General features: G+C 65.3%; 45 protein-coding genes, 2 tRNA genes, 3 rRNA genes and 2 riboswitches (2 of these 52 only partly in view). Of the genes, 34 read left to right on the top strand and 16 right to left on the bottom strand.

Features of this window, described 5'->3' with window-relative positions:
• Both MBR110_RS28940 and MBR110_RS28945 read left to right on the top strand, forming a co-directional pair.
• Positions 1-402, top strand: partial view of a ParA family protein gene (locus tag MBR110_RS28940; RefSeq protein WP_014725504.1) — the 3' portion only. 294 nt of this gene lie to the left of the window's left edge; only the last 402 of its 696 coding nucleotides appear in the window; the start codon falls outside the window, past its left edge; the stop codon is at positions 400-402.
• On the top strand, positions 395-1426 hold the full coding sequence (locus tag MBR110_RS28945) for a ParB/RepB/Spo0J family partition protein (RefSeq protein ID WP_014725505.1): 1032 nt from the start codon (positions 395-397) through the stop codon (positions 1424-1426). Before MBR110_RS28940 ends, MBR110_RS28945 begins: the two co-directional genes overlap by 8 nt.
• 89 nt (positions 1427-1515) lie before the next feature.
• Here MBR110_RS28945 and MBR110_RS28950 read toward each other — a convergent pair whose 3' ends face one another.
• A complete protein-coding gene (locus tag MBR110_RS28950; RefSeq protein ID WP_011879642.1) occupies positions 1516-2832 on the bottom strand; it encodes a replication initiation protein in 1317 nt (438 codons plus the stop codon).
• A gap of 2349 nt (positions 2833-5181) precedes the next feature.
• On the opposite strand from MBR110_RS28950, the gene MBR110_RS28955 reads away from it, so the two are divergent.
• The gene (locus MBR110_RS28955; protein WP_011879644.1) at positions 5182-5508 is read left to right on the top strand and encodes a hypothetical protein; all 327 of its coding nucleotides are present in this window, start codon (positions 5182-5184) and stop codon (positions 5506-5508) included.
• A 216-nt stretch (positions 5509-5724) separates the two neighbouring features.
• Here MBR110_RS28955 and gcvA read toward each other — a convergent pair whose 3' ends face one another.
• Complete coding sequence (gene gcvA / locus MBR110_RS28960) at positions 5725-6630, bottom strand: transcriptional regulator GcvA (protein WP_041494333.1); 906 nt, start codon at positions 6628-6630, stop codon at positions 5725-5727.
• A 139-nt stretch (positions 6631-6769) separates the two neighbouring features.
• Here gcvA and MBR110_RS28965 point away from each other — a divergent pair, with 139 nt between their 5' ends.
• Both MBR110_RS28965 and MBR110_RS28970 read left to right on the top strand, forming a co-directional pair.
• Positions 6770-8065: an adenylosuccinate synthase gene (locus MBR110_RS28965; RefSeq protein ID WP_181709808.1), complete on the top strand. Its 1296-nt coding sequence runs from the start codon at positions 6770-6772 to the stop codon at positions 8063-8065.
• Positions 8066-8305: 240 nt separating this feature from the next.
• Positions 8306-9247, top strand: coding sequence for a LysR family transcriptional regulator (locus MBR110_RS28970; protein WP_014725508.1), 942 nt, complete (start codon positions 8306-8308; stop codon positions 9245-9247).
• Positions 9248-9558: 311 nt separating this feature from the next.
• On the opposite strand, the gene MBR110_RS28975 is transcribed toward MBR110_RS28970, so the two are convergent.
• Positions 9559-10266, bottom strand: coding sequence for a dienelactone hydrolase family protein (locus MBR110_RS28975; RefSeq protein WP_041494334.1), 708 nt, complete (start codon positions 10264-10266; stop codon positions 9559-9561).
• A gap of 262 nt (positions 10267-10528) precedes the next feature.
• The gene (locus MBR110_RS28980; RefSeq protein ID WP_181709591.1) at positions 10529-10840 is read right to left on the bottom strand and encodes a DUF4148 domain-containing protein; all 312 of its coding nucleotides are present in this window, start codon (positions 10838-10840) and stop codon (positions 10529-10531) included.
• Positions 10841-11716: 876 nt separating this feature from the next.
• Here MBR110_RS28980 and parS point away from each other — a divergent pair.
• Complete coding sequence (gene parS / locus MBR110_RS28985; protein ID WP_059461874.1) at positions 11717-12172, top strand: type II RES/Xre toxin-antitoxin system antitoxin; 456 nt, start codon at positions 11717-11719, stop codon at positions 12170-12172.
• Entirely contained in the window at positions 12169-12648 is a 480-nt protein-coding gene (locus MBR110_RS28990) for an RES family NAD+ phosphorylase (RefSeq protein WP_011879651.1), read from the top strand. The genes parS and MBR110_RS28990 overlap by 4 nt, the downstream gene beginning before the upstream one ends.
• Positions 12649-12682: 34 nt before the next feature.
• On the opposite strand, the gene MBR110_RS28995 is transcribed toward MBR110_RS28990, so the two are convergent.
• Complete coding sequence (locus MBR110_RS28995) at positions 12683-13621, bottom strand: tyrosine-type recombinase/integrase (protein WP_059463356.1); 939 nt, start codon at positions 13619-13621, stop codon at positions 12683-12685.
• 91 nt (positions 13622-13712) lie between these two features.
• Positions 13713-13883 (bottom strand): hypothetical protein, encoded by a 171-nt coding sequence (locus tag MBR110_RS29000; RefSeq protein WP_155625399.1) that lies wholly within the window; start codon positions 13881-13883, stop codon positions 13713-13715.
• Positions 13884-14049: 166 nt separating this feature from the next.
• Between MBR110_RS29000 and MBR110_RS29005 the strand changes: the two genes are divergently transcribed.
• The 5 genes from MBR110_RS29005 (at position 14050) to MBR110_RS29025 (ending at position 21321) form a co-directional block, all read left to right on the top strand.
• The gene (locus MBR110_RS29005; RefSeq protein ID WP_181709592.1) at positions 14050-14589 is read left to right on the top strand and encodes a hypothetical protein; all 540 of its coding nucleotides are present in this window, start codon (positions 14050-14052) and stop codon (positions 14587-14589) included.
• A 671-nt stretch (positions 14590-15260) separates the two neighbouring features.
• Positions 15261-16511: a metallophosphoesterase family protein gene (locus MBR110_RS29010; RefSeq protein WP_126221050.1), complete on the top strand. Its 1251-nt coding sequence runs from the start codon at positions 15261-15263 to the stop codon at positions 16509-16511.
• Between the two features lie 3 nt (positions 16512-16514).
• Positions 16515-19985 carry an ATP-binding protein gene (locus tag MBR110_RS29015; RefSeq protein ID WP_181709593.1) on the top strand — a complete coding sequence of 1157 codons (3471 nt, stop codon included), beginning with the start codon at positions 16515-16517 and terminating at the stop codon, positions 19983-19985.
• 118 nt (positions 19986-20103) lie between these two features.
• Positions 20104-20628, top strand: a complete 525-nt coding sequence (locus tag MBR110_RS29020) for an HD domain-containing protein (protein ID WP_060081025.1) — start codon at positions 20104-20106, stop codon at positions 20626-20628.
• A 9-nt stretch (positions 20629-20637) separates the two neighbouring features.
• On the top strand, positions 20638-21321 hold the full coding sequence (locus MBR110_RS29025; protein WP_014725517.1) for a DUF429 domain-containing protein: 684 nt from the start codon (positions 20638-20640) through the stop codon (positions 21319-21321).
• Between the two features lie 157 nt (positions 21322-21478).
• Here the strand turns inward: MBR110_RS29025 and MBR110_RS29030 are convergent, their stop codons facing one another.
• A complete protein-coding gene (locus tag MBR110_RS29030; protein WP_034194390.1) occupies positions 21479-21949 on the bottom strand; it encodes an ATPase in 471 nt (156 codons plus the stop codon).
• Between the two features lie 676 nt (positions 21950-22625).
• On the opposite strand from MBR110_RS29030, the gene MBR110_RS29035 reads away from it, so the two are divergent.
• The 5 genes from MBR110_RS29035 (at position 22626) to rrf (ending at position 27845) form a co-directional block, all read left to right on the top strand.
• Positions 22626-24157: ribosomal RNA gene (locus MBR110_RS29035) — 16S ribosomal RNA — on the top strand.
• A gap of 64 nt (positions 24158-24221) precedes the next feature.
• A tRNA-Ile gene (locus tag MBR110_RS29040) sits at positions 24222-24295 on the top strand.
• Between the two features lie 41 nt (positions 24296-24336).
• Positions 24337-24412 (top strand) — tRNA-Ser (locus MBR110_RS29045).
• A gap of 285 nt (positions 24413-24697) precedes the next feature.
• Positions 24698-27577, top strand: a 23S ribosomal RNA gene (locus tag MBR110_RS29050).
• Positions 27578-27732: 155 nt separating this feature from the next.
• Positions 27733-27845, top strand: a 5S ribosomal RNA gene (rrf, locus tag MBR110_RS29055).
• The 16S, 23S and 5S rRNA genes sit together here with 2 tRNA genes alongside, the layout of an rRNA operon.
• A 252-nt stretch (positions 27846-28097) precedes the next feature.
• Here rrf and MBR110_RS29060 read toward each other — a convergent pair.
• Positions 28098-28475, bottom strand: a complete 378-nt coding sequence (locus tag MBR110_RS29060) for a nuclear transport factor 2 family protein (RefSeq protein WP_034194378.1) — start codon at positions 28473-28475, stop codon at positions 28098-28100.
• Positions 28476-28846: 371 nt separating this feature from the next.
• On the bottom strand, positions 28847-29860 hold the full coding sequence (locus MBR110_RS29065) for an AraC family transcriptional regulator (RefSeq protein ID WP_181709594.1): 1014 nt from the start codon (positions 29858-29860) through the stop codon (positions 28847-28849).
• 138 nt (positions 29861-29998) lie between these two features.
• Here MBR110_RS29065 and MBR110_RS29070 point away from each other — a divergent pair, with 138 nt between their 5' ends.
• Genes MBR110_RS29070 through MBR110_RS29080 form a run of 3 tightly spaced genes read left to right on the top strand, consistent with a single transcriptional unit; the run spans position 29999 to position 33681 of the window.
• Positions 29999-31666 (top strand): acyl-CoA synthetase, encoded by a 1668-nt coding sequence (locus tag MBR110_RS29070; protein WP_176300601.1) that lies wholly within the window; start codon positions 29999-30001, stop codon positions 31664-31666.
• Between the two features lie 33 nt (positions 31667-31699).
• Positions 31700-32467: a 3-hydroxyacyl-CoA dehydrogenase gene (locus tag MBR110_RS29075; RefSeq protein WP_014725522.1), complete on the top strand. Its 768-nt coding sequence runs from the start codon at positions 31700-31702 to the stop codon at positions 32465-32467.
• Between the two features lie 23 nt (positions 32468-32490).
• Entirely contained in the window at positions 32491-33681 is a 1191-nt protein-coding gene (locus MBR110_RS29080) for an acetyl-CoA C-acetyltransferase (protein ID WP_059474214.1), read from the top strand.
• A 90-nt stretch (positions 33682-33771) separates the two neighbouring features.
• Here the strand turns inward: MBR110_RS29080 and MBR110_RS29085 are convergent, their stop codons facing one another.
• The gene (locus tag MBR110_RS29085) at positions 33772-34458 is read right to left on the bottom strand and encodes a TetR/AcrR family transcriptional regulator (protein ID WP_059463304.1); all 687 of its coding nucleotides are present in this window, start codon (positions 34456-34458) and stop codon (positions 33772-33774) included.
• A gap of 374 nt (positions 34459-34832) precedes the next feature.
• On the opposite strand from MBR110_RS29085, the gene MBR110_RS29090 reads away from it, so the two are divergent.
• From MBR110_RS29090 to hydA, 5 genes are all read left to right on the top strand, one after another.
• On the top strand, positions 34833-36113 hold the full coding sequence (locus tag MBR110_RS29090; protein ID WP_034194333.1) for a Zn-dependent hydrolase: 1281 nt from the start codon (positions 34833-34835) through the stop codon (positions 36111-36113).
• Between the two features lie 127 nt (positions 36114-36240).
• Positions 36241-37578 carry an NAD(P)-dependent oxidoreductase gene (locus tag MBR110_RS29095; RefSeq protein WP_181709595.1) on the top strand — a complete coding sequence of 446 codons (1338 nt, stop codon included), beginning with the start codon at positions 36241-36243 and terminating at the stop codon, positions 37576-37578.
• A 154-nt stretch (positions 37579-37732) separates the two neighbouring features.
• The gene (gene preA, locus MBR110_RS29100) at positions 37733-39040 is read left to right on the top strand and encodes an NAD-dependent dihydropyrimidine dehydrogenase subunit PreA (protein WP_014725528.1); all 1308 of its coding nucleotides are present in this window, start codon (positions 37733-37735) and stop codon (positions 39038-39040) included.
• 97 nt (positions 39041-39137) lie between these two features.
• Complete coding sequence (locus MBR110_RS29105) at positions 39138-40646, top strand: NCS1 family nucleobase:cation symporter-1 (protein WP_059462014.1); 1509 nt, start codon at positions 39138-39140, stop codon at positions 40644-40646.
• A 55-nt stretch (positions 40647-40701) separates the two neighbouring features.
• A complete protein-coding gene (gene hydA, locus MBR110_RS29110; protein WP_060081055.1) occupies positions 40702-42159 on the top strand; it encodes a dihydropyrimidinase in 1458 nt (485 codons plus the stop codon).
• Positions 42160-42197: 38 nt separating this feature from the next.
• Here the strand turns inward: hydA and MBR110_RS29115 are convergent, their stop codons facing one another.
• The 4 genes from MBR110_RS29115 to msrB all read right to left on the bottom strand — a co-directional run bounded on the left by MBR110_RS29115 (position 42198) and on the right by msrB (position 46774).
• On the bottom strand, positions 42198-43319 hold the full coding sequence (locus tag MBR110_RS29115) for an aromatic ring-hydroxylating oxygenase subunit alpha (RefSeq protein ID WP_181709596.1): 1122 nt from the start codon (positions 43317-43319) through the stop codon (positions 42198-42200).
• 190 nt (positions 43320-43509) lie between these two features.
• Positions 43510-44253 carry a peptide-methionine (S)-S-oxide reductase MsrA gene (msrA, locus tag MBR110_RS29120; protein WP_175900639.1) on the bottom strand — a complete coding sequence of 248 codons (744 nt, stop codon included), beginning with the start codon at positions 44251-44253 and terminating at the stop codon, positions 43510-43512.
• An 84-nt stretch (positions 44254-44337) separates the two neighbouring features.
• Positions 44338-46206, bottom strand: a complete 1869-nt coding sequence (locus MBR110_RS29125; RefSeq protein WP_181709597.1) for a cytochrome c biogenesis protein DipZ — start codon at positions 46204-46206, stop codon at positions 44338-44340.
• 37 nt (positions 46207-46243) lie between these two features.
• Entirely contained in the window at positions 46244-46774 is a 531-nt protein-coding gene (gene msrB, locus MBR110_RS29130) for a peptide-methionine (R)-S-oxide reductase MsrB (protein WP_011879675.1), read from the bottom strand.
• A 385-nt stretch (positions 46775-47159) separates the two neighbouring features.
• Here msrB and MBR110_RS29135 point away from each other — a divergent pair, with 385 nt between their 5' ends.
• The 6 genes from MBR110_RS29135 to hutC all read left to right on the top strand — a co-directional run bounded on the left by MBR110_RS29135 (position 47160) and on the right by hutC (position 52714).
• A complete protein-coding gene (locus tag MBR110_RS29135) occupies positions 47160-48020 on the top strand; it encodes a transporter substrate-binding domain-containing protein (RefSeq protein WP_181709598.1) in 861 nt (286 codons plus the stop codon).
• Positions 48021-48112: 92 nt separating this feature from the next.
• Complete coding sequence (locus MBR110_RS29140; RefSeq protein ID WP_181709599.1) at positions 48113-48835, top strand: ABC transporter permease; 723 nt, start codon at positions 48113-48115, stop codon at positions 48833-48835.
• A 12-nt stretch (positions 48836-48847) separates the two neighbouring features.
• On the top strand, positions 48848-49594 hold the full coding sequence (locus MBR110_RS29145) for an ABC transporter permease (protein WP_046423229.1): 747 nt from the start codon (positions 48848-48850) through the stop codon (positions 49592-49594).
• A 27-nt stretch (positions 49595-49621) separates the two neighbouring features.
• Entirely contained in the window at positions 49622-50413 is a 792-nt protein-coding gene (locus MBR110_RS29150) for an ABC transporter ATP-binding protein (RefSeq protein ID WP_011879720.1), read from the top strand.
• Between the two features lie 7 nt (positions 50414-50420).
• Complete coding sequence (locus tag MBR110_RS29155) at positions 50421-51914, top strand: aromatic amino acid ammonia-lyase (protein ID WP_059474222.1); 1494 nt, start codon at positions 50421-50423, stop codon at positions 51912-51914.
• 44 nt (positions 51915-51958) lie between these two features.
• Positions 51959-52714: a histidine utilization repressor gene (gene hutC / locus MBR110_RS29160; RefSeq protein WP_046423227.1), complete on the top strand. Its 756-nt coding sequence runs from the start codon at positions 51959-51961 to the stop codon at positions 52712-52714.
• 66 nt (positions 52715-52780) lie between these two features.
• Here hutC and MBR110_RS29165 read toward each other — a convergent pair whose 3' ends face one another.
• Positions 52781-53803, bottom strand: coding sequence for an ABC transporter substrate-binding protein (locus tag MBR110_RS29165; RefSeq protein WP_059602440.1), 1023 nt, complete (start codon positions 53801-53803; stop codon positions 52781-52783).
• Positions 53804-53942: 139 nt separating this feature from the next.
• Positions 53943-54064, bottom strand: a riboswitch (guanidine-I (ykkC/yxkD leader).
• Between the two features lie 99 nt (positions 54065-54163).
• Complete coding sequence (locus MBR110_RS29170; protein WP_014725536.1) at positions 54164-54307, bottom strand: hypothetical protein; 144 nt, start codon at positions 54305-54307, stop codon at positions 54164-54166.
• Positions 54308-54550: 243 nt separating this feature from the next.
• Positions 54551-54686: riboswitch (guanidine-I (ykkC/yxkD leader) on the top strand.
• A 57-nt stretch (positions 54687-54743) separates the two neighbouring features.
• Here MBR110_RS29170 and MBR110_RS29175 point away from each other — a divergent pair.
• The 3 genes from MBR110_RS29175 to uca form a co-directional block, all read left to right on the top strand.
• Positions 54744-55499, top strand: coding sequence for an urea amidolyase associated protein UAAP1 (locus tag MBR110_RS29175; protein WP_014725537.1), 756 nt, complete (start codon positions 54744-54746; stop codon positions 55497-55499).
• An 11-nt stretch (positions 55500-55510) separates the two neighbouring features.
• Positions 55511-56167, top strand: coding sequence for an urea amidolyase associated protein UAAP2 (locus MBR110_RS29180; protein ID WP_014725538.1), 657 nt, complete (start codon positions 55511-55513; stop codon positions 56165-56167).
• Positions 56168-56294: 127 nt separating this feature from the next.
• Positions 56295-57671 carry the 5' end (the start) of an urea carboxylase gene (gene uca / locus MBR110_RS29185; RefSeq protein WP_181709600.1) on the top strand. 2304 nt of this gene lie beyond the right edge of the window, so only the first 1377 of its 3681 coding nucleotides appear in the window; the start codon lies at positions 56295-56297; its stop codon lies off the right edge, out of view.

Below are 57671 nucleotides of genomic sequence, written 5' to 3' on the forward strand. Positions count from 1 at the left end.
TCAGTGCTTGAAGTCGCCGACTTCTGCCTGGTGCCGCTGTCGCCGTCGCCCGCCGACCTTTACAGTACCGTCGCCATGATTCGCATGATCGAGTCGATGCGAGCCGTTAGAAACCCAAATCTTTCTTCTGCGTTGATGTTAAATAGCGTCAATGGAAAAACTAAAATGAGAGAAGAGATTTTAAAAATTCTAAAGGCAGAAGAAATAGGGGAGCATCTGCTCGATAGTCAGATCGCGCAGCGCGAGGTCTACCGGCAGACGTTTGCTCTCGGCACGACGATTCACCATCACAACCGATATCTGAAAGGGCTGAAGGAGGCCCGCGCGGAGATCGAAAAACTCGTTACAGAAATGGCCCAATACATCGCGTCGACGCGCGCCACCGGAGCGGCTCATGGCTAAGGACACTTCGAAGGAAAAGAAGCCGACGGGCAATCTGCATCTCGCGGCCGGTCTGCTGCGCGGCCTCGCGCAAGAAAACGCCGCACTGGAAACGCGCTTGCCCGAGCCCTCGGCGGCGTCGAATACCGCCGTCGAAGCCGCGATCGCAATCGCGCCGACCGTGACGACGCCAACCGATACACCCGACCTCGGCGCACCGCAAAAAGTCGCGGTCAAGGACTGCATCCCGAATCCGTTCAACCCACGCGTGTTCTACTCTGAATCGAGCCTGCACGAACTGGCGTTGACGCTGAAGCGGGAAGGGCAGATCGAGCCGATCAAGGTGACGCGCCTTCCGGAATTCCCGGGCAAGCTCGTCGTGATCGATGGTCAACGCCGCCTGCGTGCGACGAGCATCAACGGCGACGAGACGATCAACGCGACGTTCCGTACCGATCACACGCCCGAGCAGCTCTACACGATCGCGTACCGCGCGAACCACGACCACGAACGCCAGACGATCTTTGACGATGCGGTCGCGTGGAAGCGCCTGCTCGACGAAAAGGTCTTTCCCGACCAGAACACACTCGCGGAAAAGATCGGCAAGGACAAAGCGTCGATCAGCAAGACACTATCGCTGAACGCACTGCCCAACACCCTCCTCGAGCGGATGGCCAGCGCCAACGACGTGGTCGGCCTGCAAGCGGCATATTTCCTGAAACTGATTTTCGAACGGGTTGGCGAAGCGGCTGCCGACCGTCTGCTCACCGCCGTCATGGAGCGCAAAAAGTCGGTGCGCGATCTGGAGAACTTCCTGCGTACGCAAGGCGACGGCAACAAGAAGACGGGACGCACGCGCTACAGCGTTCGTCACGATTTCGCGCTCGAGTCGCGCGCGGTCGGCCAGTTGAAGACCTACCCGGACGGACGACTCGATCTGCAGCTGAAAGGAGTCGATACGTCGCACCAGGAAGCCCTGGCCGATCAGCTCAAAGCCGTGATCGACGCATACGTGGCCGAATTGGCCGTCGCGGCTCAGAAGTAAGCACTAAGAACCACGACCACGCATCTGCATCGCGACGCGTCGCCGGCCGAAGCCCGGCACGCGTCGCCTGACAAGCTGCGAGGCCGCTCTCAATTCGTCGCGAGGCTGCTCTTCAGCAGAAATTCGAGCAGATCGTCCGACGTCGGTTCGCCCCAGGTGTCGAGCGCCAGCCATCGGAAGAAGCTCGTTTGTGCGAGCTTGCTTGCCTTCTTCTTCGGCGACAGCGTGAGATCCTTCGAGCCTGCCACCGTCTCGTTGTAACGCTCGATCAGCTTGGTCTGATCGTCGATCTCCAGTTCGCGGAAATACGCGCCCGCTTCGTCGACCTTCGCGGCCAGGTATTTGTCGCGGATCTGCTCCTGCTTGCTCTGCGCGGACTCCTTGGCCGGCGCGGCGGCTTCCGTGCCTTGTCCATCGGACAACGTATAGCCGTGCGTAAGCGCCTTGCGGAAATACGCGCCGACGTTGTCGACCGGTGCCGCGTTCTTTTTCGTTGTCCGATTGAGCGTGTACGCAATCGCCGCCTTGATGCGCTGCACTCCATATTGCGTGATCAGACGACGCGCCTCGGAACGCGGGATGCCGAACTTGGCCACTTCGTCGACGAGCGCTTCGTTCTTGACGTCACCTTCTTCGACCGTATCCGCGCTCTGCTTGCGCGTCACCTTGAACTGAACGGCCTCCACGCTGCGGCCCGACTTGTGTTCGATCAGCTCGAGCGTATGGTCGGAAACTTCGTTCACCTCCTGAATGCAGGGCACGAGGACCTTGCTCTTGAAGAGCTTGTATTCCTTGTACGACTGCGATGCCTTGTCCTGGCCGAGGATCAGATCGCGGAACTTGGGCAACGGAATCTTCGCCGTGATGCCGATGCCCTCGTAGCGCACGGTGTTCTCCCACAGCGCGAGCGAGTGCGAGCGCCGAAACTCACGCGCAATCCGCATATCGATGAGCGCGTAAATTTCAGGATTGAGCAGTTCGCTACGGATCTGGTCCGAGAAGCTGTACTTGAGCACCGACTGCTCGAGCTCGGCGCCGGCGAGCAGGCCCGACGCCTTCCACACGGTCGACCGATCTGCGGCAAGGTAGTCCCAGTTGACGACGGTACTGATCAACGAGTTGACCGTGTCCTTCACGTACTTGGTGTTGTTGCTGTTCAGCCCGCTCTCGTGCGAAAGCGCCGCAATCGAGATCGAAAAGCTCGTGCGCCCCGGTTCGAACGCTTCCTGACGCAGCGCATTCTTGATCAGCGAACTGAACATCTTGCGCTGCTGCAGACCGATCTTTCCGGACTTCGGCGCGATGTGAATAGCCTGAACCGCCTTGCGCAGCAGATCGGGCGGCTCGGGCGTCTGGAACAGAGAGACCTGCTTGTCGGAGCCTTTGATTGCGGGCTTGCGCGGCATCGTGATGTCCGGAGAAGGTGACCTTATTGATGGCGGACTTTATACCTTTTCGCGTAATCCAGCAACTGGCGATCCTCTAGCAATACTTTCAGTAACTCTTACAACGCATTGTTTTATAAAGATAATCAATCTGTTTTGCCACGCTAAATCTGCCCCATATCCATATACCTTTTCGCCACAATGCGTCCCAAAACCAGCTACCTATGCGCCAGATCAATCGAATCCGGCACGGGTCTTGCCCAGCTCAAAGGTAACCGTTCATGGGAAACAGGCATGCAGAAAGCTACCCGCGGACCCAAATCGTGGTGCCTTGCAGCACTGGTCCGTTACCTCCCATAAAACGCTACCTTTGCCGAACCCCATGGAAGGCTACCTATCAAGACCGGCCACCGTCGTGCTTTTCGAAGGCAGCGTAAATTCTGTGCGAAGATCGACCCATAAACGGCTACCTTCGAATGCCCCCATAGGAGGTTACCCATGGTGGCTATCGAGCCGGTGGGCGGGCACAGCCTTGTTTAAGATTCCAGGGAAATCGTCGGTGACACCAGTAGTACGCCCCATAACCGGCTACCTTAACGTCGCCCTATAAATGGCTACCTTAGAGAAAACGACCTTGCTCTCCCGTCGCAGCGGTCCGAGCAACTAGCTCCCATAGCCGGCAACCAAAGAGTGTCCCCATAGACTGCTACCTGAGGTACTTCTGCGTAGAAATCCCATAACAGGCTACGCGTGCCCCATATCCACAACCCTAACTTCCCACAGCACGGTACCCGATTCCCCAAATCCACAGACCTGACACCCCATACACTTCCGCCTGTGCTCCCATAAATGGGTACCGAACCCCCCTCAAACCCTTGTGCAATAAGGCTGTGAGCCGGCTAAAAGTAGTTAAAGAAGTAAACGTCGTTTACCAAAGATGTAAACACACGCGTGCCTGTGAGAAAAACCAACCCCCATAAACCGCTACCAATAGGCGCTCTCGGGCAAGGAACCGCACGAAATGTTCTCGCGTTGCCCTCGGCAATGACCGTTTGCCGCCTCGTTCTACTGCGAGGCCACGCCTGACACGGGTTTCCAAAGGGGTGAGTACACACTCACAGCGATGGAAACGTAGCAACTTATGGGATGGAATAGCGGCTTCACGGCCAAAGGTTCCCCCCTATGGGATCGTATAAGGGCTGACGATGCCGAGCGCTTTGCCGAGTATTGGGCGTGCCGAGCAGCTGAGCCTTCCTGCGGCGCGCATCACTTTTGACGCGGCGGTGGAGGAAAATCGCCCGAATCGAGACTTGCGTAGTGTGTTGTGCGTCAGACGTGCCCCTTTCCTGAAAAAGTCGCCCGGAGTCATAGCCGCGCTGTCCCGCGTTTTCGGCGCCCCTACCTGCCCACTATGGAAGCGCCTCCTGTGATGCTTGCCTCACGCAGCCTCACAACTTTCTACCTTTCGACTAGCCGGCACAGTGAGGTTCGGCGCACCACATGGCGGCGATCAACGGCACCAGCGAGAGCGCCCGCGCGTTGCTGCAGAGCTCGACCTGGGCTCGTCGACCGTGCACCTTTTTCGATACCACTGCTGAACGGCGGTGGAATCGTGGAAGGCGGCATCTGTGGGATCCCCCAGGCCATAGTGGCGTGAACAACGCGCCAGGTTGCGCTGACCCAGCACTGAGTCGCGGCTATTAAAAGCGCGACCACAGCCAGGACATGCGGGCGAGATGCCGATCGAACCTTCAAACTGTGCCGTCGACCTCGACGCCATAGCGGCCCCAACACCTGATGCATCCCGACGAAGCGCGCAGACAGGTCACCGGATACCCTGGCGTTGGGTGACCAATCGTCCACCGCGTATGGGAGTGTCAGACGCAGCGCCGCGTACCTATCCCGGACACACCGTGGTCGTTTATGGGGCAAATGAATGGATATAAAACGGAACGACACCGAATAACGGCGCGGCGGAGAGTCCGCCCGCACAGCCATCGACGTCGATGACAAACCCACACTTGACCGGCCCCCACATCGCGCTACGCGCGTGACGCTATTCCCGAGGTGGCGGTGAGCGAAGCACCAAAACGGAGCATCGGAACTTGAAGCGCATCGTATGGCGGAAACGCATCGGGCCGGCCACACGCTCGTCGCGACGTCGAAGCCTAAGATCGCCGACACACGCTGACGGCAACCACGATTGTGGCGTCTCCTCGACATCCCGACGAATGTCGCGACGATAGCGCCACCTTTTCCGCAACCCGGTTATGATGTTCGGGCCCTGTTCGAAATATGAAGACGACCAGGGGCAGGGGCGGTATCTCGATGTACTTCACTCCGTGACCAATCACAAAAGAGAGTTCAGTGATGCGAATCCAGATCAAAAAGCTCGCACTGGCTGCTTCGGCGGCTGCTTTCCTCCTCGGCTCGACCGCGCCGGTATTCGCGCAGACCGATGCCAGCGCACCGGCCGCATCCACCGCGTCGGATGCCAAGGCCGCGAAGCACGAGGCGCGCAAGGCTGCCCGCGCAAAACGCAAGGCCGAACGCAAGGCGGCACGCGCGAAAAACACAGCTGAGCTGAAGAAGCTCGAAGCCGCTGGTTACAAGCCGGCAGCCAACGATCCGAACTATCCGCAGAACCTGCAGAACGCGCAGAAGAAAGCAGCCGAGGCGGCTGGCGCAAGCCAATAAGCGTTATCTGGCGACAAGCCCTGCTCGAACCGGGGTTTGTCGCTCGCGCATGCACAAATGAATGCGCGTCATCCAGTCATCATATGAGTTCGTCTACAGCTGAATTGATTCGTTGTCCTTGGTGATTGAGGTGCAATGATCGTCAGGGTACGTTTCGGCCAACACCGCCATTCGCCTATTCCCAGACGGTTCACTTAGTCAGTGCATCTGACATGATCAGCTGCGCGTTTCCGCGCGCACCACGTTTCCCACCGATTTCAACCAACCCGTGAATGCGCGCACGGATTCATCCTTCGCACGCGCGGTCGGCACGTAAGTGAAGTAGCGCCACGCCGGCAGCGCCGGCTCGCTGAATGGCTGCACCAAACGCCCTTCGGCGATGTCGTCGGCGACGAGCGCGATCGGCCCCATCGCGACGCCGAGGCCGTCGAGCGCACCTTGCAGCGTCAGATAGAAGTGCTCGAGCGTGAGCGAGTGCCGCGGAACCAGATCTGCATGGCCCGCCGCCGCGAGCCACTCGGGCCACATGCCGGGATAGGTTGCCGCATGCAGCAGCGTGAAGCCAGCAAGGTCCGCCGGTGTGCGCAGTTGCCGGCTGTCGAGCAGTTTCGGCGCGCACACCGGCAGCCGGACTTCGGACAGGAATTCCTCGGCGACGTAACCGTCGATCGTCTGCGGGCCGCCTCGGACGATCAGATCGACCTTGTCCCGCAACTTCTCGATCGGCTCGTTCGATGTAGACAGGCGCACCTCGATGGTTGGATGAGCAACCTGGAACGACGACAGCTTCGGCACGAGCCAACGCAGCGAGAACGTCGCCGGCGCGTTGACGCGTAGTACGCGCTGCTGCCCCGCGCCGAATTGCTGCGCAGTCGCGAGCGCGATCCGGTCCAACGCGGCGCCCACTTCAGCGAGATACGCGCGCCCCGCATCCGTGAGCTCGACGCGCCGATTGTGCCGGACGAATAGAGGCCGGCCGAGCCATGCCTCCAGTTGCTGCACATGGCGGCTGATTGCACCGTGCGTCACGCACAGTTCGTCGGCGGCCGACGTGAAACTGCCGAGTCGCGCCGCGGCTTCGAATGCGCGCAATGAATTCAACGGTGGGAGTCGCCGGGCCATTTATCCAGATCTGTGAGATTTCCTCACGCGAATTATCAGTTTTAATCGTTTGATCGCGCAAGCGGGACTGCGCCACTATTGCGTTCAAGCGGCCGGTGGCCGGCGTATATGTCTGGATTTATCACATGGAGGATCGGCCATGCCGAACGTGGTGGTGGTGGGCGCGCAATGGGGCGACGAAGGCAAGGGCCGCGTCGTGGACTGGCTCGCGGCGCAGGCGGATCTCGTCGCACGCTATAACGGCGGCCACAACGCGGGGCACACGCTGGTCGTCGGCGGGAAAACGTACAAGCTTGCACTGCTGCCGAGCGGCATCGTACGCGGCAAGCGCGGCGTGATCGGTAACGGCGTGGCGCTCGATCCGGAGGCGCTGCTGGCCGAGATCGCGCGGATGGCCGAACTCGGCGTGTCGGTGACGCCCGACAATCTGTCGATCGCGGAGAACGCGACACTCGTCCTGCCGATTCACCGCGCAATCGACGAGGCGCAGGAGCGCCTGCGACGCGAGCCGATCGGCACGACGCTGCGGGGAATCGGGCCGGCCTACGAGGACAAGGTCGGCCGCCGCGCGCTGCGCGTCGCCGATCTCGCGGAACCGGACCGGCTTGCCGACAAACTCGACGTACTGGTCGACCACCACAACGCGTGGTTTCGCGGCCTCGGGCTCGCGCCACGCTCGCGCGACGCGATGCTGGCGACGCTGGTCGAGCTCGCGCCGAAGATCCTGCCGTTCGTGCGACCCGTATGGGCCGAACTGAACGACGCTCACGCGCGCGGCGAACGCATCCTGTTCGAAGGTTCGCAGGCCGTGATGCTCGACATCGACTGGGGAACCTATCCGTTCGTGACCTCGTCCGGCACGATTGCGTCGGCGGCTGCGGCCGGCACCGGCCTCGGTGCGTCGAAGCTCGGCCACGTGCTAGGCGTGACGAAGGCCTATGCGACACGGGTCGGCGGCGGCCCGTTCCTCACCGAACTCGGCGACGCGACCGGCGAGCGATTGCGTGCCCGCGGTCGGGAATTTGGTGTCAACACGGGCCGGCCACGTCGTTGCGGATGGCTCGACGCAGCGCAGTTGCGTCAGGCCGTTTGCGTATCCGGCATCGATTCGCTCGCGCTCACGAAGCTCGATGTGCTCGACGGCTTCGAGTCGATCGCGCTGTGCGTCGGCTACGAAGTCGACGGCGCCCGCATCGCTCACCTGCCCACGAGCCTCGATGCGCAGTTGCGAGTCCGGCCGATCTACGAGGAATTCGCCGGCTGGGACGGCACGGTGAAAGGCGTACGTGAGCGTACGGCATTACCGCATGCCGCGCAGGCTTTCATCGAGCGGGTCGAGGAGGTCGCGGGCGCGCCGGTGTCGATGATCACGACCGGCGCCGAGCGCGACGACACGATCGTGCTGAGCAATCCGTTCGACTTCGAACGCGCCTGAGTGCGACGCTGCATGGCGTGCGTGAAGTGATGGCCGCGCCGCGCGCCCACCTGCTGCGGAGCCGGCTCACGGTTGGTCGTCGACGTCGGTGGCCGCGCGCGAACCGCGTTCCCCGCGCGTGCCTGCTGCAAGCTGGACACGTCTGCACTGCTGCGGTACTGTTCCGCACGATTCGCGCCAGCCCGTGCCGTGCCGGAGAGGGCGCTGCTGCGACGCGATTTCAATCCCGGAGACAGGCCGATGGACACGTTACAGATGATGCGCATTTTCGTCCGGGTGGCGGAGGAGGGCAGCTTTACGAGCGCGGCCCAGCGGCTCGACATCACGACTGCATACGCGTCGCGCTCGGTCGCACAACTCGAAACTCATCTGCGCACGCGCCTGCTCAACCGCAGCACGCGCCGCATCGCGTTGACCGATGCGGGGCAGCGTTACCTCGATCGCTGCCAGCGCATTCTCGGCTATATCGACGAAGCGGAGGCCGAGGCGGCAGACGCCCAGGTGAAACCCTCCGGCCGCCTGCATGTGCACGCGACGACGAGTTTCGGTCAGGCGTACCTGGTGCCGGCGGTGGTGCGCTACCGGCAGCGCTATCCGTCGGTGGCGGTGGAACTCACGCTGTCGCAGCATGTGCCCGATATCATCGACGAAGGCTACGACGTATCGCTGCAATTGAGCACGACGGAACTGCCCGATTCGGGCCTGATCTCGCAGCGGCTCGGCGATGTGCACAGCGTGCTGTGCGCGGCGCCGGCGTATCTGAAGGAGCACGGTACGCCGCGCACGGTACGCGATCTCGAATCGCATGCTTGCCTGCAGATCGTCACGCCGATATTTCCGCGCGATCGCTGGCATCTCGACGGCCCCGACGGACGCGAAACATTCGAGCTGCCGACGTCCGATTTCCAGGTCAATATCGCCGAGGCGCTCGGCGCCGCACTGCGTGCAGGCCTCGGGATCGGCTCGTTGCCGATGTCGACCGCAGTGCCCGCACTGGCGAGCGGTGCGCTGGTGCGCGTGCTGCCCGAGTATCGGCTGCAGAAGCTGACCGTCTACACGCTCTATGCATCGCGCCAGTATCTCGATGCGAAGATCCGGACGTTCGTCGAGTTCCTGCGGGAATGCGTTCCCGAAATGCTGGCAGCCGATGAAGCGGCGCTGCGCGGGACCTGCGTGTCCTGAGCGATATTCGGCGCTGACGTGGCGTGCTTGGTGCGCGACAGTTGCAACGGTCAGGAAATGGCGTCGTTCGCGATGTGTTCTGCGAAGTTGATGCCCGCCATTAGAGCAGCCATCGTATAAGACGCTCTGCCGGCATTGACGCGTAGCGTCGAGCGTCAACGATTTCGGCCAGCGTGCCGATGAGGCGGTGGTGGGTAATGCGGGACGGCGCGCCCGCGGTCCCGCATGCACTCCTGTAAACGGACAACGCCACGGAGTTGATCCGTGGCGTTTCGTTTTCAAGCGCAGCAGCAGCAACGCCGGTCAGCGGATCACTTGCTCCAGAGCGTGCGTCCGAAGAACGTCAGCGTCCGATCCCATGCGATCTGCGACCACACCGGATCGAATTGCGTACCGCCGATGCGGCCCGGACCGACCGCCGTCTCGTTTGCAAACGCATGGTGCGCGAGATAGCGGTGGAATTCGATGCCGACGTTCGCGTCCGTCAGCTTCTTCTCCAGCGCGTCGACCTGGTCGATCTTGAAGAAGTCGTCCTGCGTCCCCCAATGGCCCATCAACGGCACCTTGATCTTCGACGCATCGAGGTAGTCGAGCGGCGGGAAGCCGTACCACGTGACGCCGGCATCAGCATCGGCAAACTGCAGCGACAGCAACGTCAGCGCACCGCCCATGCAGAAACCGGTGACCGCCACACGCGACGCGCGCGTCTTCAGGTATTGCACCGCACCCGGAATGTCCTGCGAAGCTGCATCGCCGAAGTCGAGCCCCGTCATCAAGTGGTGCGCTTCTTCCTCCTCGACGGTCGACTTGCCGCGGTACAGATCGGGCACCAGCGCGACGTAGCCGCAGCGGGCGAGGCGATCGGCTACACCGCGGATCTGGTCATTCAAGCCCCACCACTCCTGAATGACGACGACCGCGGGCGCGCCTTCGGTCTTTTCCGGGGTGGCCAAGTAGCCTTGCAGTTCCTGGCCGTCCGGACGGCGAAACGTGATCATGGAACCGGATGTTTGAGACATGAAACCGCTCCTTTGCGAGAAATGCGATGAATGCGGCATCGGGCGGCCAGCGAGTGCAGAGTGTCCGGAGACTCGCGGTTCGGTTGCATTCGCTTCGGCCGGCGCCGACCACGCGGCCATTCTATGCGCAAAAGGAGGCACGCTGCGTGACGCGACGACTGCCGGTCCGTGCGTCGCGTTGCATGCAAATAGGAGCCGCGGGAATGCAATACCCGCCTCGATGAACGGCGGCGGGGTGGCGCGCAGGCTCGGCGCGTCGCGCTTATTGACCGAAGTAGATCGACTCGCGAGCGTCCTGCTTGATCGCAACGACCCGGCCGGCACGTACACCGGCACCGGCCTGAGCACCGTAACCCGTTGTGTCGTTGTTCGTCATACGGGCTTGGGCAGCTTGCAGCGCGTTCGGGTAGTGGGCGTCTGAAAGTTCGGGCTTGTATCCGGCCTGTTCGAGTTGGATCAGTTCAGCGCGGACTTGCTCGCGCGTCAACTGGCCGGACGAATTCGACTGTGCGAGCGCGGCAGCGGATGCGGACAGCGCGGTAGCAGCGGCAATTGCGTAGATAAAGGACTTCATGGTGACCTCCGGTTCTCGTAGATTTCGCGCTTCGCTGGTTGCGTCAAGCGGTGGATTGCATCGTAGCGAGCGAGATACTGGTCGGAAATACGCGTTCCGGCGAATAATTGTTGCAACTGAGTAAACGGTCGGCGGGAGATGCCGTTTGGTGGGGGCGGGGCCGTTGTACTAAATTGATGGCGATGCGGCATCGGACGGACGCCGGAGATCTCTTATTCGAATAGGAACGCTAACTGTAGAGCGAAACTAGGTAGTCGTTACCTTGCGGCTCATGTCCACCGTTGCACCTTCATGGATCTGCCAGAACTTTCAGATGCACCATCGCGCCCAGCAGATCATTCACGTGAAGGCTCGATCAAGTCCGCTTCAGGCGCGTAGTCGCGGCGAACCCGTATATATCAATGCTGCGCGAGCATGCGACCACGCTGTCTTCGAGCGGAGGCATCTTCTGGACGCTTATGGGGAATTCGCCATCTGTCCTGTGCGAATCTGTGTTGCCAAAGTGAAGATCGCCGGCCCTTCAACGTGGTTGCGTGAACGAATCCGACGACGTGGTCGCAGTAAAGACCCAACCGACGGCCGGATTTCGACAGCGAATGACCGGCGAACCTTCGTTGCGCCCCAACCTGCGGACGTGCCAGCCCGGCGTGCACCGACGGTACACCATCGGAAAATTTGTCACGTGACAACCGTATGACGTTTCGCTCGACTTTATATACTGAACGAACCAGCCGCCACTTCCCGGCCGGTCCCGGCCATAAATACAGCGACAGCGCCAGTAGTCAACGAACGGCACAACCCTTCCTCCCGGTAACATCCGCTCCAAGCCTTCGGCAAAACGCCTATAATATTTGGGCAAATTGCCGGAGCACACCCATGAGCACAATCGCGTTCCATCCGTCGGGCATTGCCCATCCGCGCCAGGCCGAATTTACGATCCTGGAGCAGTTGCTCGCGATTCGCGTCCGCTCCGGAGCCGATCTCGCCGATCTGGCGAACGCACGTGTCGATGTCGCGGTGATTGATCGACTCTCGGAGCGTGGTTTGAAATCCGACGAACTCGCGTTCATCATCCCGCGTCGCACATTGAGTCATCGTCGCCAGGCGCACGAGCGCCTGTCACCCGAGGAATCGGACAAGGCGATCCGGCTCGCGCGGATCGTTGCGCAGGCGACGGCCACGTTCGGCGATGCGGACAAGGCGATGGCATGGCTGCGCAACGGGCTTCAGCGCTTCGGCGGCCGCACGTCGCTCGACATGTCGAGCACCGAGCACGGTGCGCGGCTCGTCGAAGAACTCCTTACGCAGATCGACGAAGGATACTTCGCTTGACGACGCTCTGGCGGATCAGCAACTACGCTGACCTCAAAGGCGTCGGCGGATTGCGGGCCGGCGGGCGCTGGCACTTCGCCGGACAGCCCGTCGTCTACCTCGCCGAGCATCCGGCGCTTGCGCTGCTCGAGACCCTCGTTCACTTCGAAATCGCCACCGTCGCGCAGTTGCCCAGCGGATACCAGCTTCTCCGCATCGAGGCGTCTGAATCGGTCGACGTTGCCGAGATTTCCGAAGGGGACGCGCCTGCCGACTGGCGTGAGAACGTCGACTGGACGCGCAGCGCCGGCACCGAGTGGTTGCAGACGCAACCAAGCGCGTTGCTGCGCGTGCCGAGCGTCGTCGTCCCGCATGCGCACAACTTTCTGCTGAATCCGCTGCATCCGGCCGCATCCGACGTGCGGATCGCGGAAGTCATGCAGTCGCCGTACGACAGGCGCATTCTGCATCTGGTCCAGACCACTCGACGCGACTAGCGTCCGCTGCGCACTGTCGAGCGTGTCGCGCCGATCACCGCTCGTGCGCGGCGCGATCCGCCGCTGCGTCGGGCGCGAGAGTCCGGCCGATTCGCGTGACCGTTCTTGCGCTGCTCAGGCCGAGCAGCGCGCTGACATCGGCATGCGATCGGCCGTCGAGCAACTGGCGACGCGCATACGTATTGCGCAGTACGCGCGGCCCGAGATCGGTTGCGTGAAAGCCGATCGCTTTCAGCGCGTCGCGCACGACCATCAGCAGGAACATGTCGTTCATCGCAGCGCCGCGTCGCGGAGCAGGAAAGAGCAACGTGGAGGCCGGCGCATCAACGGACATCGCGCACCACGCGCCGAGCGGCGCAACCGCAAACGGCGCGACCGGGATCGTACGCGCGGGCCTCGCATGCGCGCGCGGTACGCTCATCGACGGCGGCCGTGCGTCGAGATCGAGCGCATTGCGCGTCGCCGCACGAATCTCGGCCGACGTGATACCGGTCCCGAGCAGCACTGCAACGATCGCGCGGTTCCGGCACGCGGTGGGCGTATCTCCGGGACGCGGCTGCACGTAGCGCTGCAGCGCCGTGTCGGCTTCGGCCGGCAGATAGCACGGTTCGGGTTCGCCGTCCGGCCATCCTGCGTTGTGCGTCGTCCGGCCAGCCGGATGGATCGTGCGTACATCGGTATCGACGAGATGTCGGCACAGTCTGTCGATCAGCTTCGCGTAGCGCACGCGCGTCGACGTGCCGGGCGCGCAGCTGCGCTCCAGTTCGCTCAAAAACGCCGCCACGTGATCGGCGCCGAACGTGGCGAGCGACACGCGATGCGCGACGAGATGGCGCAAGAACCGCTCGAACATCGCTGTGTGCTGCACGATCGATCGCGGCGCAAACGGACGACGGTCGGCTCCCCTGGCAGCCGTTTGCTGCCACGCGAGAAACGCACCGACGGGGTCGTGAGTCCAGCGATTCGTGTCCATGCCTGATTTATAGCCGTAATGCGGTGCCGGCCGCAATGTTGCCGTCGGCACGTGCAATGCGTTCACGCGTATCGATCGACGTCGAGCGGATTCACGGCAGCTGCTTGCCGCGCAACTTCATATCCGTGGCGCTACACATATGTTTCGGATCACTACGTGAACGGAGAGGTTCGCTATCAGCCAACGGCATCACGTCGTAATCGCCCATGCCCGCGATTGCGGGCCGCCCGATCAGCGGCCCGCCGACATGATTGTCAAACACTGTGAGTCAATCGTCAGCATTTGCAACCGAAGTAACAGTCGCTGCAATTCGGCGGTTTTCGGCGTTGGCATCGCTACATTAGCTCCACCTGCCGCACGTCGCGGCGAGGCATGCGACAAGCCGCGACAGGCGGCCCGCAGCAACAACGTCTTTAGGGAGAATGACCATGAACAAGATTCGTACGATCCTGCTTGGCGCCGCGCTGACGGCAATCGCATCGGCTGCCTTCGCACAAACGGCTCAGACGGGCGCCGCGGGCTCCGCTGGCGTTGGCGCACAAGTTCAGACGCCGTTGCTCGGCGGCGGCGTGGGCGTGCAGGCGGGTGCCGGCGCGAACGCGGCGGGCTCGGGTGCGGGCGCGAGCAATCTCGTCGGCGGGGCGCTGCACGGCGTCGGCAACACGGTCAGCGGCGTGGGCTCGGCCGTGGGCAACGCAGTCGACGGCGCGACGCACGCAGTCGGTTCGGCTGCCGGCTCGGCCAAGGACGCGGCGACATCGGCTGCGCATGCGACCAAGTCGCACGTGAAGCGCGTCGCAAGTTCCGCGAAGAGCCACGCGCAAGGTGCGGTCTCGACGGCCGGCGACGTCGCCGGCGAAGCGAAGGCAAAGGCCGGCGAAGCGCTCGAAGGTGCGGCGAACCCGGTACAGGGCGGCGCATCGGTCGGATTGAAGGGCTCGGCGTCGGCGCAAGGCGGTGCGCTGTAAGCAGAACGCTTTGAGCGAACACGCGGCCCGCTTCGATTCGGGCCGCGATTGAGCAGAGCCATCGAACTCGATGGAAGCAGCCCGGTCACCTATGTGACCGGGCTGCGTCATTTTATGGAGATAGGCGCTGCCGTCAGCGCTCGCACGCGAATCTAGTCGTTCGAGTCGTTTCGCAAACGATCCGGCTGACCTTAGGCCGATTGATTCGCCGCGGGCGGTCCGCGTCGGGATGCCGATCGCCAGCGCGCCATGCTTAAATAGCGAGGCAAGCTCGCCGCTGCGGGCAAAGCGGGTACAACGATCACCATCGTGACGCATGACTCCGGGCCTCCACACCGATTTCACCTTGCTGCACCGCGACGCACGTCGAACCCCGCGCACGGCGCAAATGTGTGGGCAGCTTCGCCAGTCGACAGCGAAACATCGCACGACGCCATGATGCATCGCGTCTACCATGCTTCGACCAGCACGTTTGTCGAGCCGGAGCCACCACGCGCTTGCCGGCGTTCCGGGCCCGGCACATGCCGCGCACCCGCTTTCGGGTACCATCCCGCCCGCAGGGCGACGCCCTCGCAGCGGTTGTGACGCGCATCGCCCCATCGACGGTGCGAGCTTCGTTCAGCGCGCAATCGCCGCGGCATCGCCCATCGTCATGAACCAGAGGATTCTTCGTGAAGTTCATCCACGCGGCAGACATTCACCTCGACAGCCCGTTGCACGGCCTGAGCGCCTATCCCGACGCGCCGGCTGCGCAATTGCGCAACGCCTCGCGCGAAGCGTTGCGGCAACTCGTCGATCGAGCGATCGAAGAGGAAGTCGCCTTCCTCGTGATCGCGGGCGACCTCTACGACGGCGACTGGAAGGATCACAACACCGGCATCTTCTTCGGGCAGCAGATGGGGCGCTTGCGCAAGGAAGGCATTCGCGCATTCGTGCTCGGCGGCAATCACGATGCCGAAAGCGAGATGACGAAGAAACTGACGTTGCCCGACAACGTGACGGTGTTCGGCCACCGCAAGCCAGAAACTTTCCGGCTGCCGGAATTCGACGTGGCGCTGCACGGGCAGAGCTTCAAGGACAAGGCTGTCGTCGACAATCTCGCGATCGGCTATCCGGACCCGGTGCCCGGCCATTACAACATCGGCGTGCTGCACACGGCGCTCGAAGGCTATGCCGCGCACGCGAACTATGCGCCGTGCACGCTCGCCGAGCTGCATGCGAAGGGCTACGACTACTGGGCGCTCGGTCATGTGCATGAATTTCAGCAATGGTCGGAGCCCTCGACCATCGTGTTTCCCGGCAACCTGCAGGGCCGCCACATCCGCGAGACGGGCCGCCGCGGCGCGGTGCTCGTGACGGTCGAACAGGGCCGCACGCAGGTCGAGCGTCTGTATCTCGACGTGCTGCGCTGGGAAGCCGTATCGGTCGACGCGTCCGAGTGCCTCACCGTCGCCGATCTGTCGAAGAGAATCGGCCAGTCGCTGGACGCGCTGCTGAGCGTCGACGCACACGTGCCGCGTGCGGTGCGCGTCACCGTCACCGGCCGTACACCGGCGCACGGCCTGTTTTTCGGCCGGGCGCCGCAGTTGCGCGCCGAGGTGCTGAACCAGATCGGCATCGTCGGCAACGATCGACTGTGGCTGGAGAAGGTCCGGCTCGCGACGTCCGCGCCGGAGCAGCAGAAGGGCGACCGGGAGCAGTTCGAAGCGCTCGAGGATCTGAAGCAGATCCTCGCCGACGCCGCGCACGATCCGGATTTCCTGGCGCTGCTCGAACGCGACCTCAAGCCGTTCGTCGGCAAGGTGCGCAGCGACGTGAAGGAAGAGGTGCCGCTGCTGACGATGGCGCGCGCCGGCGAACTCACGGCGCTCGTCGAGCAGGTCGGTCCCGCGTTGCTCGCGCGGCTCGCGACGGGGGAATAAGCGATGCGCATCAACCAACTCGATCTGATCCGGTACGGCAAGTTCACCGACGAAACATTGCGCTTTCCGGCAGCCGGCCAGGATTTCCACGTGATCGTCGGGCCGAACGAAGCCGGCAAGTCGACGATCCGGACCGCCGTGTCGGAATTGCTGTTCGGAATGAAATTGCAGACGCCGCTCGACTTTCTGCACGCGACGCCCGACCTGCGGATCGGCGGCGTGCTGGAGGGCAACGCAGGCACGCTCGCGTTTCATCGCGCACGCGGGCGCAGCTCGTTGCGCACGCCTGCCGACGACAAACTGCCCGACGATTACCTCGCGGCGATTCTCGATGGCGCGACGCGCGAATTCTTCGAGCAGATGTTCGGGCTCGACCATGGGCGCCTCGTCGACGGCGGCCGGAGCATTCTCGATGCGTCCGACAAGCTCGGACAGGTGCTGTTCGAGTCGGCGGCCGGCGTCGGCACGCTCGGGCCCGTGCGCGAGGAGCTCGACGCGCGGGCGGCCGAGCTGTGGGCGCCCCGACGCAGCGGCAGTGCGTTCGCACTGGCCGAGACTTCATACAACGATGCGGTCGGCGAACTGAAGGCGGTTCAGGTGCGCACGCGCGACTGGGTCGAGCGCAAGGAGGCGCGCGACGCGATCGAGCACGAGATCGACCAGGCGCGTGCCGAGCAGCGTCGTCTCGAAACGCTGCGCTCGAAGCTCGAACGCGTGCGGCGGTTGGCGCCGTACCTGAAGGAATTGACCTTCAAGGATGCGGCGCTCGCGGAACTGGGCGCCGTCGTCGAACTGCCGCCCAGCGCGTACGCGGACTTGCTGAAAGCGCAAGGCGATCTGGCTGCCGAGCAGAAGGTGCTCGAAGAGCGTCGCGCGGACCTGCTCGCGAAACGGCAGGCGCGCGACGCGATCGTTCCCGATGCCGACGCGCTCGCGCTCGCTGGCGACATCGAAGCGCTCGACCGCTTGCGCGGCGCCTGCATGAACCACGCGCAGGATCTGCTGCTGCTCGGCGCCGACGTCGAGCGGCATCTGTCCGCGGCAGCGGCCGCCGCCGCGCAGCTCGGCTGGCCCACCGACGAGCCGTCGCTGCGCGCGGCGTTGCCGACAGCGCTGTCGCTGAAGACGGTCGCGAACCTGTTGCGCGACCACGGCGCGCTGCATCAGGCGCTGAGCGGCGCACGCGAGTCGCTCGACGAGCGCACGCGCGAACTCGCGCACGCGCAGGAACAACTGGCGCGCGTGTCCACCGTCGATGTGCCGCAGGCACTTCGCACCGCGCTTGCCGATGCGCAGGGTTTGCGCGGCAGCGCTCAGCGGGAACAGGCGCTCGAACGCGACATCGCGGCCGCCGAACGCACGCTCGCCGACGCGCTCGATGCGCTCGGCCAGTGGCGCCGGCCGGTCGATGCGCTGCGGGTGCTCGATGTGCCGTCGGCCGCGCGGCTCGGCGTGCTGCTGAACGAAGCCAGCGAGCGCGCGAGTGCGGCGGCAGCCGCGCGCGATGCACGCGACGGCGCGCGCGAAGAACTCGAACGGCTCGAACTGCAGGAGCGGCATTTCGCGGAGACGCACAAGGTCGTCACGACCGCGGAGGTGCTGGCCGCACGCGCACGCCGCGACGTCGCATGGGGCGACGTCCGCGACGGCGCGGTCGACCTGGCCATCGGTGCGCCGGCCATCGACGATGCGATCCGCCTGGCCGACGAACTCGTCGACGCCCAGCTCGGCGCCACGCAAGCGGCGGCCGCGCTGCAATCGCTGCGTCAGCAGGTCGAGTCGGCGCGGGCGGTGCTCACGCGCCGGCAAGCGGCGATGGACGAGCGCGAACGTGAGCTCGCCGCGCATCGCAGCGCGTGGGCGGAACTCGCGACGGCGGCCGGCGTACCCGGCATGCCGCTCGCGGCGATGAGCGACTGGCTCGCGAAGCGCGATTCGGTTTTGGCCGCGCAGGTGGAGCTCGACCGTCAGCGCCGCGAGCTCGCGACGATCCGCGATGCGCGCACCGCGACCGAGCACGCGTTGCGTTCGGCGCTGCGCGCCGTATCCCGCGGCAACGACGCCGACGGGTTGGCGGCGCTCGTCGCGATCGCGGAGACATACGTGCAGACGGCCGAAAAGACGCTCGCGCAGAAGGAGAGCCTCGAGGACCGCGTGCGCGAAGCCGACCGCGGCTGCGCGACCGCGCGCTCGCGGGCCGGCCAGGCCGAGACCGCGTATGACGCCTGGCACGCGCAATGGCTCGAGGCGCTTGCCGACGCACAGCTTTCCGCGAGCGCGGGCACGCTGGCCGCCGCGGAAGGTGCGCTCGGGCTCGCGACGACGGTAACGGCCGAACTCGCTGCGGCCGACGCGCCGCGCAACCGGATGGCCGCGATCCGCGCTGAACTCGCTGCGCTCGAGGCAGGTGCGCGCCGGCTCGCGGGCGCGCTCGCGCCGTCATGGCTGGCGAGCGACGACTGGCTGGACGTCGCGCGCCGGTTGACCGTGCGGCTGGCGGCGGCACGGGAAACGGCACGCGCCGTCGATCGCGCCGACGAGGCGGTGACGCAGGCCGACGACAAGGTGGCCGATGCGGCCGCCGCGGTGGCCGGTGCGCAGGCACGCGTTCAGCCGCTGCTGCAGCTGGCGGCAGTCGCGACGATCGATGCGGCGTTGCCGCTGGCCGAGCGCTCGGATCGGCAGCGCGCGCTTCGACAGGCCGTGGACGCCGCGAAGCAAGCGCTGGTGCGCGACGGCGATGGGTTGTCCCAGTCGGCGATCGAGGCGGAAGTCGAGGAGCAGGACATCGCCGACGTGCCCGCGCAGCTCGAAGAAGTGAAGCAGGCGCTCGGCGACATCGGCGCGCGCCTGAACGCGCTCGCCCAGCAACAGGTCGTCGCGCAGCAGGCGTTCGGCGCGATCGACGGACAGGCCAACGCGGCGCTGGCCGAGGCGAAGCGGCAGGAGGCGTTGGCGGCGATGGGCGAGGCAGCCGAGCAGTATCTCGAAGCCGCTACGGCGAGCCGTCTGCTGAAGTGGGCGATCGATCGCTATCGCGACCAGAAGCAGGGGCCGATGCTGCGCCGCGCCGGCGAGATATTCGCGGGGCTCACGCTCGGCGAATTCGCGCGGCTCACCGTCGACACCGAACGGTCGCCGCCCGCGCTGTATGCGCGGCGCACGAAGGGCACGTCGGTGGACGTCGCGGGCCTGAGCGAAGGCACGCGCGACCAGCTGTTCCTCGCGCTGCGGATCGCAGCGCTCGAATTGCAGCTTGCCAGCCGGCCCGGCTTGCCGTTCGTTGCCGACGACCTGTTCATCAACTTCGACGATACGCGTGCGAAGGCCGGGCTCGAGGCGCTGCGCGATCTGTCGACGCGCACGCAGGTGCTGTTCCTCACGCACCACGATCACTTGCTGCCGCTCGTGCGCGACGTGTTCGGCGTGCAGGTGAACGTGGTGGCGTTGCAGCGCGAGGCGGCCGGTGCGTGATGGCGAGCGGCGCGCTACCCGATAGGTGGGAATGGTCGTTGCGGACAGGTAGTATGTGCGGTTGCGAAATGCCGACGGCCGGCCCGCTCGTCGCGGGCCGGCTACACGAGGGAGCGACATGAACAAGCTGGTAGCCGCCATCGCGTTCGCGGCCGACAAACACCGAAATCAGCGACGCAAGGACGAAGGCGCGTCGCCGTACATCAATCACCCGATCGCGCTCGCCGACGTGCTGGCCAACGAAGCGGGCATCGACGACGAGCGCGTGCTCGTCGCAGCGGTGCTGCACGACACGATCGAGGATACGGAGACCACCGAGCAGGAATTGCTGCGACTGTTCGGCAAGGACGTCGCGGACATCGTGATGGAAGTCAGCGACGACAAGTCGTTGCCGAAAGACGAGCGCAAGCGCCTGCAGGTCGAGCATGCGGGCAGCATCAGCCGGCGCGCGAAGCTCGTGAAGCTTGCCGACAAGATCTGCAATGTGCGCGACATCGCACGGCATCCGCCGGCCGACTGGCCGCTCGAGCGCAAGCGCGCGTATTTCGACTGGGCGAAGTCGGTCGTCGACCGGATGCGCGGCGTGCATCCCGGCCTGGAAGCGATCTTCGATGCCGCGTACGCCGCGCGGCCCGCCGAGTGATACGCGGCCATGCCGGCGGCCCGATTTCTATCCGTCGCGCGATCGCTGCCCGCGGTGGCGGGCGTCGACGTGGGCGGCGACAAGAAACAATGCGATCTAGTGATACTGCGCGGCGCGGCGATCGTCTACCACGCGGCGCGGATCGCACCCGAGGCGCTGCCCGCGCTGTGCATCGAGCATGACGTGGTGGCCGTCGGCGTCGACGCGCCGAGCATCTGGTGGACGGGAAGCGGTCGTCGGGCCGCCGAGCAGGCGCTCGCGCGCGAACGGATTTCATGCTTTCCGACGCCGTCGCGCGAGCAGGCCGTAGCGAGCGCGTCGGGCTTCTTCGACTGGATGTTCATCGGAGAGCGCGTTTACCGCGCGCTGGCGGATACCTATCCGTTGCTCACCGACGCGCGGTATGCGGGCGAGCGCATGAGCTTCGAGACTTACCCGTATGCAATTACGTGCGCGTTGCTCGGCAAGGCGATCGCCTCGGCGAAGCAGAAGCGCAACCAGCGCCGGCAATTATTGATGCAGCTCGGGGTCGACGTGACCGCACTTCGATCGGTCGACGCACGCGATGCGACGCTTTGCGCGTTGACCGCGCAATACGTGATCGATGGAAACGCGCATGCGTATGGGGATGCGGCGGGCGGCTATATCCGCGTGCCGGTGGTCGACCGGACGATCGTTCTCGATACGCTGTAGCGACGCGGCGGTGTGCGGTTGAGGCTCTGATCGCACGGCGCCAAGGTGAGCCTTTTCGGGAGCCGCGCCGAGCGATCGCCGTTGATGGCGGAAATGGTGGCGGGCGGCCGCAAGCGCGACGTGCGCAGGCGAGTCGTCTGCCTTCCGGCCGCGGCGTTCATTCTTCGAGAATCGATTTCGGTATGTTGGACAGATCGCAGGCGTCTGCCTGCTCGAAATACGTTTGCGCATCGTCGATCATCACGACCGCTACGTCGATCAGTTCGTCGAGTCGCTGCAGCAGCGATTCGCGCCACTCGACGTCCTCATCGCGCTCCGGCGTCTTGTCGAGCTGTTCGATGATCGAGTCGGCCGTCTGCAGGAACGGGATCGCCTGCTGATAGTTTTCGATCGAGACCATCGCAGCGTTGCGCGCGCCGACGAGCCGTTCGCGATGCTCGTCCGCGAGCTCCGACTCGCCGCTGATTCGCGGCAGGACGTCCGAAATGCGTTGCAGGAGCGGCGGCACTTGTTCTTCGAGCATGACGGCGCGCTCGCGCAGGGCTGCATATTCGTCGCGAAGATCGGCGTCGCCGGATTGAGTGGTGCTGTCCATCGTCGGTATGAGTGCGTTGTTCGATCGCGGCATGATACGCGACGGCGAGCACGTCGTTGTTTGTGCTCCGGCCTGATGGCTGGCGTGAGTCAAATGCCGCGCGTGGTCGAATCGCGGCGTGACCGCTGTTCGATATAGCGGCGCTGACTTCCTCTTATCCGGCGGGTACCTCGTTCGTGCGGCGATATATATAGAGCGTGATGAGCACGACACCTGAAGCCGCTGTACGCGATAGCCCAGGTGGCTTTTTCAAAATATTTTCACAAAGGGGTTGCATTGCGAGGGGCGGGTGCATAGAATCACGCCTCTTTCGCGCTACCGGAAACGCGGCGCGGAAGGAAGAAGGGAAGCGGTGCGGTTGGGGTGGTTGTAGTGACCCAGGTGCACACGAAGCTGAACCCCTCACCGTCACAACGAAGCAGTTCAAAAAGTTGTTGACGAGTGAAGAAAGACGGTTCATAATCTCGCTTCTCTGCTGCTGAAAACGCAGCGCTGCTGAGGAACGCGAAGTTCCTCGCAGAAATGCTCTTTAAAAATTAACAGCCGATAAGTGTGGGCGCTTGATGGAAGCGAGCTGATCTTCGGGTCAGAAAGCGAAAGTATCAAGAGTCTCACACTAAAGTAAGTCAGGTTTATGAAGAGATTCATATACCTGTCAGCTTTGAGTGAGCGACCGGTTCTTAACGGAACCGAAAACAGTAACAGGTTTGAACTGAAGAGTTTGATCCTGGCTCAGATTGAACGCTGGCGGCATGCCTTACACATGCAAGTCGAACGGCAGCACGGGTGCTTGCACCTGGTGGCGAGTGGCGAACGGGTGAGTAATACATCGGAACATGTCCTGTAGTGGGGGATAGCCCGGCGAAAGCCGGATTAATACCGCATACGATCTATGGATGAAAGCGGGGGACCTTCGGGCCTCGCGCTATAGGGTTGGCCGATGGCTGATTAGCTAGTTGGTGGGGTAAAGGCCTACCAAGGCGACGATCAGTAGCTGGTCTGAGAGGACGACCAGCCACACTGGGACTGAGACACGGCCCAGACTCCTACGGGAGGCAGCAGTGGGGAATTTTGGACAATGGGCGAAAGCCTGATCCAGCAATGCCGCGTGTGTGAAGAAGGCCTTCGGGTTGTAAAGCACTTTTGTCCGGAAAGAAATCCTTGGCTCTAATACAGTCGGGGGATGACGGTACCGGAAGAATAAGCACCGGCTAACTACGTGCCAGCAGCCGCGGTAATACGTAGGGTGCAAGCGTTAATCGGAATTACTGGGCGTAAAGCGTGCGCAGGCGGTTTGCTAAGACCGATGTGAAATCCCCGGCTCAACCTGGGAACTGCATTGGTGACTGGCAGGCTAGAGTATGGCAGAGGGGGGTAGAATTCCACGTGTAGCAGTGAAATGCGTAGAGATGTGGAGGAATACCGATGGCGAAGGCAGCCCCCTGGGCCAATACTGACGCTCATGCACGAAAGCGTGGGGAGCAAACAGGATTAGATACCCTGGTAGTCCACGCCCTAAACGATGTCAACTAGTTGTTGGGGATTCATTTCCTTAGTAACGTAGCTAACGCGTGAAGTTGACCGCCTGGGGAGTACGGTCGCAAGATTAAAACTCAAAGGAATTGACGGGGACCCGCACAAGCGGTGGATGATGTGGATTAATTCGATGCAACGCGAAAAACCTTACCTACCCTTGACATGGTCGGAATCCTGAAGAGATTCGGGAGTGCTCGAAAGAGAACCGGCGCACAGGTGCTGCATGGCTGTCGTCAGCTCGTGTCGTGAGATGTTGGGTTAAGTCCCGCAACGAGCGCAACCCTTGTCCTTAGTTGCTACGCAAGAGCACTCTAAGGAGACTGCCGGTGACAAACCGGAGGAAGGTGGGGATGACGTCAAGTCCTCATGGCCCTTATGGGTAGGGCTTCACACGTCATACAATGGTCGGAACAGAGGGTTGCCAACCCGCGAGGGGGAGCTAATCCCAGAAAACCGATCGTAGTCCGGATTGCACTCTGCAACTCGAGTGCATGAAGCTGGAATCGCTAGTAATCGCGGATCAGCATGCCGCGGTGAATACGTTCCCGGGTCTTGTACACACCGCCCGTCACACCATGGGAGTGGGTTTTACCAGAAGTGGCTAGTCTAACCGCAAGGAGGACGGTCACCACGGTAGGATTCATGACTGGGGTGAAGTCGTAACAAGGTAGCCGTATCGGAAGGTGCGGCTGGATCACCTCCTTTCCAGAGCTATCTCGCAAAATTGAGCGCTCACGCTTATCGGCTGTAAATTTAAAGACAGACTCAGGGGTCTGTAGCTCAGTCGGTTAGAGCACCGTCTTGATAAGGCGGGGGTCGTTGGTTCGAATCCAACCAGACACACAATTTGTCTTGCGGTAACACCATTAGTCATCTGTACTCCTGTGGGCATAGCTCAGCTGGGAGAGCAACTGCTTTGAAAGCAGGGTGTCGTCGGTTCGATCCCGTCTGCCTCCACCAATCCTCAATGACAAGCGTTCGACGCGTCGAGCTTTTGTCATTGGCGATTGAGCCAGTCAGGGTGATATGAGTAACACCATATCGGCTGTCGTTCTTTAACAATCTGGAAGAAGTAAGTAATTTGGATAGCGGAAGCGTCTTGAGATGGACGTGAAAACTATCCGGGTTGTGATTGTATCGATGTATCTCAAGATGATTCGAACTTCATGTTCGGCTCTAATTGGAATACGGCACAACGCGAGAACTCAACCTGTAGCGACTGTCGATGAGACAGACTCGTTATAGGGTCAAGCGAACAAGTGCATGTGGTGGATGCCTTGGCGATCACAGGCGATGAAGGACGCGGTAGCCTGCGAAAAGCTACGGGGAGCTGGCAAACGAGCTTTGATCCGTAGATGTCCGAATGGGGAAACCCGGCCCTTTTGGGTCATCCTGGACTGAATACATAGGTCCAGAGAAGCGAACGCGGTGAACTGAAACATCTAAGTAACCGCAGGAAAAGAAATCAACCGAGATTCCCAAAGTAGTGGCGAGCGAAATGGGATGAGCCTTGCACTCTTTATTTGTATTGTTAGCCGAACGCTCTGGAAAGTGCGGCCATAGCAGGTGATAGCCCTGTAGGCGAAAACAGTATGAAAGAACTAGGTGTGCGACAAGTAGGGCGGGACACGTGAAATCCTGTCTGAAGATGGGGGGACCATCCTCCAAGGCTAAATACTCGTGATCGACCGATAGTGAACCAGTACCGTGAGGGAAAGGCGAAAAGAACCCCGGGAGGGGAGTGAAATAGATCCTGAAACCGCATGCATACAAACAGTCGGAGCCTCGTAAGGGGTGACGGCGTACCTTTTGTATAATGGGTCAGCGACTTACGTTCAGTAGCAAGCTTAACCGTATAGGGCAGGCGTAGCGAAAGCGAGTCCGAATAGGGCGTTCAGTTGCTGGGCGTAGACCCGAAACCAGGTGATCTATCCATGGCCAGGATGAAGGTGCGGTAACACGTACTGGAGGTCCGAACCCACTAACGTTGAAAAGTTAGGGGATGAGCTGTGGATAGGGGTGAAAGGCTAAACAAACCTGGAAATAGCTGGTTCTCTCCGAAAACTATTTAGGTAGTGCCTCGTGTCTCACCTTCGGGGGTAGAGCACTGTCATGGTTGGTGGGTCTATTGCAGATTACCCCGCCATAGCAAACTCCGAATACCGAAGAGTGCAATCACGGGAGACAGACATCGGGTGCTAACGTCCGGTGTCAAGAGGGAAACAACCCAGACCGCCAGCTAAGGTCCCCAAATATAGCTAAGTGGGAAACGAAGTGGGAAGGCTAAAACAGTCAGGAGGTTGGCTTAGAAGCAGCCACCCTTTAAAGAAAGCGTAATAGCTCACTGATCGAGTCGTCCTGCGCGGAAGATGTAACGGGGCTAAGCTATATACCGAAGCTGCGGATGCGAGCTTTGCTCGCATGGTAGGAGAGCGTTCCGTAAGCCTGCGAAGGTGCCTTGTAAAGGGTGCTGGAGGTATCGGAAGTGCGAATGCTGACATGAGTAGCGATAAAGGGGGTGAAAGGCCCCCGCCGTAAGCCCAAGGTTTACTACGCAACGTTCATAGGAGTAGGGTGAGTCGGCCCCTAAGTCGAGGCAGAAATGAGTAGCTGATGGGAAGCAGGTCAATATTCCTTAACCATTGTTAGATGCGATGTGGGGACTGATCGCGGAAGGTTGTCCGGGTGTTGGAAGTCCCGGTCGCTGCATTGGAGAAGGCACTTAGGCAAATCCGGGTGCGTAATTCAAGGGTGTGGCGCGAGCTCCTTCGGGAGCGAAGCAATTGGAAGTGGTTCCAAGAAAAGCCTCTAAGCTTCAGTCTAACGATGACCGTACCGCAAACCGACACAGGTGGGCGAGATGAGTATTCTAAGGCGCTTGAGAGAACTCGGGAGAAGGAACTCGGCAAATTGGTACCGTAACTTCGGGATAAGGTACGCCCTTGTAGCTTGACTGGCCTGCGCCAGGAGGGTGAAGGGGTTGCAATAAACTGGTGGCTGCGACTGTTTAATAAAAACACAGCACTCTGCAAACACGAAAGTGGACGTATAGGGTGTGACGCCTGCCCGGTGCCGGAAGATTAAATGATGGGGTGCAAGCTCTTGATTGAAGTCCCGGTAAACGGCGGCCGTAACTATAACGGTCCTAAGGTAGCGAAATTCCTTGTCGGGTAAGTTCCGACCTGCACGAATGGCGTAACGATGGCCACACTGTCTCCTCCCGAGACTCAGCGAAGTTGAAGTGTTTGTGATGATGCAATCTACCCGCGGCTAGACGGAAAGACCCCATGAACCTTTACTGTAGCTTTGCATTGGACTTTGAACCGATCTGTGTAGGATAGGTGGGAGGCTATGAAACCGGAACGCTAGTTTCGGTGGAGCCGTCCTTGAAATACCACCCTGGTTTGTTTGAGGTTCTAACCTTGGCCCGTGATCCGGGTCGGGGACAGTGCATGGTAGGCAGTTTGACTGGGGCGGTCTCCTCCCAAAGCGTAACGGAGGAGTACGAAGGTACGCTAGGTACGGTCGGAAATCGTGCTGATAGTGCAATGGCATAAGCGTGCTTAACTGCGAGACCGACAAGTCGAGCAGGTGCGAAAGCAGGTCATAGTGATCCGGTGGTTCTGTATGGAAGGGCCATCGCTCAACGGATAAAAGGTACTCTGGGGATAACAGGCTGATACCGCCCAAGAGTTCATATCGACGGCGGTGTTTGGCACCTCGATGTCGGCTCATCTCATCCTGGGGCTGTAGCCGGTCCCAAGGGTATGGCTGTTCGCCATTTAAAGAGGTACGTGAGCTGGGTTTAAAACGTCGTGAGACAGTTTGGTCCCTATCTGCCGTGGGCGTTGGATATTTGAAGGGGGCTGCTCCTAGTACGAGAGGACCGGAGTGGACGAACCTCTGGTGTACCGGTTGTCACGCCAGTGGCATCGCCGGGTAGCTATGTTCGGAAGAGATAACCGCTGAAAGCATCTAAGCGGGAAACTCGCCTTAAGATGAGATATCCCTGGGGACTAGATCCCCTTGAAGGGTCGTTCGAGACCAGGACGTTGATAGGTCAGGTGTGTAAGCGCAGCAATGCGTTCAGCTAACTGATACTAATTGCCCGTAAGGCTTGATCCTATAACAAGTCTGCCTTGTAGATCGGCGCCGTGCGAAAGCACTGGCCGCGATCCAAAGCGACATGTTGGATTCTCGTGTGTGATACACACAACTCAAGATTACTGCTTCTTCCAAGATTGGTTCTGTTGGCCACGCCAGCAGAACAACCCTCTTTGCCTGATGACCATAGCGAGTCGGTCCCACCCCTTCCCATCCCGAACAGGACCGTGAAACGACTCTACGCCGATGATAGTGCGGATTCCCGTGTGAAAGTAGGTAATCGTCAGGTTCCCCTAAGCCAGAAACCCCCGCCCGAAAGGCGGGGGTTTTTGCATTGGCGCGGCAGAAAGAGCACTCGGCCAGTTGCATCGGCTCGAGTCGGCAGGATCGAACGAACCCGGTCGGTTTGCGATAGCTCGGTGATGTGCCCAGGACCGACTCGCTAGAAGCCACGCTGCTCACCAGGTTCACGACGAGTCGGCTCATATCCCCTGATCGTCACGCTGCCGCGGAACTGCTCATCGCCGGAACGCGCGATGCATCAAGCTGGCGATATCTGCGATGCATGTCCGGCGGCCACGCGCCAACGATCTCCTACTGGGCGCCACAGCCGCGTGTAGGCGAACCTGCCGCTGAACGCCGTGCCATCGAAATCACCGGCAAGCACGACCGTTGTCGCGGTGACGATCATCTCGCCGATTGCCTGTACCCGCATCTCCACGAGATCCAGCGTGTCCACGCGCAACAGCTTCGCGCGATGCGCGGCCAGGTCGTCGTGTTTCGAAATGATCTGCCCCGTCGGAATGGTGAAAATCAGGTCATCATCAAGCAGCGTGTCCAATGCGTCGACGTCGTTGCTCAGCATCGCCGCGCGGAGCGCGATTTCATACGGTTCAATGATTTCACGAGCTGAATTCATGTCCGGGCCTCGCATCAGCTTGAAAAGTTGGGGTTTGCTGCATCGTCCATAAGGCGCTACGGAAGCTCGGCTACGCGGCCAACGTCATTCGGCCTTCGTTGAAAGCGTTGTCATCATCGTCGGCCACACGGCGGTCGATGTGAGGTGCCGCCCCAAAAGAGAGACGCGACCGCGACATTGAATATGTCAGCTGCTTGCCGCGCTCACAGCACAGCATCGATCCGCCGCGCAGCATCACGCCACAAGAACCACCGGCGCCAATCAACAGTACACCGCCATTCCAGAATCGTTCCCAAATCCGCCGCCGGTCCCGCGCAGCGAGCGTTGACGCGCCAAACCACAATACACGCCCGCGCCGCAACCGTATCGGCTCAACCCCCTCCACGCTCCAACTGCGCCGCATTGACATCGCGCCGGAAAGCCCCCGGACTCGTCCCCGTCCATTTGCGGAACGCGCGATGAAACGCACTCGGCTCGGTGAAGCCGAGTTCGGCTGCGATCTCCGCGACACTGAGCTTATGTCCGCGCAGCAGCGCCTGTGCCAGCGCACTGCGCAGCTCGTCCTTGATCGCCGCAAAACTCTGACCCTCGCTGCGCAAGCGCCGACGCAGCGTCGCCGGTGTCGTGCCGAGACGCACGGCCAGCGTGTCGAAGTCCGGCCACTCGGCGGCCGGTAACGCTTTCAGGTGCGCACGTGTCTTCGCGACCCAGCCGCTGTCGTGCCGGTAACGAACCAGCAAGTTCCCCGGTGCGCCGCGCAAAAATGTCTTCAGCGATTGTGCGGAGCGGATCGTCGGCAACGACAGATACGCGGCATTGAACGCAAGCCTGCTGTCGGAGCGATCGAAATGCACCGGTACACCGAAGAATTGATGGTAATCGCTGCGCTGGTCCGGGCTCGGGCACGCAAAATCGAGGCGTTGCAGCGGAATCCGCCGCCCGATCAGCCAGCACGCGACCCCGAGCAGTATCAGCCAGAACGTCCGGTAAGCGAACGCCGAATAGGGCCTGCCCGCTTGCGTGAGGACGATCTGGGCCTGACTGTCGGCGACGACGAGCTCGCCGCGCGGCTCGTCGAGTACCACGCGCAGAAACTGCAGCGCGCGCCGTAGCGCCTTCTCCAGCGTGCCGGCATCCAGCACGGCGTGACACAGCAACGTGAAGCTGCCGCGCCGCATCGGTCGAGCCGCAAGCCCGAAGAATTCGTCGTCGATTGCGCTGGCGATCGCGAGCCACAGCCGTCCGTACTGCTGCGGCGTGACGGGTTCGCGCACCGCAACGGGGAGTCCGGCCGCCCGCAGCACCGGCTCGGCCGGGATGCGTTGCCGGTGCAGGCATTCGAGCGCATCCTCGACGAAACCGGGCGAAATCATCTGCGGCGCCATACTCTTGATCTCCTCCGGACATGGCAAAAGCGATCACGATTCTAGATTCGCTTTGTCATTGATTGCAATGTGGCCGCTGTCTACCATCATCGACATAGCCGCGGTTCGCCGACGGTCATAACGAAACAGGAGACAAGCATGCGCAATGGAGCAACCGCCCGGGCGGCGCCGGCCTACGCCGACGCCGTTGCCGGCTTCCGTATCGAGACGGCCGCCGCGCAGCTGCACGGCGACCTCGAGCAGGGCCTGAACGCCTGCGTCGAATGTTGCGACCGCCATGCCGCGGCCAACCCCGACGCCATTGCGCTCGACTGGATCGATGCCGGCGGCCGACACCGCAGCTATACGTTCGCGCAGATGCTCGCGCTGTCGGCGCGCGTCGCGAACCTGCTGGTCGAGCAGGGCGTGCAGCCCGGCGACGTGGTGGCTGGCATGTTGCCGCGTACGCCCGAACTGGTCGCGACGATCCTCGGCACGTGGCGCGCCGGCGCCGTCTATCAGCCGCTTTTCACCGCGTTCGGACCGAAGGCGATCGAGCATCGGCTGCGCATGAGCCACGCACGCGTCGTCGTCACCAACGTCGCGAATCGCAGCAAGCTCGACGAGGTCGCGGATTGCCCGCGAATCGCGACCGTGCGCGAGCCGGGCGAGGCGCTCCCGGCCGGCGACATCGACTTCCGAGCCGCGCTCGACGCTCAGCCCGACGCGTTCGAGCCGGTGCCGCGCAAGGGCGCCGATCTGTTCATGATGATGTCGACGTCGGGCACGACGGGCCTGCCGAAGGGCGTGCCCGTTCCGCTGCGCGCGCTGCTCGCGTTCGGCGCGTACATGCGCGACGCGATCGACCTGCGCGCCGGCGATCGCTTCTGGAACATCGCCGATCCGGGCTGGGCCTACGGCCTCTACTACGCGATCACCGGCCCGCTGCTGCTCGGTCACGCGACGACGTTGTACGAAGGCGGCTTCACGGTCGACAGCACGTACGACGTGATCGAGCGGCTCGGCATCACGAGCCTCGCCGGTTCGCCCACCGCATACCGGATGCTGATGGCGGCCGGCCCCGAAGCTGCAACGCGCGTGAAGGGCAAGCTGCGCGTCGTGAGCAGCGCGGGCGAACCGCTGAACCCGGAGGTCGTGCGCTGGTTCGACGCCGTGCTCGACGCGCCCATCTACGACCACTACGGGCAGACCGAGCTCGGGATGGTCGTGAACAATCATCACGGGCTCGCGCACGTGGTTCATACGGGATCAGCCGGGCTGGCGATGCCCGGCTATCGCGTCGCGGTGCTCGACGAAGCCGGCCGCGAGCTCGGTCCCGGCGAGCCCGGCAATCTCGCGATCGATATCGCGCGCTCGCCGCTGCTGTGGTTCGACGGCTACTGGCAGCAGGCGACGCCGGCGATCGCGGGCGGCTACTACCGGACCGGCGACAACGTCGAGCTCGAGCCGGACGGCACCGTGAGCTTCATCGGACGTGCGGACGACGTGATCACATCGTCCGGCTACCGGATCGGCCCGTTCGACGTCGAAAGCGCGCTGATCGAGCATCCGGCCGTGAGCGAAGCGGCGGTGATCGGCGTGCCGGACCCGGAGCGCACCGAGATCGTGAAGGCCTTCGTCGTGCTGTCGAAAGGCTTCGAAGGCACGCCGGCGCTGGCCGACGAGTTGAGCCAGCACGTGAAGCGACGTTTGTCCGCCCACGCATATCCCCGCGCGATCGACTTCGTCGACGCGCTGCCGAAAACCCCGAGCGGCAAGATCCAGCGCTTCGTACTGCGCAAGATGGAAGCTGAAAAGGCGGCTTGACCGCCGCATATCTCACCCTGAATCGGACGACGAATGAACATCAAGGACCGTGTTTTCATGATTACGGGCGCGGGCTCCGGCCTCGGCGCCGCAGTCGCGCGCATGGTGGTCGAGCAAGGCGGCAAGGCCGTGCTGCTCGACGTCAATGACGAGGCCGGCGCGAGCCTCGCACGCGAGCTCGGCGCCGCCGCGCGCTTCGTGAAGACCGACGTAACGAGCGAAGCCGACGGGCAGGCGGCGGTCGCCGCCGCGCAACACGCGTTCGGCCGCATCGATGCGCTCGTGAACTGCGCGGGCGTTGCACCGGGCGAGAAAGTGGTCGGCCGCGAAGGTCCGCATTCGCTGGAGCGCTTCGCGCGCGCCGTGTCGATCAACCTGGTCGGCACGTTCAACATGATCCGCCTCGCGGCCGATGCAATGTCGAAGCAGGACGCCGACGAACACGGCGAGCGCGGCGTGATCGTCAACACCGCGTCGGTGGCAGCGTTCGACGGGCAGATCGGGCAGGCCGCGTATGCGGCGTCGAAGAGCGGCGTGGTCGGCATGACGCTGCCGATCGCGCGCGAGCTGGCGCGCTTCGGCATTCGCGTGGTGACGATCGCGCCGGGTATCTTCGCGACGCCGATGATGGCCGGCATGCCGCAGGACGTGCAGGACGCGCTCGGCAAGAGCGTGCCGTTCCCGCCGCGCCTCGGCCGGCCGGACGAATTCGCGGCGCTGGTGCGCCACATCGCCGAGAACATGATGCTCAACGGCGAAGTCATCCGTCTCGATGGCGCGCTGCGCATGGCAGCGCGCTGACACTGAACTGGAGGAACTCGATCATGACGACACAGGATCCGATCGTAATCGTCGGCACGGCACGCACGCCGATGGGCGGTTTTCAGGGCGCGCTGGCCGCGGCCAGCGCAAGCGAACTCGGCGCAGTGGCGATTCGCGCGGCACTCGAACGCGCGAACGTGCCGGCCGAGCGTATCGACGAAATCGTGTTCGGCTGCGTGCTGCCGGCCGGACAGGGCCAGGCGCCGGCGCGGCAGGCCGCGTTGAAGGCCGGCTTGCCGCTGGGAGCCGGCGCGACGACCGTCAACAAGATGTGCGGCTCCGGGATGAAGGCCGCGATGTTCGCGCATGACCTGCTGTTCGCCGGCTCGGCCGACGTGGCCGTCGCGGGCGGGATGGAGAGCATGACGAATGCGCCGTATCTGTTGCCGAAGGCGCGCGCGGGGATGCGCATGGGCCACGGTCAGGTGCTCGACCACATGTTCCTCGACGGCCTCGAGGACGCGTACGAAAAGGGCCGCCTGATGGGCACGTTCGCGGAAGACTGCGCGCAGGCCTACGCGTTTTCGCGCGAGGCGCAGGACGACTTCGCGATCGCGTCGCTCACGCGCGCGCAACGCGCGATCGCGGAAGGACGCTTCACGTCGGAGATCGCGCCGGTGACCGTGAAGCCCGGCAAGACGGAAGCCGTCGTGTCGATCGACGAGCAGCCGGGCAATGCGAAGCTCGACAAGATCCCGACGCTGAAGCCGGCGTTCCGCGAGGGCGGCACCGTGACGGCCGCCAATTCGTCGTCGATTTCGGACGGCGCGGCCGCGCTCGTGATGATGCGCCGCTCGCAAGCGGAGCGGCTCGGTGTCACGCCGAAGGCCGTGATCGTCGGGCACTCGACGTACGCGAACAAGCCCGGCCTGTTCGCGACCGCGCCGATCGGCGCGATCCGCAAGCTGTCGGAGAAGACCGGCTGGAACCTGCGCGACGTCGATCTGTTCGAGATCAACGAGGCGTTCGCGGTGGTCGCGATGGCCGCGATGCGCGATCTCGACTTGCCGCACGACAAGGTCAACGTGCACGGCGGCGCATGTGCGCTCGGCCATCCGATCGGCGCCTCGGGCGCGCGCGTGGTGGTGACGCTGCTGGCTGCGCTCGAAACGTATGGGCTGAAGCGAGGCGTCGCGTCGCTGTGCATCGGCGGCGGCGAGGCGACCGCGCTTGCGATCGAACGCATCGCATAATCGAGACGCATGCCGCGACGCAAAGCGGGCGACGGGTTTCGCACCCGTCGCCCGCTTTGCTTTACGCGGGACGCTGCACGCGCGAGCGCGCTAAGCGTTCGGCGACACCGCGCCGCACGCGCGAATCACGAGCTGCACGACCTGCTCCGTCCGTTCGGCGAACGCCTTCTGCGTGAAGGCACGCTTGCCGCTGAGCGCGCGAATCTGCGCATCGAAATCCGCGTAGTGCTGCGTCGTCGCCCAGATCAGATACAGCAGCGCCGGTGCGTCGATCGGCGCGAGCAGCCCGCGTGCGATCCAGCCTTCGATCACCTTCACACGCGTCTCGAACCACGGCTTCACGCGCTCCGACAGGATGTCCTGCATGTGCGCGGCGCCGTGAATGATCTCGTTGGCCCACACCTTCGAGCCGAGCGGCCGGCGTCGCGACAAGTCCATCTTCGCGCGCACGTAGCCGCCGATCGCTTCCACCGGATCGTCGCCGGCCTCGAACGAGCCGGCCGCGCGGTGCCAGTCTTCGAACAGGTCGTCGAGCACGCGGCGGTACAGCGCCAGCTTCGTCGGGAAGTAGTAATGCAGATTCGCCTTCGGCAGGCCCGCGCGCTCGGCGATCATCGCGGTGCTCGCGCCGTCGAGCCCGCGCTCCGCGAATACGGCTTCTGCGCACGCCAGCAGATGCGCTTCGTTGGACGCGCGGATGTGCGCCTTGCGTCGCCGCAAAGGCGCGCCCGCTTCGTCCCCATCGGCCGCGTCGGCGGCCGTTTCGTCGTGTCTCATCGTCACCCTCGCGCGGCATGCGTGCCGCGTCGGGCTTCATTCTAGCCGCAGGTCCGGTTCCGTCGCACGTGCACGCGTCGCGTGCTCGGGACGCGTGCTGCGTTGCGGTGGCACGCTTCTCGCTCGGCGCGCTCGCACAAGAAAGACATTGCGTCGGCCTTTTTGATCGTCTAAAACCTGTCCAATCGGACAGGATTTGACGGCGACGGAACGCGGTGCCGAACGTGCCGCAACTCGCTGCACGAATCGCCGCACGAATCGCGCGAACGATGCGCGCCTGCACCTCGCAGGTGCGCGTTCGCGCCCGACGGCAGCAACGTGCGCACCGGCTTCGTCCGGCTGACGACATGACCGACCCCACAGGAGCGATACGAATGGACGCGGTATCGGAAACAGCGAAGCGGGCAGCATTGGACACGTCGATCAAGGTCGACGGCAGGCGGTTGTGGGACAGCCTGATGGAGGTCGCGAAGATCGGCGCGACGCCGAAGGGCGGCGTGTGCCGTCTCGCGCTGACCGATCTCGACAAGGCCGCACGCGACCTGATCGTCGGTTGGGCGAAGGCAGCCGGCTGCACGGTGACGGTCGATACGATGGGCAACGTGTTCATGCGGCGTGCGGGCCGCGTGGCCGACGCGGCGCCGGTCGTGACCGGCTCGCACGCGGATTCGCAACCGACCGGCGGCCGTTTCGACGGCATCTACGGCGTGCTCGGCGGCCTCGAGGTGATTCGGAGTCTGAACGACCACGGGATCGAGACCGAGCACCCGGTCGAGGTCGTGATCTGGACCAACGAGGAAGGCTCGCGCTTCGCGCCGGCCATGGTGGCGTCGGGCGTGTTCGCGGGCGTGTTTCCGCTCGAGTACGGGCTGTCGCGCAAGGACGTCGACGGCAAGACGATCGGCGAGGAACTCGCGCGGATCGGCTATGCGGGCGACGCGCCGTGCGGCGGCCGCAAGCTGCACGCGGCGTTCGAGCTGCACATCGAGCAGGGGCCGATACTCGAGGCCGAGTGCAAGACGATCGGCGTCGTGACCGATGCGCAGGGGCAGCGCTGGTACGAGATCACGTTCACCGGCCAGGAGGCGCACGCAGGGCCGACGCCGATGCCGCGGCGCCGCGACGCGCTGCTCGGTGCATCGCGCGTGGTCGATCTCGTGAACCGGATCGGCCTCGATCATGCGCCGTACGGCTGCGCGACGGTCGGGATGATGCAGGTGCATCCGAACTCGCGCAACGTGATTCCGGGCCGCGTGTTCTTCACCGTCGATTTCCGCCATCCGGACGACGCGGTGCTCGCGAAGATGGACGCGGCGCTGCGCGACGGTGTGGCGTGCATCGCCGCCGACATCGGGCTCGACACCGCGCTCGAGCAGATTTTCTACTACGCGCCCATTGCGTTCGACTCCGCGTGCGTGGCCGCGGTGCGCGCGGCGGCCGACCGCTTCGGCTACTCGCATCGCGACATCGTGTCGGGTGCCGGTCACGACGCGTGCTATCTCGCGCAGGTCGCGCCGACGTCGATGGTGTTCGTGCCGTGCATCGACGGCATCAGTCACAACGAGATCGAGGACGCGACGCCTGCGTGGATCGAGGCCGGCGCGAACGTGCTGCTGCACGCGATGCTGTCGCGTGCGTGCGAGCCGGTTTCATGACCGCCCGAGCGTAGCGCGGCCGGCCGCCGATCCGCCCGGCCCCGGCCATCCAGAACATGACCGCCCCGACTGCGCCACGCGCAGCCGACAGGGACGGCTTCGTCTCCACCCAGTCGAAGGAACGCGCATGACCACCAAGCCAATTGGCGATATCGCCGCGCATCGCCTGTCGTCCACGCAACTCTCGTGCGAATTCGCCGATATCGCGCCGCTGCTCGATCCGACCGCGGCGGCCGCCGCCGCGAGCCGCTGCCACTACTGCTACGACGCGCCGTGCGTGCAGGCGTGCCCGACGCAGATCGACATTCCGAGCTTCATCCGCAAGATCGGCAACGGCAATCTGAAAGGCGCGGCGATGGACATCCTCGGTGCGAACCCGCTCGGCGGGATGTGCGCGCGCGTATGCCCGACCGAGATCCTGTGCGAAGGTGCGTGCGTGCGCAACCATCAGGATGCGCAGCCGGTCGCGATCGGCGCGCTGCAGCGGCACGCGACCGACTGGGCGATGGCGACCGGCGCGGTGCGCTTCGCGCGCGCGCCGGATACGGGGCGGCACGTCGCGGTGGTCGGCGCGGGGCCGGCCGGGCTCGCGTGTGCGCACCGGCTCGCGCTGGCCGGCCATCGCGTCACGGTGTTCGACGCGCGACCGAAGGCGGGCGGCCTGAACGAATACGGGATCGCGGCCTACAAGGCGGTCGACGATTTCGCGCAGCGTGAAGTCGAGTGGCTGCTGTCGGTCGGCGGCATCGCGTTGCAGACGGGCGTCGCGCTCGGCCGCGACGTGACGCTCGACGCGCTGCGCGAGCGGCACGATGCGGTGTTCGTCGCGACGGGCCTGACCGGCGTGCGCACGCTCGCGATCGACGGCGAGCAACTGTCGGGCGTGATGAACGCGGTCGACTTCATCGAACAGGTGCGGCAGGCCGATGCGCTGGAGAACGTGCCGGTCGGGCGGCGCGTGGTCGTGATCGGCGGCGGCAATACGGCAATCGACGCCGCGGTGCAGAGCCGCAAGCTCGGCGCGCAGCGCGTGACGATGGTGTACCGGCGCGGCGTGGACGCGATGAGCGCGACCTGGGCCGAACGCGAGTTCGCGCAGACGAGCGGCGTCACGCTCGTCACGCACGCGAAACCGGTGCGCATCGTCGGCGAGGGCGGCCACGTGACGCGCGTCGAGTTCGAGTCGGCGTCGGGCGAACGCTTCGATATCGAAGCCGACATGGTGTTGAAGGCGATCGGCCAGACGTTGGTGCCGGCCGGGATCGACGCCGCGCTGCTGACCGCGGACGGCACGCGCATCGCCGTGGATGCGCACGGCCGCACCGTGTTGCCCGACGTCTGGGCCGGCGGCGATTGCGCGGCAACCGACGGCGTCGACCTCACGGTGCAGGCCGTGCAGGACGGCAAGCGCGCGGCCGCCGCGATCGACGCGGCGCTCGCGCAGCGCGACGCCAAGGCGGCGTGAGCGCGGCCTGCGCGAGCGCATCGAGCGCATCGAGCGCATCGAGCGCATCGGGCGCATCGGGCGCATCGCAGGCACCGCAGGCACCGCTGGCACCGCTGGCGTCGCACCCCACCACGCGGATCACGATCAACGTCCCTCATTCACGGAGCCGACCATGGCCGACCTTCGCTGCACGATCGCAGGCATCACTTCACCGAATCCTTTCTGGCTGGCGTCCGCTCCGCCGACCGACAAGGCGTACAACGTCAACCGCGCATTCGAGGCCGGCTGGGGCGGCGTCGTGTGGAAGACGCTCGGGCTCGACCCGCACGTCGTCAACGTCAGCTCGCGCTACGGCGCGGTGCAGTGGAACGGCCAGCGCATCGCCGGGCTGAACAACATCGAGCTGATCACCGATCGCCCGCTCGACGTGAACCTCGCGGAGATCGCGCAGGTGAAGCGCGACTGGCCGGACCGCGCGCTGATCGTCTCGTTGATGGTGCCGTGCAACGAGCGTGACTGGAAATGGATTCTGCCGCTCGTTGAGGATACGGGCGCCGACGCGGTCGAGCTGAACTTCGGCTGTCCGCACGGGATGAGCGAACGCGGAATGGGCGCGGCCGTCGGCCAGGTGCCCGAATACGTCGAGATGGTCACGCGCTGGGTCAAGGAGGGCACGAAGCTGCCGTGCCTCGTGAAGCTCACGCCGAACATCAGCGACATCCGGATGGGCTCGCGCGCGGCATACAAGGGCGGCGCGGACGGCGTGTCGCTGATCAACACGATCAACTCGATCGTCGCGGTGGACCTCGACCAGATGGCGCCGATGCCGACCGTCGACGGCAAGGGGACGCACGGGGGCTATTGCGGCCCGGCCGTGAAGCCGATCGCGCTGAACATGGTCGCCGAGATCGCCCGCGATCCGCAGACGCCGAACTTGCCGATCTCCGGCATCGGCGGGATCTCGTCGTGGCGCGACGCGGCGGAGTTCATCGTGCTGGGCGCCGGCAGTGTGCAGGTGTGCACCGCGGCGATGCATTACGGATTCCGGATCGTGTCGGACCTCGTCGACGGTCTGTCGAACTGGATGGACGACAAGGGCTACGCGACGCTCGACGACGTGCGCGGCCGCGCGGTGCCGAACGTGACCGACTGGAAATACCTGAACCTCAAGTACGACATCAAGGCGCGCATCGACCAGGACCGCTGCATCCAGTGCGGGCTGTGCCATATCGCATGCGAGGACACGTCGCACCAGGCGATCACCGCGACGAAGGACGGCGTACGGCATTTCGAAGTGGTGGATGCGCAGTGCGTCGGGTGCAATCTTTGCATGCATGTGTGCCCGGTCGAGCAGTGCATCACGATGGAGCGGGTCGATGCGGGCGACTATGCGAACTGGACCACGCATCCGAACAACCCGGCGCGGGCCGACGCGGGCGCGAGCCCGGCACAGCCCGCGGAACCCGCGAAGGCAGCATGACCGGCGGCCGGCGGCGCGCGATGCGCGGCGCTGCGGCCTTTCCCCTGTTCGGCCGGCATCGCGCGATGCCGGCGCCGACGTTTACGTGGAGCGTTCGATGAAACCAGCAGCGATTCCCGCCGAACCGGACGCCGCCGCGGCGCCGGCCGGCAGCCTGTACAACGACGACCTCGCGCCGACCTCCGCCGCGCAGCGCACGTGGCGCTGGTATCACTTCGCGGCGTTGTGGGTCGGCATGGTGATGAACATCGCGTCGTACATGCTCGCGGCCGGGCTGATCCAGGAGGGCATGTCGCCGTGGCAGGCGGTGCTCACCGTGCTGCTCGGCAACCTGATCGTGCTGGTGCCGATGCTGCTGATCGGCCATGCGGGCGCGAAGCACGGGATTCCGTATGCGGTGCTCGTGCGCGCGTCGTTCGGCACGCAGGGCGCGAAGCTGCCCGCGCTGTTGCGCGCGATCGTCGCGTGCGGCTGGTACGGCATCCAGACCTGGCTCGGCGGCAGCGCGATCTATACGCTGCTGAACATCCTGACCGGCAACGCGTTGCACGGCGCGGCGCTGCCGGTGGTCGGCATCTCGTTCGGCCAGCTCGCATGCTTTCTCGCGTTCTGGGCGCTGCAGCTGTACTTCATCCTGCACGGCACCGATTCGATCCGCTGGCTCGAGAGCTGGTCGGCGCCGATCAAGGTCGTGATGTGCGTCGCGCTCGTGTGGTGGGCGACGTCGCAGGCGGGCGGCGTCGGCTCGATGCTGTCGGCGCCGTCGCAGTTCGTCGCGGGCGGCAAGAAGGCCGGGCTGTTCTGGGCGACGTTCTGGCCGGGGCTGACCGCGATGGTCGGCTTCTGGGCGACGCTCGCGTTGAACATCCCGGACTTCACGCGCTTCGCGCATTCGCAGCGCGACCAGATGATCGGGCAGTCGCTCGGGCTGCCGCTGCCGATGGCGTTGCTGTCCGTGGTGTCGGTGGTCGTCACGTCGGCCACCGTCGTGATCTACGGCAACGCGATCTGGGACCCGATCGACCTGACGAGCCGCATGACGGGCATCGGCGTCGGCATCGCGCTCGTGATCCTGACGCTCGACACGATGTGCTGCAATCTCGCGGCGAACCTGGTCGGCCCCGCGTACGATTTTTCCAGCCTCTGGCCGAAGGCGATTTCCTACCGCACCGGCGGGCTGATCACCGCGACGATCGCGATCGTGATGATGCCGTGGAAGATCCTCGCGACGACGGACGGCTACATCTTCACCTGGCTCGTCGGTTATTCGGCGCTGCTCGGGCCGGTCGCAGGCATCCTGATGGTCGACTATTTCATGATTCGCGGCACGCGGCTCGACACGCGCGCGTTGTTCGACGAGCGCGGCGACTTCAGCTATACGCGCGGCTGGAACCCGGCCGCGCTGGCGGCGCTCGCGATCGGCGTGCTGCCGAACCTGCCCGGCTTTCTGCACACGGCGTTCCCGGCATCGTTCGCGAACGTGCCGGCGTTCTTCAACACGCTTTACACGTATGCGTGGTTCGTCGGGCTCGTGCTGGCGTCCGCCGTGTACGGCACGTTGATGAAGCGGCGTGCGGCGCAGCGCGCGCAGGTCGCGAGCGCGTGACGAGCGCACGCGGACCGAACCCGACAGTCGAGACAGTCAACGAGGAGGCATCGAAATGGCAATCCTGATTCGCGGCGGCACGGTGGTGGATGCGGAGCGCACCTATCGCGCGGACGTGCTGTGCGCCGACCCGCAGGACGGCGGCACGATCCTGCAGATCGCGGAGAAGATCGACGCGCCGGCGGGTGCGGCGGTCGTCGACGCACACGACCAGTACGTGATGCCGGGCGGCATCGATCCGCATACGCACATGGAACTGCCGTTCATGGGCACGACGGCCAGCGACGATTTCTACTCGGGCACGGCCGCCGGGCTGGCGGGCGGCACGACGAGCATCATCGACTTCGTGATCCCGAGCCCGAGGCAGCCGCTGATGGACGCGTTTCACCAATGGCGCGGCTGGGCCGAGAAGGCGGCGGCCGATTACGGCTTCCACGTGGCCGTCACGTGGTGGGACGAATCCGTGCATCGCGACATGGGCACGCTCGTGAACGAGCACGGCGTGTCGAGCTTCAAGCACTTCATGGCGTACAAGAACGCGATCATGGCCGACGACGAGATCCTCGTGAACAGCTTCTCGCGTTCGCTCGAGCTGGGCGCGCTGCCGACCGTGCACGCGGAGAACGGCGAGCTCGTATTCCGGCTGCAGCAGGCGCTGCTCGCGCGCGGCATGACGGGGCCGGAGGCGCATCCGCTGTCGCGGCCGCCGGAAGTGGAGGGCGAGGCCGCGAACCGCGCGATCCGCATCGCGCAGGTGCTGGGCGTGCCGGTGTACATCGTCCATGTGTCGGCGAAGGATGCGGTCGACGCGATCGCGCGGGCACGCAGCGAAGGGCTGCGCGTGTTCGGTGAGGTGCTGCCGGGCCATCTGGTGATCGACGAGGCCGTCTATCGCGACCCGGACTGGACGCGCGCGGCCGCCCACGTGATGAGCCCGCCGTTTCGCTCGGCCGAGCATCGCGAGGCGCTGTGGCGCGGGCTGCAGGCCGGGCAGCTGCATACGACGGCGACCGATCACTGCGTGTTCTGCGCGTCGCAGAAGGCGATGGGCCGCGACGACTTCACGAAGATCCCGAACGGCTGCGGCGGCGTCGAGGACCGCATGTCGGTGCTGTGGCATCACGGTGTGAACCGCGGGCGCATCACGCCGAACGAATTCGTGCGGATCACGTCGACCAATGCCGCGCAGATCTTCAATCTGCACCCGCGCAAGGGCGCGGTGCAGGTGGGCGCCGATGCCGATCTGGTCGTATGGGATCCGGCCGCGACGAAGACGATCTCGGTGAAGACCCATCACCAGCAGGTCGACTTCAACGTGTTCGAGGGCATGACGGTGCAAGGCGTGGCGACGCACACGCTCACGCGCGGCGCGCTCGCCTGGGCCGACGGCGACCTGCGCGCGCAGCGCGGTGCGGGGCGTTATCTGAAGCGGCCGCCCGCGGCCTCGTATTACGAGGCCGCACGCATCGCCAACCGGCTGCGCGAACCGCATCCGGTCGAGCGTAGCCGGTAAGCACGCGGGAGGCCGAGGGCGAACCTCGGCGGCGACGCTCAGCGAGCGTCGCCCGTGCTCGCGTCGCGGATCGGGATCACCGTGCGCGCGCCGCACTGGCGCAGCAGGTCGCGCAGTTCGTTGATGACCGGAAACACCTCGTGGTTCCAGTCGGCGCCCTGGCGGTCGTGCGCTTCCTGCTCGCGCTCGACGATCCAGCGATCCTCGCGGAAGATCCGTTCGGTGAACCACACGAGCAGCGGCCATGCGAGATCGAGCGCGAACGGAATGCCCGGCTTGTGGATCGACAGCAACCCGAACGTGCGATTGGTGCGTTGCTCGGCATCGAGCGGCACGTAGACGATCCACAGGTCCATCACGAGCGTGCCTTCGCTCGAACGGATCTGCAGCGTCTGATACGGGTAGCCGGTGCGCACCGTCATCACGCTCTTGTCGGCCTGATCGCCGGGCTTCTTGCTCGAGCCGAACACGAGCGCCTCGCCGACCGGCTGCTTGCCTTCCATCCGCGCGAACGTGTAGTCGACCTCGACCCAGTCGTCGCCGCGACGGCGGCCGACCGAGCGTGCGCGCATCTGGCCCATCTGCTTGCGATGCAGGAACTGATGGTTCATGTCCATCAGGTTCTCGTGCATGAACGAGTAGTGGCACTTGACCTCGCGGCCGAAGCGGCGCGTCTTGTATGCGGGATTGTCGGCCGATTCGAGTGCGGGCACCGGGCGTTCGTCCGCCAGCGTCGCGTCGCCGGGGAACACGAAGATCACGCCGTGCGTCTCGCGGCACGGATACGCGCGCACGCCGTTGGGCAGGCGTTCGCGGCCGAGATACGGCACGTCGACGCAGCGGCCGCTGTCGCACGCGTAGGTCCAGCCGTGGTAACAGCAGCGCAGCGTTTCGCCGTCGACGACGCCCGCGTGCAGCGGCACCTGGCGGTGCGCGCAACGATCTTCGAGTGCATACACGGCGCCGGACTCGGTGCGTACGAGCACGATCGGATCGCCGGCGAAGCGCACGCCGAGCGTCTTGCCGCGTTTGAGCTCGCGCGACCATGCGAGCGGATACCAGTGATCGGGATGGATCGGCACACGGCGCAGGTCGCGCACGACCGCTTCGGTGGCCGGTTGTTCGAGGGTGCTGCTGTCAGACAAAGGCACTGCGCGCATGCGTGACGCCTCCTGGCTGGCTGTTGCATTTCGGGCGCCGCAGGTTGCGGCGGCGATCTGTAACGGAGAAGTCTACGCGAAGTTGACGCGCGAAGCTGAACCGATGCGGGTTTGTCCGGCCGGCGCGCCAGGCGTTTCGTTGATGCAGCGCAATCCGGGCCGCGGTGCGCGCCACGTGGCGGGCGGCGTGTCAGCGTCGCGCGTCGTGCCACAGCACCGCATCGGCGCGATACAGCGCGGGGAAGCGCAGCTTCAGCGCGGCGACCTTCGGCAGATCGTTGAACGCGATGTACGGTGCGTCGGGATGCAGCTCGAGGTAGTTCTGGTGATAGTCCTCGGCCGGATAGAAGCCCTTGTACGGCTCGACGCGCGTGACGACGGGCGCCGCGAACGTGTGTGCGGCGCCGAGCTGCGCGATGTACGCGGTCGCGACCGCGCGCTGCTGCGCGTTGGTCGGAAAGATCGCGGACCGATACTGCGGTCCTTCGTCGGGGCCCTGGCGATTCAGTTCGGTCGGATCGTGCGCCACCGAGAAGAACAGTTGCAGCAGGTGGCCGTAGCTGACCTGCGCCGGATCGTAGACGATGCGCACCGACTCGGCATGGCCCGTGAGGCCCGAGCCGACCAGCGCGTAGTGCGCGGTTTCGGATGCGCCGCCTGCGTAGCCGGCCGTCACCTGCTTCACGCCCTTCACGTGCTCGAACACGCCCTGCACGCCCCAGAAGCAGCCGCCGGCAAGGACGGCCGTTTCGTCGTGCGATGCACCGGGCGTTTCGTCGAGCGCCGGCGCGGGTGCGTTGCGGATCGGCTCAGCGGCGCGCACGACGCGCTGATAGCCGAAGACGGCGGCGGCCGCCAGCGCGAGCGCAGCGAGGCGGCGCAGCAGCGCCGCGCGCCGCGGTGCCACGGAAATACGCGTGGATGTCGGGATCATCGATTGCTCCTTCGAGATGCTGTGTGGAATGACGAGAACGGCGCGCGCGTTGCGTTCGCAACGGCGGCGGCGCGAATGCGACGCTCAACCAAACGTGAATGCATACGCATCGACGCCGGGATCGAGAAACTCGATCGAGAACGTGCGATCGACGATCACACCCGGCTGCCGGACGAGCTGGTACAGCCGCTGGCCGCTGACGGTGCCGTAGCCCTGCGCGTCGACGTCGGCGCCATGAGCGGCGCCGGGCGCCGCGCCGTCGAGCGTCACGCGAAAGTGCACCGGTTTGCCGTGCGCGCCGGGGCCGAGCACGAGGTGCAGGTCGCGCGCGTGGAAGCGATAGACGATCCGGCCGCCCGGCGCCGCGAGCGTCGCGCGCTCGCCGCCGACCTGCCACGTGCCGGCCACGCCCCAGTCGTTCAGGTCGAGGCGGGACGGTGCATCGTAGCGGTGGGCCGCGTCGCGCACGACGCCGCCCGGCGACGCGAACGCCTGCGCGCGTGCATAGCCGACGTAGGTTTCGGGCGAGTGGACCTCCGGACCGTCGGCCGGCGCGAGCGCGCCTTGTGCCGGTGCGCCGGTGAGCCCGAGCGGCACGTTCAGCGCTTCCGGGTGGCCGGCATCGGCGAGCAGCGCCTGGATCGTGCGTTCCGATTGCGCGTATTCGCCTTCGCCGAAATGGTGATGGCGGATGCGCCCCTGCGCATCGACGAAGTAGTGGGCCGGCCAGTATTCGTTGTCGAACGCACGCCAGATCGCATAGCCGTTGTCGATCGCGACCGGATAGTCGATGCCGAGGTCGTGCACGGCCTTCTTCACGTTGCCGACATTGCGCTCGAATGCGAATTCCGGTGCATGCACGCCGATCACGACGAGCCCGTAGCGCGCATATTTGTGCGCCCACGCGCTGGTGTACGGCAGCGTGCGCAGACAGTTGATGCACGAGTAGGTCCAGAAGTCGACGAGCACGACCTTGCCGCGCAGGCCGGCCGCCGTCAGCGGCGGCGAGTTCAGCCACTGCACGGCGCCGTCGAGCGACGGCAGCGTGCCTTCGACGGGCAGTGCCGCAGCCGCGTGCATTGCGGGCGCGGGATCGGCCGCGCGCATCATCGCGCCGCGCGCGTCCGGCGTGGGCGTCGACGTTGCGGCCATCATCGCGCCGCTGCGGCCGGCGAGTGCGTCCCGGCCGTCGTCCGCGCCCGGCTGGGCCGGCGGTGCGCCGTTCGAGTGGCCGCCGAGGCGCGCGACCAGCTTCGTTTCGAGGCTGCCGGTCGTGACGGTCGACAGTTGCGCGAGCGCGCCCGTATCGGCGCCGAGCGCGATCGCGCCGACGCCGGCCAGCAGCGCGACGCCGATCCCGCGCCGGATCCATTCGCCGGCGCCGAGCGAGCGCTTCATCGCGGCGAACACCTTGCCGCCGATCACGAGCGCAACGGCGAGCGACGTCGCCGCGCCGGCCGCATACGCGACCAGCAGCAGCGTCGTGCCGACGCTCGCGCCGCGCAGCGCGGCGCCGGTCAGCACGAGCCCGAGGATCGGGCCTGCGCACGGCGCCCACAGCAGGCCGGTCGCGACGCCGAGCAGCAACGACGACGCGGGGCCGGCCGCGCGGCCGTCGCGCTGCGCGAGGCCGGTGAGCCGGTTGCCGGCCGCGACGAGCGGGCGCGTCAGGTGTTCGGCGAAGCGCGGCAGCAGCAGCGTCAGGCCGAACAGCGCGAGCAGCACGATCGCGAGCCAGCGGCCGGCCTGGTTGGCCTGTGCGACCCAGCCGCCGCCGACCGCGGCCAGCGTCGCGACGACGGCGAACGTGAGCGCCATGCCGATCAGCAGCGGCAGGCCGGTGCGCACGAACGGCTGGTCGGCGCGCGCGAACACGAACGGCAGCACGGGCAGGATGCACGGGCTCAGGATCGTGAGCACGCCGCCGAGATAGGCGAGGACGATGAGCAACATGGAGCAGTCTCCGGTCGTTCGGGGAAGCCGCGGCCGTTCAGGCGGCGGCCGGGTGGAAGGCGAGCGCGAGCCCGTTCATGCAGTAGCGCAGGCCGGTGGGCGGCGGGCCGTCGTCGAACACGTGGCCGAGATGGCCGCCGCAGCGGCGGCAGTGCACTTCGGTGCGCGCCATCCCGTACGACGCGTCGGCTTCGGTCGCGACCGCGTGGTCGAGCGGCTTCCAGAAGCTCGGCCAGCCGGTATGGCTGTCGAACTTAGTGCTCGACGGAAACAGCGCGAGGTCGCAACCGGCGCATGCGAACGTGCCGCGGCGGTGCTCGCCGTTCAGCGGGCTGCTGTACGGCGGCTCGGTGCCGGCATCGCGCAGCACCGTGTATTGGGCCGGCGTGAGGCGGCGGCGCCATTCGGCTTCGCTGCGGGTAACGTCGAACGACGCGGTGGCGCCGCGTGCGCCGGGCGGCGCGGCGAATGCGCGGCCGACCAGCATGCGGCGGCCTGCCGACGACAGCGCCGCGAGCGCGGCGACGCCGGTGGCGCCGGCGAACAGCAGATGTCTGCGAGTGGGCATGACGGGCTCCTGGAAGCAGGTGCGGGAAACATGCGCACAGAGTAGGCAGCGGGTGGTGTCGAAGTCCTCACGGAAAGTTAAATGAACCGTGATCTTTCGATGGCGCCCGGACATCGGACGCGCCTCACCGGCTCCCCGCGTTCAAATTCAAAATTTGTCTAGTCATCCTGCCGATTCGACCGTGAAAACCGCACCAATTCCGTGCTCCGATTCACCACGATGGAGTGCGCTACACGCCTGAATTTAGGGGATTTCCCGCGTTTCACCGGTTTTTTTTGATCGCCGCTTGTCTCTCCATTTTTCTTCTTGCATGCTTGTATAGACAAATTCCTGAGGCGCTTGCTGCACCGAGGGGATTGCGAACCTCAACGCAAGGAGAAACCCCGTGAACGGCAAGCGCATCAACTGGGCAGTCAGGACGATCGGCATCATCGCGACTGCGGCGGCCACACTCGCCGCGCCGGTGCAGGCGAAGGAATGGAAGACGGTGACGGTCGCGCTCGAAGGCGGCTATGCGCCGTGGAACCTCACGCTGCCGGGCGGCAAGCTCGGCGGTTTCGAGCCGGAACTGCTCGCGAACGTGTGCGAGCGCATCAAGGTGCAATGCAACATGGTCGCGCAGGACTGGGACGGCATGATTCCGGGCCTGCAGGCCGGCAAGTTCGACGTGCTGATGGATGCGATCTCGATCACGCCGGAGCGCGAGAAGATCCTGCTGTTCTCGCGCCCGTATGCGGCCACGCCGGCGACCTTCGCCGTCACCGATACGAAGATCCTGCCGAAGGCGTCGCCGGCCGCGCCGGTCGTGAAGCTGACCGGCGACGCGAACGCGGACAAGCCGACCGTCGATGCGCTGCGCAAGCAGCTGAAGGGCAAGACGATCGGCATCCAGTCGGGCACCGTCTACACCAAGTTCATCAACGACAGCTTCAAGGACATCGCGTCGATCCGCGTGTACAAGACCTCGCCGGAGCGCGACCTCGATCTCGTCGCCGGCCGTATCGACGCGTCGTTCGACGACGTCACGTACTACGCGGCGAACATCGCGAAGAAGGACAACGCATCGATCGTGCTGGCAGGCCCGAAGCTCGGCGGCCCGATCTGGGGGCCCGGCGAAGGGCTCGCGTTCCGCAAGCAGGATGCCGACCTGAAGACGAAGTTCGATACGGCGATCGGCGCCGCACTCGCGGACGGCACCGTCAAGAAGCTCGCCGACAAATGGTTCAAGACCGACGTCACGCCGTAAGCGCGTGTCCGTCTGCCGTCGCGTGACCGGCCCGGCCGGCGCGCGGCGGCACGCATCATCGGAAGTCCTTCAACGTATGCCGGGAGGCACGCATGGCGATTCTTGAAATGCTCGGCTTCGGAACCGACGGCTGGGGCGGTGTGCTGTTGCTCGCCGCGCTGATGACGGTCGCGCTGACGCTCGCCGCGCTGGCGGTGGGCGCCGCGATCGGCGCGGTGATCGCGGCAGCCAAGCTGTCGCGTCACCGCAGCGCCCGCCTGCTCGGCGACCTGTACACCACCGTGTTTCGCGGCGTGCCCGAACTGCTCGTGATCTACCTGTTCTATTTCGGCGGCTCGACGCTCGTCACGGCCGTCGGCCAGTGGTTCGGCGCGGACGGCTTCATCGGCGTGCCGCCGTTCGTGATCGGCGCGCTCGCGGTCGGGATGATTTCCGGCGCGTATCAGGCCGAGGTGTATCGCGCGGCCGTGCTGGCCGTAGCGAAGGGCGAGCTCGAAGCGGCGCGCTCGATCGGCATGCCGCGCAGCATGGTGTTGCGCCGCATCCTCGTTCCGCAGGTGCTGCGCTTCGCCTTGCCCGGCATCGGCAACGTCTGGCAGCTGAGCCTGAAGGACTCTGCGCTGATCTCGGTCACCGGGCTCACGGAGCTGCTGCGCACGAGCCAGGTCGCGGCGAATTCGACGCACCAGTATTTCCTCTTCTTCGTCGCGGGCGGCGCGCTGTATCTGCTGATGACGGCCTTGTCGAACCGCGTGTTCAACCGCGCCGAAGCGCTCGTCGGCCGCTCGTTCCGCCGCAACTTCGCACGCAACTGACGGAGCGCCCGCATGACCTTCGATTTCGACTTCCTCGCCGACACGCTGCGCCAGTTGCTCGCGGCCGTGCCGACCACGCTGGGCCTGTTCTTCGCGTCGCTCGTGCTCGGCGGCCTGCTGTCGCTCGTGATCGTCGCGATGCGCGTGTCGCCGCACTGGCTGCCGAACCGCTTCGCGCGCGCCTACATCCTCGTGTTTCGCGGCTCGCCGCTGCTGATCCAGATGTTTCTCGTCTACTACGGGCTCGGTCAGTTCGGCGTGATCCGCGAAAGCTTCGTGTGGCCGCTGCTGCGCGAGCCCTACGCATGCGCGGTGCTGTCGCTCGCGTTGTGCACGGCCGGCTATACGGCCGAGATCGTGCGCGGCGGGCTGATGGCCGTGCCGGTCGGGCAGATCGAGGCCGGCTATTCGATCGGGCTGTCGGGCTTCGCGCTGCTGCGCCGCGTGATAGGGCCGATCGCATTGCGCCAGTGTTTGCCCGCTTATTCGACCGAGGCCGTGCTGCTGGTCAAATCGACCGCGCTCGCGAGCCTCGTGACGGTGTGGGAGGTCACGGGCGTCGCGCAGCAGATCATCCAGCAAACCTACCGCACGACCGAGGTGTTCGTTTGTGCGGCCCTCATCTATCTGGGCCTGAACTTCATCATCGTGCGCGTGCTCGGCGCACTCGAATGGCGGCTCTCCGCGCACTTGCGCGCGCCGAAGCCGTCCGGCCCGTCCGCAGCGACGACGCACAATCCGCGGCGCGCGGCGTCCTGAGCGCCCCGCCATTTCCAGGAGAATCCGATGAACACCGCTGCTCCCGTTGCGCTGTCGGTCAAGAACATCCACAAGTCGTTCGGCGATCACCACGTGCTGAAGGGTATTTCGCTCGACGCGCACGAAGGCGACGTCATCTCGATCCTCGGCGCGAGCGGCTCGGGCAAGAGCACCTTCCTGCGCTGCCTGAACCTGCTGGAGACGCCCGACGACGGCTCCGTCGCGCTCGCCGGCGAGGAACTGAAGATGAAGCGCACCCGCGACGGCAAGTTGCAGCCGGGCGACCGTCGCCAGGTCGATCGCATCCGCTCGCAGCTCGGGATGGTGTTCCAGAACTTCAACCTGTGGTCGCACATGACCGTGCTCGACAATCTGGTCGAAGGTCCGCTGCGCGTGCTGAAGCGCAGCCGCGCGGAAGCGGTCGAGGAAGCCGAGGCGCTGCTGGCGCGTGTCGGCCTCGCCGACAAGCGCGGCTACTATCCCGCGCATCTGTCCGGCGGTCAGCAGCAGCGCGTCGCGATCGCGCGCGCGCTCGCGATGCATCCGAAGGTGATGCTGTTCGACGAGCCGACGTCGGCGCTCGATCCGGAGCTGGTCGGCGAGGTGCTGCGCGTGATGCGCTCGCTCGCGGAGGAAGGGCGCACCATGCTGGTCGTCACGCATGAAATGGGCTTCGCGCGGCACGTGTCGAATCGCGTGATGTTCCTGCATCAGGGCGAAGTCGATTGCGACGGGCCGCCCGCCGCGCTGTTCGGCGGCGAGTGTTCCGCGCGCTTCGGGCAGTTCGTGTCGAGCCACCACGACCGCGCCGCGAACTGAGCCCATCATGACCGTCTTCCGTTCTGCACGGCCGCTCGACTGGCGGCAGATTGCGGCCGTCGCGGCCGGCGCGCCGCTGGCGTTGACCGACGAGGCGCGCGGGCGCGTCGCGGCGGCGCGCGGGCTCGTCGACGAGATCGTCGCGCGCGGCATTCGCGCGTATGGCGTCAATACCGGCGTGGGCGCGCTGTGCGACGTGATCGTGTCGCCGGCCCAGCAGAGCACGCTGTCGCACAACATCTTGATGAGCCACGCCGTGGGTGTCGGCATGCCGCTCGGCCCGGCCGAAACGCGCGCGATCATCGCGGCGGCGATCAACAACTTCGCGCATGGGCATTCGGGCGTGCGTCCGGAGGTGGTCGATCAGCTCGTCGCGTTGCTGGAGCACGATTGCCTGCCGGAAGTGCCGGCGCACGGCTCGGTCGGCTATCTGACCCACATGGCGCACGTCGCGCTCGTGTGCATCGGCCACGGCCACGCGCGCCATCGAGGCGAGCGCATCGGCGGCGGCGACGCGCTGCGGCGCGTCGGGCGCGAGCCGCTCGCGCTCGGCGCGAAGGAAGGCCTGAGCCTCGTCAACGGCACGCCGTGCGTGACCGGGCTCGCCGCGCTCGCGCTGGCGCGCGCGGAGCGCCTGCTCGACTGGGCCGACTGGATCGCGGCGGCGAGCTTCGAGAATCTCGGCGGTCAACTGGCCGCATTCGACCCGGCGTCGCTCGCGCTGCGGATCTCGCCCGGCATCGCGCAGGTCGGCACGCGCCTGCGGGCGATGCTCGCCGACAGCCCGATGCTCGCCGCGGCGAGCGGGCGGCGCACGCAGGATCCGTTGAGCCTGCGCACGATCCCGCACGTGCACGGCGCGGCGCGCGACGTGTTCGCCGTGACGGCGGAAGTCGTCGATCGCGAGCTCGCGTCCGTGACCGACAACCCGATCGTCGCCGGCACGCGCGACGCGCCGGTCGTTCATTCGCAGGCCCATGCGGTCGGCGCCGGCATCGCGCTGGCGATGGACAGCCTCGCGGCCGCGATGGCGCAGGTCGCGGCCATCGCCGAGCGGCGGCTCGACCGTCTCGTGAATCCGCTCGTGAGCGGGCTACCGGCGTTCCTCGCCGCGCCCGGCGGCACGTGCTCGGGCTTCATGATCGCGCAGTACACGGCGGTCGCGCTGGTCGCGCAGAACCAGCGGCTGGCGGCGCCGGCGAGCCTCGACGGCGGCATCACGTCCGGGCTGCAGGAAGATCACTTGTGCCACGCGACGCCTGCCGCGCTGAAGGCGCTCGACATCATCGAGAACGCGACGCGCGTGCTCGCGATCGAGTTGCTGGCCGCCGCGCAGGCATACGATCTGCAGGCGGGCAACACCGGCCGTGCGGCGTCGACCGATGCGCTGTGGCGCCATGTGCGCGAGCGGGTGCGGGCGTATCGCGACGATCGGCCGCTGGCCGACGACATCGCGATCGCGGCCGCGATCGTCGCGGGGCCGCCGTTGCCCGTGCGCTAGCGGCGACGCGCAGCGGCATTCAACTTTCATTCGGTCGAGGGCGCATGAACGAAACGGAACGACACGCATCGGCACGCCGAGCGGCTGCGACGCGCGACGACGTGCCGGCACGCGCACTGCCGGCGTACCAGCAGATCAAGCGCTACGTCGTCGAGCGGATCGCGAACGGCGACTGGAAGCCCGGCGGCGCGATTCCGACGGAGGCCGAGCTCGTCAAGGAATTCGGCGTGGCGCGGATGACGGTGTCGCGCGCGCTGCGCGAGCTGACCGCCGAGCGCGTGCTGACGCGCATCCAGGGCGCGGGCACGTTCGTCGAGCGGCGGCACTACGAATCGACGGTGCTGGAAATTCGCAACATCGCGGACGAGATCGCGGAGCGCGGCCATCGGCACAGCGCGCGCGTGCTGCTGATCGAGCGCAGCGTCGAGCCGGAAGCGATCGACGCGCTGGGGCTGCGCTCGGGGCCGGTGTTCCATTCGCGCATCGTGCATTACGAGGAAGACGAGCCGATCCAGTTCGAAGATCGCTACGTGAACCCGGCCTTGTTTCCCGACTACCTCGAGCAGGACTTCACGGTCGACACGCCGAATCACTACATGGTGCGGCTCGCGCCGATCCAGCGCGCCGAGTTCCGCATCTACGCGGAGAAGCCGAACGCGCAGGTGCGTCGCCATCTCGTCATGGAAATCGGCGAACCGTGCCTGCTGTTGAAGCGCCGCACGTGGGTCGGCGAGCACGTCGCCACGTCGGTCACGCTGTGGCATCCGGCGTCGCGGTTTCACCTCGCCGGGACGATGTAGCGATCGGCTTGCCGCGCGCGCGGCGTGGCGGCCTCGTCACTTCGCCACGCGCGCAGCGCGCGACGGTCAGTGCGCGTCGACCAAGCGCGGATCGATATACGTGTCGACGTCCTGCGCCTGCTTGTACACCGCGTTGCGCACGTTGAACGCGTTGGCGTTACGCGTCGAGCCGTAGATCGAATCGAGCCCGTCGCCCTTGCGGAACGCGCGCTTCGCGGCCGCCTCGTCGAGCAGGTGCGTGCCCTTCAGCAGCGGCAGATATTGCTCCGGCTTGAGGCCGACACGCGCCGACATGATCTTGACCGCGTCGGCCTGCGTCTTCGGATCGTTGATGTAGGCGACGCAGCGGTACCAGACCTTGACGACCTTCGCCCAGTCGGCGCGACGCGCGGCGAGGCTCGCCGGCGCGACCGTGATCGCATCGTAGATCAGCCCCGGCGCATCGGCCGACGTGAAGATCGCCCGCGCGCCCGGTGCGCGCTTCAACGCCTCGCCGGCGTTCGGCTGCCATGCGGCCACCGCGGCGATGTCGGACGACGAACCGAGCACCTGCGGCAGTTCGTTGGTCTTCGCGTTCACGAGCGTGACGTCGCCGTCCTTGAGCCCGTGCTTCTGCAGCGCGGTTTCGAGCAGCAGATGATCGACGAGGCCCAGCTCGACGCCGACCTTCTTGCCTTTCAGCGCCTCGACGGTGCGCACCGGCGGCTTCGCGACGATCATGTCGTTGCCGGCCGAATAGTCGGTCAGCAGGACCATCACGTTCTTCGCGCCGGACGCGCCGGTCACGAGCGCGTCGCCGTTGGTCGCGGCGACCGCGTCGAGCTTGCCCGCGGAGAACGCATCGAGCGACGCCGAATAATCGAACCATTCGAAATCGACGTCGACGCCGGCTTCCTTGAACCAGCCCTTGTCGAGCGCGACCTGGAAGGCGACCCAGCCCGGCCAGTCGCTGTAGCCGATCTTCAGCGGCGCGGCCGCGTGCGCGGCGGGCGCGGCCCACAGCGCGGCGGCCGCGGCGGCGGCCCCCAAGGCATGACGGATGAGACGGAAGGACGGCAGGCGGCGCAACGCCGAGGCGGGACGGGTCATCGTTGTTCTCCAGGAGACCGGGATCGGGATCGTCGATACGGATCGTGTGCGAGCACACGGTCCGGCTGCGTGACCGGTTCCTGCGGATGCGGAACGGACGGGCGGCCACGGAGAGGCGCGACGGCCGTTGCCATCGCCAATCTCCCGGGCTTTTGTCCCGCCGTGTAGCGCGAGGGCGTCCGTTTTCGTGATCGGACGCCCGCGCGCCGGGCTGCTCTCGGACCAGACGTTCGATGAACCGGAACCCTAGCGACCCTAAGATGCGACACCGCCGCACCTCTCGGCGTCATGTCGAGCGAGAAGCGTGCCAATCGATGGCGATCGGTGTCGGTCGCGCGCGGTCGCACGCGGCCGTGCGACTCAACGGCGTCGCACGCTGCGCTGAAGTTCGATGAAGCGCGCGGCGAACAGCGCGCTCAGGGCGCGCCGGAGCAGGTCGAGCTTGTTCATGAAGGAGCGGATGGCGAGTGGCGTCGCTGCGATTTTCAGCAATGCCCATGCCATTGGGCATCGTGCGGCCCGCGCACGTGAAGCGCAGGCGGGGCGCACTGAGCCGGTGCGCCGGCGCGTGCGCATGGTGCGCCGCACGCCCGCCGCGAGGGCAAGCGTCTGCCGGGCTGCTCGCGCATGCCGCCACGTCGTCGCGCCGTCGCAGGCTGCGGTGCGGGCGCCGGGCGGTCCTCATGCATCGGCTGGCACGCAACTCGCTTCATCGACACCCGAGAGGTGCGAAGCAATTTGCATCATCTTCAGGATCGCTAGGGTTCCGGTCGTGTGGCGCAGGCGCGCCGCGCGATGTCTGGTCCGAGAGCAATCCGGTCTTGCCTTCGCCTCGACGAGAGGAAACGGCGAGGCTCCACGGAGGGATAAAAGCCCGGGAGGTCGCGATGTCGTTCGGTCGCCCTCTCACGCCCTTTGTCCAACCGACCCCGGAGCCGTCATGTCGCCGAGCCCCCAAGCCGTTCTCGCCCCGCCGCCACACATCGCGTGGGAAGCCTTGATTCCCGCCGGAACCCATTGGTCCGGCATCCTGCGCCGCGGCCTCGCGCTGCGCATCGTCGATATCGAAGGCGGCGCGAACCTGTCCGCCGTCTTTCATCGCCAGGAAGATCTGCTCGAACGCTACAACATGGCCGATACGCTGAAGGCGCAGCACACCGCGCATCTGACGCGCGGCCATGCGCTGTACACGGACATGGGTCGCGTGATCGCGTCGATCACGGCCGACACGCTGGGCTGGCACGACCCGCTCGGCGGCGTCGGCGACGCGCGGCTCTTTGCGAGCAAGTACGGCACGACGTCGTATCAGGCCGCGCGCAACGCGATGGTCCGCAACGGCCGCGACAGCCTCGTGCTCGAGCTCGCGAAATACGGCTTGTCGGCGCGCGACCTCGCGGCGAACGTCAACTTCTTCAGCAGGCTCGACACCGGCGACGACGGCGCGCTCGATTTCGTCGTCGGACATTCGCCGGCCGGCAGCACGCTCGACCTGCGCTTCGAGATGAACACGCTCGCGGCGTTCTCGACCGCGCCGCATCCGCTCGACCCGCGCGCCGACTATGCGCCGAAGCCCGTGAAGCTGATCGCCTACCGCGCGTATCCGGCCGACGGCGCGGCGCCCGACGACGACCCGTGCCGGTGCGCCTGCGCGGAAAACACGCGCGGCTTCGCCAACACCGACCGTCTGTTCGCCTAAGGAGCGCCGCCATGCCGATCATCGAAAGCCGTCTCGACCCGCGCGACGCGATCCACGACACCACGCTGCCCGCGGGCGAACCGTGGCTGCACGACCTGAAGCGCGGCCAGATCTTCCGGATCCTCGACCTCGAAGGCAACCAGGCCGTCGACACACTGTTCTACCGCACCGACGACACCGACGAACGCTATAGCGCGCAGGACACGATCCGCGCGCAGCGCAACCTGTACCTGAGCGCCGGCAGCGTGCTGCTGTCGAGCCGCGGCAACCCGATGGCGACGATCGTCGCCGACACCTGCGGGCGTCACGACACGCTCGGCGGCGCGTGCGCGGCGGAGAGCAACAGCGTGCGCTACGCGCTCGACAAGCGCTACATGCACAACTGCCGCGACAGCTTCCTCAACGCGATCACGCACTGCGCGTGCGGTGCCGGCGCAAGGCTCACGAAGCGCGACCTCGTCGGCAACGTCAACTTCTTCATGAACGTGCCGGTCACGCCGAGCGGCGGGCTCACGTTCGAGGACGGCATCTCGGCGCCCGGCAAGTACGTCGAGATGCGCGCGGAGATGGACGTCACGGTGCTGATCTCGAATTGCCCGCAACTGAACAATCCGTGCAACGGCTACAACCCGACACCGGTGCGCCTGCTCGTCTGGGAGGCCCGATGAACGGCCTGCACGCTTACGATCGTTCGCCGCGCGGCCGCCTCCGCCACGCCGGCCGGATAGTTGCGCGCGCAGCGATGCGCGGCGCATGCCGCGCTACGCCCATCGGCGCCGCCGCGCGGGAGGCAACATGAGATTCGCCAAAGTCCTCGTCGCGAACCGCGGCGAAATCGCGTGCCGCGTGATCCGGACGCTGAAGCGCCTCGGCATCGCGTCCGTCGCGATCTATTCCGATGCCGATCGCGACGCGCGCCACGTGGCGCTCGCCGACGAAGCGGTACGCGTCGGCCCCGCGCCGGCCGCCGACAGCTATCTGAACGTCGCGGCGATCCTCGCGGCCGCGCAGGCAACCGGCGCGCAGGCCGTGCATCCCGGCTACGGCTTCTTGTCCGAGCATGCGGGCTTCGCCGATGCGTGCGAGGCGGCCGGCCTGCGTTTCATCGGCCCGCGCGGCGAGCACATGCGCGCGTTCGGCCTCAAGCACACCGCGCGCGAGCTTGCCGCCGCGCACGGCGTCGCGCTGCTGCCCGGCACGGGGCTGCTCGGCGACCTCGCGGCGGCGCTCGCCGCAGCCGCCGCGATCGGCTATCCGGTGATGCTCAAGAGCACGGCCGGCGGCGGCGGGATCGGCATGTCGCTGTGCCGCGATGCGGCGCAGCTCGACGCGGCGTTCGACTCCGTCGTGAGGCTCGGCAACGCGAACTTCGCGCATGCGGGCGTCTATCTGGAGAAGTTCGTCGAGCATGCGCGGCACCTCGAAGTGCAGATTTTCGGCGACGGCCGCGGCGGCGCGATCGCGCTCGGCGAGCGCGATTGCTCGGTGCAGCGGCGCAACCAGAAGGTGATCGAGGAAACGCCCGCGCCCGACCTGACCGCCGCCGAACGCGACGCGCTGCACGCGAGCGCGGTGCGGCTCGCGCGCGCGGTCGGCTACGCGTCGGCCGGCACGGTCGAGTTCGTGTTCGACGCGAACGCGCGGCGCTTCTATTTTCTCGAGGTCAACACGCGCTTGCAGGTCGAGCATTGCGTGACCGAAGCGGTGACGGGCATCGATCTCGTCGAATGGATGATCCTGCAGGCCGAAGGCGATCTGCCGCCGCTCGACACGCTCGCCGTCGCGCCGCGCGGCGCGAGCATCCAGGTGCGGCTCTACGCGGAGGACCCGAACAAGCAGTTCCAGCCGAGCGCGGGGCTGCTCACGCACGTCGCGTTTCCCGACGACGTGCGCGTCGACGGCTGGATCGAGGCGGGCACGGAGATCAGCGCGCATTACGATCCGCTGCTCGCGAAACTGATCGTGCGCGGCGACACGCGCCGCGATGCGCTGGCCGCGCTGCAGGCCGCGCTGGCGCGCACCGAGCTGTACGGGATCGAGACCAACCTCGACTACCTGCGCGCCATCGCCGGCTCGGACACGTTCGCGCGCGGCGCGCCGACCACCGCGTTCCTGTCGCGCTTCGCGTTCGCGCCGCATACGATCGACGTGCTCGACGGCGGCGTGCAGACC

The organism is Burkholderia sp. MBR-1, from assembly GCF_013822785.1.
GTDB lineage: Bacteria > Pseudomonadota > Gammaproteobacteria > Burkholderiales > Burkholderiaceae > Burkholderia > Burkholderia vietnamiensis.

Coding starts and splice junctions, on each gene's coding strand:
- MBR110_RS29145 (WP_046423229.1), top strand. CDS start 48,848: ATGACCTTCGATTTCGACTTCCTCGCCGACACGCTGCGCCAGTTGCTC.
- gcvA (WP_041494333.1), bottom strand. CDS start 6,630: ATGGCCCGGCGACTCCCACCGTTGAATTCATTGCGCGCATTCGAAGCC.
- MBR110_RS29065 (WP_181709594.1), bottom strand. CDS start 29,860: ATGGCGCCGCAGATGATTTCGCCCGGTTTCGTCGAGGATGCGCTCGAA.
- MBR110_RS29090 (WP_034194333.1), top strand. CDS start 34,833: ATGGACGCGGTATCGGAAACAGCGAAGCGGGCAGCATTGGACACGTCG.
- MBR110_RS29075 (WP_014725522.1), top strand. CDS start 31,700: ATGAACATCAAGGACCGTGTTTTCATGATTACGGGCGCGGGCTCCGGC.
- MBR110_RS29165 (WP_059602440.1), bottom strand. CDS start 53,803: ATGACCCGTCCCGCCTCGGCGTTGCGCCGCCTGCCGTCCTTCCGTCTC.
- MBR110_RS29005 (WP_181709592.1), top strand. CDS start 14,050: ATGAACAAGATTCGTACGATCCTGCTTGGCGCCGCGCTGACGGCAATC.
- MBR110_RS29030 (WP_034194390.1), bottom strand. CDS start 21,949: ATGCCGCGATCGAACAACGCACTCATACCGACGATGGACAGCACCACT.
- MBR110_RS29085 (WP_059463304.1), bottom strand. CDS start 34,458: ATGAGACACGACGAAACGGCCGCCGACGCGGCCGATGGGGACGAAGCG.
- MBR110_RS29125 (WP_181709597.1), bottom strand. CDS start 46,206: ATGTTGCTCATCGTCCTCGCCTATCTCGGCGGCGTGCTCACGATCCTG.
- MBR110_RS29175 (WP_014725537.1), top strand. CDS start 54,744: ATGTCGCCGAGCCCCCAAGCCGTTCTCGCCCCGCCGCCACACATCGCG.
- parS (WP_059461874.1), top strand. CDS start 11,717: ATGAGCACAATCGCGTTCCATCCGTCGGGCATTGCCCATCCGCGCCAG.
- hydA (WP_060081055.1), top strand. CDS start 40,702: ATGGCAATCCTGATTCGCGGCGGCACGGTGGTGGATGCGGAGCGCACC.
- MBR110_RS29155 (WP_059474222.1), top strand. CDS start 50,421: ATGACCGTCTTCCGTTCTGCACGGCCGCTCGACTGGCGGCAGATTGCG.
- MBR110_RS29115 (WP_181709596.1), bottom strand. CDS start 43,319: ATGCGCGCAGTGCCTTTGTCTGACAGCAGCACCCTCGAACAACCGGCC.
- MBR110_RS28980 (WP_181709591.1), bottom strand. CDS start 10,840: ATGAAGTCCTTTATCTACGCAATTGCCGCTGCTACCGCGCTGTCCGCA.
- MBR110_RS29150 (WP_011879720.1), top strand. CDS start 49,622: ATGAACACCGCTGCTCCCGTTGCGCTGTCGGTCAAGAACATCCACAAG.
- MBR110_RS29080 (WP_059474214.1), top strand. CDS start 32,491: ATGACGACACAGGATCCGATCGTAATCGTCGGCACGGCACGCACGCCG.
- MBR110_RS28950 (WP_011879642.1), bottom strand. CDS start 2,832: ATGCCGCGCAAGCCCGCAATCAAAGGCTCCGACAAGCAGGTCTCTCTG.
- MBR110_RS28995 (WP_059463356.1), bottom strand. CDS start 13,621: ATGGACACGAATCGCTGGACTCACGACCCCGTCGGTGCGTTTCTCGCG.
- MBR110_RS28970 (WP_014725508.1), top strand. CDS start 8,306: ATGGACACGTTACAGATGATGCGCATTTTCGTCCGGGTGGCGGAGGAG.
- MBR110_RS28965 (WP_181709808.1), top strand. CDS start 6,770: ATGCCGAACGTGGTGGTGGTGGGCGCGCAATGGGGCGACGAAGGCAAG.
- MBR110_RS29060 (WP_034194378.1), bottom strand. CDS start 28,475: ATGAATTCAGCTCGTGAAATCATTGAACCGTATGAAATCGCGCTCCGC.
- MBR110_RS28945 (WP_014725505.1), top strand. CDS start 395: ATGGCTAAGGACACTTCGAAGGAAAAGAAGCCGACGGGCAATCTGCAT.
- preA (WP_014725528.1), top strand. CDS start 37,733: ATGGCCGACCTTCGCTGCACGATCGCAGGCATCACTTCACCGAATCCT.
- MBR110_RS29070 (WP_176300601.1), top strand. CDS start 29,999: ATGCGCAATGGAGCAACCGCCCGGGCGGCGCCGGCCTACGCCGACGCC.
- MBR110_RS29180 (WP_014725538.1), top strand. CDS start 55,511: ATGCCGATCATCGAAAGCCGTCTCGACCCGCGCGACGCGATCCACGAC.
- MBR110_RS28975 (WP_041494334.1), bottom strand. CDS start 10,266: ATGTCTCAAACATCCGGTTCCATGATCACGTTTCGCCGTCCGGACGGC.
- MBR110_RS29015 (WP_181709593.1), top strand. CDS start 16,515: ATGCGCATCAACCAACTCGATCTGATCCGGTACGGCAAGTTCACCGAC.
- MBR110_RS29105 (WP_059462014.1), top strand. CDS start 39,138: ATGAAACCAGCAGCGATTCCCGCCGAACCGGACGCCGCCGCGGCGCCG.
- msrA (WP_175900639.1), bottom strand. CDS start 44,253: ATGATCCCGACATCCACGCGTATTTCCGTGGCACCGCGGCGCGCGGCG.
- hutC (WP_046423227.1), top strand. CDS start 51,959: ATGAACGAAACGGAACGACACGCATCGGCACGCCGAGCGGCTGCGACG.
- MBR110_RS29170 (WP_014725536.1), bottom strand. CDS start 54,307: ATGGCATGGGCATTGCTGAAAATCGCAGCGACGCCACTCGCCATCCGC.
- MBR110_RS29140 (WP_181709599.1), top strand. CDS start 48,113: ATGGCGATTCTTGAAATGCTCGGCTTCGGAACCGACGGCTGGGGCGGT.
- MBR110_RS29020 (WP_060081025.1), top strand. CDS start 20,104: ATGAACAAGCTGGTAGCCGCCATCGCGTTCGCGGCCGACAAACACCGA.
- MBR110_RS28955 (WP_011879644.1), top strand. CDS start 5,182: ATGCGAATCCAGATCAAAAAGCTCGCACTGGCTGCTTCGGCGGCTGCT.
- MBR110_RS29025 (WP_014725517.1), top strand. CDS start 20,638: ATGCCGGCGGCCCGATTTCTATCCGTCGCGCGATCGCTGCCCGCGGTG.
- msrB (WP_011879675.1), bottom strand. CDS start 46,774: ATGCCCACTCGCAGACATCTGCTGTTCGCCGGCGCCACCGGCGTCGCC.
- MBR110_RS29095 (WP_181709595.1), top strand. CDS start 36,241: ATGACCACCAAGCCAATTGGCGATATCGCCGCGCATCGCCTGTCGTCC.